Raw genomic sequence first — 56,212 nt, forward strand, 5'->3', positions numbered from 1 at the left:
TCGTTTCCGCTCGACTTGCATGTGTTAGGCCTGCCGCCAGCGTTCAATCTGAGCCATGATCAAACTCTTCAATTTAAAGTTTTTGATTCCCTAAATAAATAGGGAGAGGCTCAATGAATACTGACTTCAAAACTACTGATGTAATTTTAAAGCTATTATCGTTCCAACAGAACGATAATGAATTGACTGTGCCAAGTCCGAAGACTTGATTGGTCACTTCGTTTCATTGAAACCTAATTTGAAACCGCTCTTTATTAAGAGAAATTTCTAATTGGATTATCATCAACGAGTGCCCACACAGATTGATAGGTCTATATTGTTAAAGAGCTTGCTTCGTAAGCTTTGCTATCGAAGCGGAGGCGTATTCTAAGGAATTAATTCTTAGTGTCAAACACTTTTTTAAATTAATTTTTAGAAGCTTTTTCTTTCGCCTTCTTGCCAACCGCTTTTGCGTTTCCGCTTTGCCCAGACAACGGAGGCGCATTATAGGGAGATGATTTTTCTTAGCAACCCCTTTTCAGAAAAAAATTCAAAAAAAAGCGTCGAATGATTAAATCTCACTCAAACGCTTATTTTTAGCACTCAGTTGTTAACTTCAAGTAGCAAATAGGCAATCAATATGTGTCTATCCAAGACTCTTCAAAGCTGGTGATATCAAGATCCAGTGATTGCGCCGCTTCGATTTGCTCGATAGCCTCCAATTCTTTATTTACACTGCTCATCGTCAGTGTGTTGTTGTCTAACTCAAACACTTGGCGTTGCGTGGTGTAATAGAACTTAAGCGTATTGAGCGCTTTTACATTGTCATTGCTCGCGGCTGCTTTAATGCTTTTTAGTTTACGAAAGATTTTGTTGTGCAGTTGCTTGAGTTTCCAAACGTACAGCACTTCTTCCATGTATGGTCGAGTTTTAATGTGATTCAATAAAGAGAGGGAAGTTGCAACTGCGAGAACGACACCAATCAAATTCCAATGGAAATTGCCCGTTGATTGTTCTGGTACGACTTCAGTGTTGCCAAACAAAACAATCAACAAGGTACTAAAGGCAAGAGAGGAGATGGCGAGCAACGCAACAAAACCGCCAATCACAAGGTTTACTTTCTTTTTATAAATGTCTTTATTTATCTGTTTGATTTCCATATACCGCTCCTAACAGGTTACCTCTATTTTAACCAGCGCACTCCGCACGACAATCGAAGCTTTGTAAGTAAGTTCACATTTGCTATTAAACTCGCATCCCTTCCCTGCTTGGGTATATACTTCCGCGCATTCACTCTTCCTATATAGAGGCTAAATTCATGCGCTCTTTTGTTTTACGAGCTCGCGCGGCGCCAACCACCAGCAAAGCACTGTTAGAAGGTGTTGGTAATGAAGCGCATACAGAGATTCTTGCTCATACCATGATGAACACTATGTTCGTTGCTCAATCACACCGTGAAGATGTGGTTGTTCACTTGGTTTTGGAAAGCACAAAAGACTTCTCACGCACCATTACTATTCGCTCCAACGACATCACCAACATTGGCGGCTTCCATGAGTCAACCTTGATTGCAGCAGTGGCTCGCGCTTTGGATGCTTCGGTTGGTATGGGTAAAGAGCAGCTTCGTGAAGTTGAACCCGGTATTACGGTTCGTACAGTGAGCTTTGAACGCTTGGTGCAAGAACTGGCGGAAGACCACCAACTTTATATGTTGGACAAGAAAGGCGAATTTGTTCGTGACGCAGAAATTGGTGAAAATCCATGTTTCTTACTAACCGATCACATTCCGATGCCGAAGAAGTCGTTCAACAGCTTAAAGCGCCTTGGCACAGAGAAGATCAGCTTAGGTCCTAAGATGCTTTTCGCTTCTCAGTGTGTAGTATTGATCCACAATGAGTTGGACATACGCGAATTCTAGTTATTCGCGCACACGTTGCTAGATAATGAAAGAGGACTCTATTGAGTCCTCTTTTTGTTTCTATAGTAATGCTAAGTTTACTTACCACCAATGCTCAAACGAGCAAAACGAACGTCTGGCGAGAAGAAAGTTCGGCTATCGTTAATTAGCTGAGTATCACCTACAGCCTCAACTTCTTGCAGCATATTGTAGAAGTTACCCGCTACCGTGATCCCACGAACTGGTTGAATGCGCTTACCATCACGGCACAAGAAACCACTCGCGCCAAATGAGAAATCACCACTCACTGCATCCGCACCAGAATGGACACCTTGAAGTTCGACTAACTCTAGGTACTCACCCGCTTTTACTTCTGACGCACTGCTGTTACCCGTCGCAATCACTTTGTGATTCGCTGATACGTCTAGGCTCGATTTTGCACCGCGAGCGGCACTTGCTGTCGAGACTGCGCCCAAGTAACTTGCGGTCTGGCTGTTATGTAGCAAGGTTTTCAACTCACCATTAGCAATCATGACATTATCTTGAGTAGCGAAGCCTTCACTATCAAAACTCGCGATTGCCATACCATTTGGCATGTAAGCCGTATCAGTAAAGGTAATTAAATCACTCGCAACACGTTGACCAAGCTTGTCACCCAGTGGCGTAATGCCTTTCATCGCGCTTACGCCAGAGAAAGCACTGCCGAAAGCACCGAATAAACTTGCTAGCGCATTGATGTGGAAAATAGCAGGGTAGTTACCTGTCGCAACCGGAGCGCCTTCCAGAAGATCACGAGCAAGGTTGTAGCCACCTTCTATACAGTAAGCTGGATTCAACTCATCAAAACGGCGACCAAGTGACATTCTACCCGCCATTGACTGTTTGCCGTCTTTTTCAAACAAGGTATACGCGTAACAAGTGAACGAGCGCTCGAAGTGTTGACACAATGTGCCTTGAGTATTGGCAATGATCAGTTGTGTTTCGCCATCGCTGTAACCATTGTAAGGTGCGCTAGAAGCGTGAGGCAGAGCCACTACGCCTTGCTCAAGTGCGAGAGACAGTTCAATTTTTTCATCAACCGAAGTTGTGTCTTCTTGAGCAATCTCAGCCACGTCAGTCGTGATTTGGCTGTTCACACAACTAATGGTCTGATGTTCATCTTGCTTGGAAAAACGAGCGCTTTGCAGTGCATTAGTCAGCATCAAATCTAAGCTTGGTTGTTCTAACGACTCAGAATAGCTCGTTGCAACACGCGCATCTTTCACAACACGAACACCCAGCACTTGGCTTGAACTTACTTTGTACTCATCCAGCTTTCCTTGGTTCGCTTTCAGAGAAAAGCTGCTGTTGCGGTTTACAATGACGTCCGCTTCTGCACCTTGGCGTTTTGCTTCTGATAGGACGTAATCAACCGCATTGAGAAGTTGTTGTTCTTGGCTCATTAGTTACCGCCTCCTACCAGAATGTTATCGACTTTCAGCGTTGGCTGACCGACTGTTGTTGGTACTGAACCACTTACTGAACCACACATGCCCGGCGCAAGCGCCATGTCTCTGCCGACCATGCTGATTTCTTTCAACACTTTTGGACCCGTGCTGATCAGCGTTGCTGTTTTCAGAGGTTTGGTGATTTTGCCATTTTCAATGAGGTAAGCTTCACGAACAGCAAAGTTAAACTCACCCGTACCCGGTTGAACCGAACCACCACCCATCTTCTTCGCATAGATACCACGCTCGATGCCTGCCAGCATGTCATCAAGTGAATGCTCGCCTTCTTCGATAAAGGTGTTACGCATACGCGAGGTTGGTGCAAACTTGTAGTTTTGACGACGACCAGACCCCGTAGGTTCGTAACCTGTCTTCATGCCACCCATTTTATCGACCATAAAGCTGGTTAGCTTACCGTCTTTGATCAACTGAGTGCGCTGAGTCTTCATACCTTCATCATCAACGTGAATCGAGCCCCATTCGTTGGTCATGGTGCCATCATCGACTGCGTTCACCGCGGTGTGAGCAACCATTTCGCCCATCTTGTCGTGGAATACTGAAGCTTTCTTCGCAACTGAAGTGGTTTCTAGTAAGTGACCACACGCTTCGTGGAAGATTACGCCGCCAAAGCCGTTACCAATTACCACTGGCATTTCACCCGATGGACAAGCATCCGCGCCAAGTTTTACCAACGCTTGTTGCGCGATAGTTTGACCTAGCTCTTTGGCATCAAGCTGTTCACTGAATTCCCAACCAGCAAGAGCGCCAGGACCTTCCATACCAGAAGACTGCTCATTACCTTTTTGAGCGACGGTATTACCAGCAACTCGGATGTAATGACGAGTATCGTCAACGTGTAGACCTTCTGAGTTGAAGATAGACACTTGTTGTTCACGCTGAAGCACGCTGCCAATAAACTGGCTGATATGCTCACTCTCAGCACGTGCGGCTTGGTCAACTTTCAATAGAAACGCGATTTTTGAATCTAGGTTAGCATCCTTACTTAGTGGCATGCGGCAACCATGTTGGATTGGGTAGCGGTTCAAATTCAAAGAACCCGCTGACGCGATTTGCTCACGCTTGTCTTTTGCAGCAAGCAGCGAGGTTACGCGCTTTAGTTCGGCTTCATCTGTGCTGTTGGTGTAACCGTAAAGCACCTTATGACCGAAAAAAAGACGAATACCGATACCAAAATCGATACCCGAGTTAACCTTATCCACTTCACCAGATGCGATCTGGACAGTGTTGGTTTGGTGATGTTCAACGAATAGTTCAGCGAAATCAGCCCCCAAAAAGAGCGCATGATCGATCACTGACTTCGCTGTTACAGAATTAAGCATGAAGTCTCCTTGCTCGATGATCGTCTTAGCCATCCTAATTAACTGTGAAAAAGTTCAACAAAGTTAAATTGGCAATACGTTAAATTTTAACAGTTTTTTAACCTTGTTTTGTGCTAATCCTTGCTTAACGAGACCACGATTATTTATTAAATATTCCAGGTTCTGCTCATTCACCAGAGCGTTGCACTAGTAAATTCCACCCAGCAAACCATTTAGGTGCTTACTTTATCACTCACCTCGCATAATTGAATACTCATTATAATTACGCTCAAAAAACGTATCCCTTCCGCAATGGTCCTGCTATCATCCGAACGAAATAGTCGGGGGGCCACACGACAAGTGTTGGCTGAGATCGAAATTCGAGACCCGTTGAACCTGATTCAGTTAGCACTGACGTAGGGAACTATGCACACTTTGCCTTTCGTCGCCCCTCTTAGGTAAGCGATAGCGATCGAAAAATCGATCTATCTGCAACGGTCAAAGTCAGTTCCTATACGTCTTGTAGTAGGAGCGACCATGACGCAGCAATCACAACCTCATTCACATCACACGCCAGCCTTGCCTACCCCTATCGTATTGACCATCGCGGGCTCAGACAGTGGTGGCGGTGCAGGTATTCAAGCCGACATCAAAGCGATGTCCGCAACCGGCAGTTTTGCTTGCTCGGTAATCACGGCGATTACTTCGCAAAATACCCAAGGCGTTTCTGCGATTTTCCCCATTCCTCTCGACCATGTAGAGAGCCAACTTGATGCAGTATTTACCGACCTCAACATCGTTGCAGTCAAAGTGGGCATGCTGGCAGATTCCAACATCATCAAAGTCGTTGCAGACAAAATTAAGCAATACCAGCCAAAACACCTCGTGATTGACCCTGTAATGGTGGCCACTAGCGGTGATCTATTACTGGAACAGTCGGCAATCAGCACTTTAAAAGAAGAATTGATTCCGCTCGCAGACATCATTACCCCTAACCTACCCGAAGGCGCAGCATTGACGGGTAAGCCAATGCCTCAATCAGAATCTGAAATGAACGATATGATTACCGACCTTCGTGCGCTTGGCGCCAAAGCTATTCTGCTCAAAGGCGGTCACCTTGAAGAAAATGAAAACAGCAACGATCTGCTTATCATGCAAGACAGTGCCGAGTTAATCAGCGCTAAACGCTTTCCAACCAAAAACACTCATGGCACAGGCTGCACGCTGTCTTCTGCTATCGCGTCTTATCTTGGCCAAGGCAACAACCTACACAAAGCGGTGCACCTGGGTAAGCAGTACATCAGCCAAGCTATCGCACACGCTGATGAATTGGATGTAGGTAAAGGCCATGGCCCTGTGAACCACTTTTTTGCGGGTCATACTTATGTTCGCTAACGCGATTGGCATTCAGCTTTCCGATGCTAGTCTGCGATACAAAGATAGCCAAACACCGACTTTAGCAGGAATGAACATGACCATTCCCGTCGGTAAATGGACGGTATTACTCGGACGAAGTGGCTGCGGGAAAACCACAATATTGCGTTACTTAGCTGGCCTGCTGGATGACCAAGTTGACTGGCATGGCGAACTCATCACAACGGATGGCGCTGCACTGCATGACCGTATCGCTTACATGGCTCAGCAGGATTTATTGCTACCGTGGTTGAATGTGTTAGACAACGTCTGCCTCAGTTCTCGATTTTCTCAAGAGCAAGCACCAGAGAAAAATAGACAACGTGCACTGATTTTACTAAGCCAAGTGGGACTCGCCGATTACGCGGATGCTAAGCCAGCTCAGCTCTCTGGCGGCATGAGACAACGTGTTGCCCTTGCTCGCACTCTGATGCAAGACAAGCCTCTAGTTCTGATGGATGAGCCTTTCTCTGCACTGGACGCGGTTACTCGTCATAAGTTGCAAACCTTGTCTGCCGAATTGCTGAAAGATAAGACGGTTGTTCTGATTACCCACGACCCACAAGAAGCGGTGCGATTAGCTCACCAACTCTATGTGTTGCAAGGCACACCTGCGCAAGCTCAGCACTTGGTCGTTCCAGACTCCAAGCCGCCCCGAGTTCTCGATGGAGAGTGCGCCGCGCTTCAACAAGCGATTTTGGATCAATTGGAGAAAGACTATGAGTGATATGACTCAGTACAACTCCGTTTCGGCACGTATTAGTAAAAAAGAACGCGTGACCCATCCGGCTCTGCGCTTAGTTATCAGCACAGCGGTGATCTTGGGATTGTGGCAGTTGGTCGTGGTGATATTCGACATGCCAAGCTTCATCTTACCTTCACCAATTGAAGTGCTGGATAGATTGGTCACTCGTTACGATGTCCTGCTCAAACATACTTGGGTTACCGCGCAAGAGATCTTATTTGGCTTGGCGCTTGGATTATCGATGGGTTTGCTGTTCGCATTGCAAATGCTGATGTTCGAGCCGCTGAAGCGTTGGTTATTGCCTATTCTGATTGCTAGCCAAGCGATCCCTGTGTTCGCCATCGCGCCAGTGCTCATGCTTTGGCTGGGTTACGGCATTGCATCAAAAGTAGTCATGGCGGCGATCATCATCTTTTTCCCCGTCACGACATGTTGCTATGACGGCTTGCGCAATACGCCAACAGGTTACCTCGACCTTGCCAAGACCATGGGCGCGTTTAAATGGCAGCTACTTCGTCATATTCAATTGCCAGCCGCACTACCAACTTTAGCCTCAGGTATTCGTGTTGCCGTCGTTATTGCGCCAATTGGAGCAGTGGTCGGTGAGTGGGTAGGTTCAAGCGAAGGCTTGGGTTATCTGATGCTCCAAGCCAACGCTCGCATGATCATTGACGAGATGTTTGCGGCGCTGTTTATCCTCGCCGTACTGTCTATCTCACTCTACTTCATCACCGATAAGTTATTGAAAAAAGCCATCCCTTGGGAAAGCAAATAATTACAGAAAATAACCAAAGAAAATTGGGAAAGCAAATAATTACAGAAAATAACCAAAGAAAATTGGGAAAGAAAAGGAAGAACCCCGTGAATAAAAACAAACTTATGAGCGCTGCTGCTCTACTCGCTTCAGTGGTATCAACCAACGTTCTTGCCGCTGAAAAAGAGATGACACTGATGTTGGATTGGTTCGTCAATCCAAACCATGGTCCTATCGTGATTGCCAAAGAGCGTGGTTACTTCAAAGAGCAAGGTTTGAAGGTCAACATTCAGGAGCCGGCAGATCCAAGCACGCCACCTAAGTTGGTCGCGGCGGGTAAAGTCGACATGGCGATTTCTTACCAACCAAGCCTAACCATCGATGTCGCGGCTGGTTTGCCACTAATCCGCTCTGCGACTTTGATTGCTACGCCACTCAACACGTTGATGGTGTTGGACAACGGTAAGAATGAAAACCTTGGCGACTTAAAAGGCAAGAAGATCGGTATTGCGATCGCAGGCAACGAAGAAGCGACAATCGGCACCATGCTAGCGCAAGAAAACGTGAAGTTTTCTGACGTACAAATCATCAACGTAGGTTGGGCGCTGTCTTCGTCTCTTGCGTCTGGCAAGGTGGATGCGATTTGGGGCGGTCTACGTAACTTCGAAACCAACCAACTGGCACTAGAAGGTTATAAAGCTAAGGCCTTCTTCCCTGAAGAACACGGCGTGCCAGCGTATGACGAGTTAGTCTTCGTAGCCAATGCAAAAAACTACGACAAAGAAGCCATCAAGGCATTCAACAAAGCACTAGAGCAAGCGACCACTTACATCGTTAACCATCCAAAAGAGTCGTGGAAAGAGTTCGTGGCTTATTCACCAGACACGCTCAACAACGAGCTTAACCAACGCGCTTGGAACGACACGCTAACTCGTTTCGCTCTTCGTCCATCCGCAGTAGATCTGAAACGCTACGATGATTATGCGCAGTTCATGTATTCACAAAACATCATCGAAACACTGCCAAAAGCGAAAGATTACGTACCGAGCTTTGACTAATTCTACTGACCTTAGGATCTAAGCCTAGGGTCTTTTGATAACGAGATACTCATAATGAAATACCAAGATTTGATCGACGCTTGCCGCCAAGATTGGCAAGAATACACTGAGCATGCTTTCGTGCAGCAATTGGCGCAAGGCACTCTGGCTCAGCCTTGTTTTCTGCATTACCTAAAGCAGGATTTTCTTTTCCTAAAGCAGTACGCACGAGCTTACGCATTAGCGATCTACAAAGCACGTACTTTGGATGACATGCGCCGTGCCCTACCAAGCGTACACGCATTGCTCGATTCTGAAATCGCCCACCACGTGACTTACTGTGAGCAATGGGGACTGACAGAATCCGACTTAGAAAACGAGCCAGAAGATTTCGGCACTGTGGCTTACACCCGTTACGTATTAGATGCTGGCATGACGGGCGATCTTGTTGATCTATACGCGGCACTAGCGCCATGCTCCATCGGTTATGCCGTAATCGGTAAGGTGCTGATTGAAGATGAAAAGACCGTAATCGAAGGCAACCCATATGCAAGTTGGATCAACCTCTACGGTGGTGAGGAATTCCAATCTGGTGTCGCAAAAGGGGCAGAACACTTTAATCAGTTGCTAGCAGAAATTGATATCAACAGCCAGCGCGGTCAAAACCTGATTCAGGTATTCAAAACCGCAACGCGTATGGAAGTAGCATTCTGGCAACAAGGTCTGAACGCTCAGCAAGATTAATCGGAGAGTCTCATGTTAATTGAACAAATCACCCAAGCATTAACCGCAGTACGCCAGCAAAAGCCGTTAGTCGTCAACATCACTAACTACGTGGTGATGAATAACACAGCAAACGCACTATTAGCGATCGGCGCTTCTCCAATCATGGCGCACTCCAAACAAGAGATGGCAGAGATGATGTCGTTCGCTGGCGCACTGGTTATCAACATCGGTACCCTAGACAGCGTTTGGACACCGCGCATGAGCTATGCCGTAGAGCAAGCCAATGCCAACGGTAAAATCGTTGTACTCGACCCTGTCGGTTGCGGAGCAAGCTCACTACGTACCGAGACATCACGTGAGATCGCACGCCTTGCCGACAAGTTGATCATTCGTGGTAACGCCTCAGAAATCATCGGTCTCGCTGGCGAACAAGCACAAAGCAAAGGCGTCGATGCGTTAGACAGCAGCGACGCAGCACTTGGCGCAGCGAACTTCTTAGTTTCAGAGTATGGTGCAAGTGTGGTGATTTCTGGCGAGACTGATTACATCATCACGAAAGAGCAAACTGTGCAGCTAAACAACGGTCACGAGATGATGCCATACGTAACCGGAATGGGCTGCACACTAACGGCACTGACGGGTGCTTTCGCTGCTGTTGGTGATCACTCCGGACTTGCTGCCGCGGCGGTACTGGGCGTTGTGGGTGAAATTGCGGCTGAGCAAGCGCGAGGGCCAGGTAGCTTGCAAATGCATCTTTTGGATGATCTTTACCAACTGGATGAAGAAACACTGGCAACACGCCTTAAATTACAAGTGAGATAAATCTCTTCTCAATGCTTTAAACGCCTCTCACTCCAACGAAAGTGGGAGGCGAAAGGAAACACAATGAACACCTATCGTTTGTATTTGGTCACCGACGACCAACAAGATTTATCCACTCTCAAACACGTTGTAAGAAAGGCGGTAGAAGGTGGGGTCACCATGGTACAAGTCCGCGAAAAACACGGCGATGTGCGTGCGTTTATCGAACGTGCTCAAGCCGTGAAAGACATCCTTAAAGATACCAATGTGCCTTTGATCATCAATGACCGCGTTGATGTTGCACTGGCAGTTGATGCCGATGGGGTTCACCTCGGGCAATCAGACATGCCCGCAACTATCGCTCGTGAGTTGATTGGACCAAACAAAATCCTCGGCTTATCCATCGAAAATGAAGAGCAGCTTGCAGAAGCGGACTCTCTTCCGATTGATTACATCGGCTTGAGCGCAATCTTCGCGACGCCGACCAAAACCAACACCAAGAAGTTCTGGGGTATTGATGGCTTGAAGATGGCGTTAGAGACGACTTCACTGCCGATTGTTGCCATTGGCGGCATTAACGAAAGTAACATTCCGCAACTCAGCGCCACTGGTGTTCATGGCTTAGCTTTGGTTTCAGCGATTTGCCACGCAGAAGATCCAAAAGCCGCATCAGAATATTTATTAGGGTTGATGAGCTAACCTTGCTCACGCCTGAACAAAGCGCTTATGGATGAGCGCGTTTGCCTTTCAGTACTTTCAACAACCTCTCCTTTCACAACGAAGAGCTGCAATGTCACTTTCACGCTCGAATTGACAGAGCGTTGATAAGTTTTTCACGCCAGATAACGTAAGATAAGCCCCTTATTTTCACGTGGTTGAATAACCCTCAATAAAAACAAAACGCTCTCAATGAAAACCAAAAAATATGGATTGATGATGCTCGCCTTGTTTGTTCTTGGCATCATCCCAATGTCGCTGTTTGGCTCTTATCACAATCTCACTTCACAGGTGCCGGAAAGTCTGGGTATTACTTTTACTTTGCTCACAGATTCTGCTGGTAGCAAAGGCTTTTTAATTACGTTAACACTGCTACTGCTTTCTTTATTTCGCTTTAAACCAAGTCGCATTGAGTGGATACAAAAACTCTCAATGTTAGGGTTGTTACTGGTGATTGGTTTTGCCAGCAAAACGGGGCTAAAACTGATGACAGAAAGCCCGCGTCCCTACACGGAATTGCTCGCAGCAGAACAATTGATTGAGCACCCAGACGCGTTTTATCAGTTGGATACAAAGCAGCAAGCCAACGTAATTAACCAGATTTCTGAACACGTCAGTGATTGGCGAACGCGCCATTGGCAAGGCGAGAAAGACTATTCTTTCCCATCCGGCCATACGATTTTCGTTTCGATTTGTTTGGCTTTCTTTGGCGGGTTGTTCTTACAGAACAAGTGCTATATCTCTGCACTGTCATTATGGATGTGGGGAATGAGCGTCGCATATAGCCGCTTATGGCTGGGGATGCATCGCCCTGAAGATTTAATAGGCTCAGTCTTGTTTGTCGCGATTGTATTTACTTTACTCCCGACATTTCAAATTAAGAAACAGATGCCATTTGTTTCTCTCGCTTCGCGCTAATGTGAACGATTACTAGATAAAAAAGAAGCCAGCGATTCGCTGGCTTCTTGCTTTAAAACGCTACTTTTTTCTAACCATTTCTTGGTGGTTCAAACGCTGTTAGTTCTAATTCTGGGCCAGTGTATTTTTCAATACGAACCAGCGCCGAGTTCGCCGCACAGCCGTTTGCAAGTCGAGAGGTCGGAATATCCAACGTTAACACGTTACAACCGCCGTTCTTACAAATGCCGGTTTTCGGATCCAGATCCGGCCAGCCGCCTTCATGAATACACACTGAACCTTGCTTGATTCGGTCAGTCACTTCTGCACCTACCAATACTTGGCCACGGTTGTTAAACGCACGAACTAAATCGCCCGTTTTAATACCACGCGCTTTCGCATCTTCAGGGTGAATCCAAATAGGTTCACGGTTTGCAATTGCGTACTCTTCGCGAATCTTCGCGTAGTTAAACTGGCTGTGTAGACGATGCGCTGCGTGCGCGGTCATTAGCTGCAACTCGCCGTCTTTTGCATTGCCAGTGTACTCGGTTGGTGCCATCCACGTTGGGTGTGGAGGACAGTCTTCCAACTGATAACCTTCAATGGTTTTCGAGAAGATTTCGATCTTACCACTTGGTGTACCGAGTGGATTCATGATCGGGTCTTCACGGAAATCTGCGTAACGAACAAACTGTGCGTTCTTCTCGTTCCACTTCATCTCGATCAGTTGGTTATCTTCCCAGAACTTGCTGAAGTTCGGCATTGCTACGCGAGAGCCACGGCCACCTTGTTGCGCCGCCTTGTAGAAGCCGTACAGCCATTCCATTTCGGTTTTACCTTCAGTGTATACGTCACGGCCACCCGGAGCTAGCATCTCTGCCATGTCCGCGAATACATCGAAGTCATTACGCGCTTCACCTTGCGGCTCAACCACTTGCTTCATTGGCACCAAGTGTTGGTTACTGTAGTCACCCGTCATCGTTAAGTCGTTACGCTCGAACGATGTGGTGATTGGCAGAACAATGTCCGCGTGCTTCGCAGCCGCCGTCCAGTAAGGCTCTGAAATCACGATCAGTTCAGGCTTTTGCCATGCTTTAATCAAGCGGTTGGTATCTTGGTGGTGAGTAAAGTTCGCACCACCGGCCCACCAAATCATCTTGATGTCCGGGAACGTCAGTTCATGACCGTTATGATGGTAGGATTGACCTGGGTTTTCCAACGCCTCGACAATACGCGCTACAGGGAAGCTTTGCACCGCGCCAGACACCGCCCAGTCGTTCCCCGCAGAAGAGCCGCCACCCAGCGATGCCGAAATCGCAGGAAGTACGCCAGCATCACGAGCAGGGTTACCACCGTTTGAGTAGTGGTAAGAGAAACCAAAACCACCGCCCGGTAAACCGATTTGACCCAACATCGTTGCCAGTGTAACCAGCATCCAGTGACGCTGCTCACCGTATTGTTGGCGCTGCATGCCCCAACCCGCCATCAGCATGGTGCGGTTTTTACTGAAGATGTCAGCCAGTAGCTCAAGTTGCTTCGCAGGTACGCCACAGATTTGTGATGCCCATTCTGCTGATTTTTCTACGCCGTCTTCTTCGCCCATCAGGTACGCTTCAAACTTGTCGTAACCTGCGGTGTATTTATCGAGGAAGGCTTTATCGTGCTTACCTTGTTTCACTAAGGTGTGTGCGATGCCCATCATCATTGCCACGTCGGTCATTGGGTGAGGAGCAATCCACTCCGCATTCTCACCAAAGAACTCGATGGTTTCAGAACGAATAGGGTCAATCGCAATGACCGTCTTGCCTGATTTTTTCAATTGATGGAAGAACTCAAGACCAGCACAGTCTGTTGAGCTCCACGCGATTTTTAGAGTGTTGATCGGGTTTAAGCCCCAAAGCACAACCACATCGCTGTGCACTAATACCACTGGGTACGTAGTTTGTTGCTCGTACACTTCGATAGAGCCCACAACGTGCGGCATGATGACCTGCGCAGCACCCGTTGAGTAGTCACCCAAGTGGCCTGAATAGCCGCCCGCCATGCTCATGTAACGTTGCAGCAAGGTTTGTGCTTTGTGCAGCACGCCACTTGAACGCCAGCCGTAAGAGCCTGCAAACACAGAAGCCGGGCCGTATTCTTTGCGAATTCGCATGTGCTGTTCGTGGATCAGCTTGTAAGCCTCATCCCAAGACACACGCACAAACTCATCACTACCGCGCACACCTTCTGGCGACGATGGGTTTGCCAAGTAGCCTTTACGTACCATTGGGTACTTCACACGCGCCTTGGTATGCACTTGGTCAGGCCCAGTAGTTTGTAGACTATTTGGTACAGTTTGTGGAAGAGCATTAGTAGTCGAAACCAACTTACCATCTTTCACTTCACATAACATTGGGCCCATGCGGCCCGCTGTCAAAATGCCCTTGCCACGCTGGTTTGAAGACGCAACAGACATAGGTGCAAATGAAGTGAATGCCATTGCACCAGCCGCCATACCAGTGCCTTTTAGAAATCCGCGACGGGTCATATTAGTCATAATCTTATCCTTCTATTTATCGTTAGTGACCAACCACATCTTTCGCGTGGTGCTGGAAGAACTTGGTTAGAATTTCTAGGTTCTCGGCTGAAATATCAGTTCGATCACCCATACTTTTCGCTACCGGTCCCCATGCATTCACTGTGAAGTGATTTGAAGGAATTTTCGCGTGACAAGTTGCACAGTAAACGTTGTCCAACTCTTCTGCGTATGACCATACTGGTTCAAGCGTGTCAACAACTGGAGAATCAATAGCGCCAGTTAGAGAAACCGCGCGCCATTCGTTGCCGTAAACATCTGCCTCAAATTCACCAGTTTCAAGCGCTTGTTGGCCTTGCTCTGTTAGCGTTGCTACGATGGCACGTTGACCTTCTCCCATGTAAAGCACTTGCTCTGCGCCTTTCATTTGGAATGCGTTCAACTTAACAGTGCGGTTGTCGCCTTCAGAGCTGATTACTTCCAACTTCGTCGTTGGGTTAATTTTACCCATCTCACCCATTGCGATTTCAGTCACAGGGTAAACAACCTTGGCATTAGGTGATGTTTTTGTGGTGAAGCTCATCAACGTTTCAAATGCCTTGCTGTCTAGCTCTGCTTCTGGTGCAAAGTGCGCCACACCTTTATGACAATCGATACACGTTTGATCGTTTGCTTTCGCGTAAGCGTGCATCTTCGCCGCATCACGTGATTGCTCAAACTCTTCCATTGCATCGAAATCATGACACGAACGACACGTCGCTGAATCATTTTCACGGAACTGAGCCCATACCGTTTCAGCCATATCTTTACGATGTGCTTCATATTTCTCTGGCGTGTCGATCTTACCTGTCACAAATTCATGGTAGATGTCTTTCGACGCGCGAATTTTGGTGATCAGGTAATCCATTGGTTCTTGAGGAATATGACAGTCAGAACATTCCGCGCGAATGCCTTTCGCATTACTGAAGTGCACTGAGCCTTGGTACTCTTTGTAAGGGGTTTCCATAGAGTGGCACGAGAGACAAAATTCAGTATCTGAGGTGTAATGCATTACTGCCGCACTCCCCCCCAAAGTTAACCAGCCCACACCAATGCCGGCAGCAACCAGCAGTGCAACATATCGTTTTTTTATTGACATAATTAGCAACACTTCCAAATAAAATGTAATTATAGGTCGCAAATTACTACTTTATGGGTAGTCCTCTCTTGATCCACATCATTTCCGTGTTGCTCTGTATGCCTCAAGTATGAAATTTTGTTATTTACATCTCAAAGATGAATATATGGCAATAATCCATTACCCAACCAACTATTCACCACATAAATCACTTTTATGAATGCAACTATTTGATTAAACAGATAAAAGGATGAGAGACTGAATCTCCACATTGATGCAGTAAGGACACGCATGTCAGTTTACATCGAGACGCACAGAAGCCAATTAAGACCCATCAAAGCCAGTGACTGGGAACTCTTTCAACGATTACTCTCCGAACAAGAGGTTATTGCGCTCTGTTTCGATCGTCCCAGCGAAACAGAAATAAGAGAAAAATTTGCTTCGCGATTATTACCATGGACCCCAAATAGCCAGCATTGGCTTTGCCTTGTAATACTCGATAAGCAATCTGAACAACCCATCGGCATCACTGGCTTTGCTATTGAAAACGGTAAGGCAGAGGTAGGTTACTTACTTTTGCCGGAATTTCATGGCCAACAGTTTGGAACAGAAACTCTTCAAGCGCTTCTATATTGGGCAACCTCGACACATAACATCAACCACTTTTCCGCGACGGTCACTGAAGGCAATATTGCGTCAGAACGTGTCCTGATAAAATGTGGTTTCGAACTCATTGAGGTCATTCCAGACGCATACCAAATTGGTGGCAAACCCTACGCCGATAAAATCTACTCACTACAAAAATAAGGACGTATTTTGAATAAAGTAGTCATCATTACCGGCGCAAGCCGAGGCATTGGAGCCGCAGCGGCGAAAAAGCTGGCCGGGCAAGGCTATCGCGTTTGCGTTAATTACCGCACTCAGCAAGAGGCCGCCGACCAAGTTGTGGCAGAAATACAAGCAAACGGTGGCAAAGCGATTGCCATCGCCGCAGACGTAGCCGATGAGAAGCAAGTGCTCTCCTTGTTTGATGAAACAGAACGTGAATTTGGTGCAGTGACGCACTTGGTCAACAACGTTGGCATCCTATTTACTCAATCGCCTTTGTCAGAAATCAGCTTGGAACGCTTTCAGAAAGTAATGAACACCAATGTGAATAGCTGTTTTCTCTGCTGTCGAGAAGCGGCGAAGCGATTCAGTGCAGGCGGTGCAATTGTGAATGTCTCCTCTGGAGCGTCGCGCTCAGGCGCGCCATTTGAGTATGTCGATTACGCCACATCAAAAGGCGCGATGGATACCTTAACTAAAGGGCTCTCGCTAGAGTTGGCAGAGCGCAATATTCGCGTCAATGGCGTTCGACCTGGTTTCATTTACACTGATATGCATGCCGACGGCGGAGAACCAAACCGAGTAGATAGACTCAGCCCTCAAATTCCTCTTAAACGCGGTGGCACGGTAGAAGAAGTGGCAAATGCGATCGCTTGGCTATTAAGTGACGAAGCCTCTTATGTCACAGGATCATTTATCGATATTGCAGGGGGCAGATAGAATGCAAGTCCATATCCGACAAGCGATTCCCGATGATTTAGACGGAATTTTTCAGCTTAATTTTCAAATTAATTCACTGCATTTTGCGAATGCGCCAGAAGCCTTTGTTGCGCCTTCAGAAGCTGACCGTGAATTTCTTGCACAAGCACTAGAGAACAAAGAGCGACTCTTTTTGATTGCCGAACGCGAACAGCAAATTCTCGGCTTCTTAACCGCGATGATCACCCAAAACGACACCATCAGTTTTCTGATCAAAGACCCAATTTGTCGCGTGGGAACAATTGTTGTCGATGAAGCGCAAAAGCAGCAAGGAATCGGCCGCCAACTGCTCCAAGCCTGTGAGCAATGGGCGCGCGATGCCAATGCCACACAAGTTCGATTGGAAGTGATGGAATTCAATCAGCCAGCACAGCGCTTTTACGATAATCAAGGTTTTAAAACTAACTCACGCATTATGCTGAAACATTTGTAACGATAACGACAATTAAGCGCTTTTCACGACTAAACCCACCTAAATCGCATTTATCGATGCAATTTACCCCCTGATTTTAGAAAAAGACGATATGATGTGCGGATAAGGAGATTCGAACATGATTTATCTTTTCGATTGGGGGAACACCTTGATGGTAGATTTCCCTCACGCACAAGGAAAAATGTGCGATTGGGAACACGTAGAAGCAGTTCCTCAAGCCAGAGAAACACTGGCAATACTTTCCCAAAATCATCCCATCTACATTGCGACCAGTGCATCTGATTCCAACATGGAAGAGATTCAGCGTGCATTTGTTCGCGTCGACTTAGACCAATACTTAAATGGCTATTTTTGTTTTGCCAACCTCGGTATCGCTAAAAACCAGCCTGAGTTTTATCTCGCCATCGCAAAACAGTTAGGGGTTAACGTAAGTGGAATAACCATGGTTGGCGATTTACCTCACAAAGATATTTACCCTGCGATGAAAGCGGGCGTAAACACAATTTGGTTTAACCCAACGGGCGCTGATGCACCAGCCGAAGCCATTCCTAACCAAATTCGTTGTTTATCTGAGCTTATCCCCTAACCGTTACTAACCTGCACTAATCAAGGAAGATGAATGCAAATCAGATCCATCAAGGTGAGCGATATCGCGCGCTTCACCGCGCTGTGGAATCGAGTGTACTCCGAAGGGGAATTTTTGATTTCTCCGGCACCCGATAACGCAACGCTTCGCAGAATCCTGCAACGTGTGGAAAACGAGTCCATCCCTCAGTTTGTCGCGTTTGACCGCCAAAAACTTATCGGTAGTGTTGAAATCTACCCAGCTGAGATGTGCGGTTACGAAAGAGGGCAACGCCTTCGCGTCGGTATTCTTGGTATTCACATCGACAAAAACTACCGAGGCAAAGGATTGGGGCGGAAACTATTGGCAGTCGCGATCGCACGTGGTTGGGAATTTGGTTACGACCAAATCGCACTCTACGTATACACAACCAACACACCAGCGATTGCTTTGTATGAACGGTTTGGATTTGAACATCAGGGAGAACTTGGGGAAGTGACCTTGCCAAATGGTAAAGTCTTGATGAGTCAAAAAATGATATTGTATAAAGCGCAAAGCCGTTCGAAAAGCCCAGATTTGTAGAGTCACGATAACCGTTGTTCGCAACACTTATTCGGGGTTAACACCCTTGCGTCACATGCCCTCGAACAATTGAATCGTTAGAGGCTTGATTCACGTAGTAGAAATAGCATGCTTCTTCTGCCAGTGTGTAACCTTGCGGCCAAATGTACACCACGCGATCAACACCCGATTTATCTAAGAACTGATAATCAGGAATAGCGACAAAATGAGCACTGTTTGGGTGCTGCTGACCGATGATGCAAAAATCACTGCCTTTGCACGGCACGTCAATTTTCGAATAACCTCTGGCTGGTAGATCGATTTCTAACAAAGCTCGAATACTATCGGCACTCGCTTCTGGCATGCCTTTGCGTGTTTTGACATGTCGGTCAATGTAGTGAACGTGCTCTTGGCCGTAAGCGTTATCAATCACAGCTTGAGCATGAAAGAATTTGAGAGCCGTACCCAAAGAAGACTGAGAACTGTGCAGCATCGCAGCGTATGCTTGGCGATGAATATCGAGTAGTACTGGTAAAGCAGCTAATGCGATGAAAGCCAAAGTGGTAAGCACTATGGTGATTTCCATCAGCGTAAATCCCTTTGATTTCACGTTTCTTATCTCAACTAGCCCAAGACAATAGCCCCACATCCATGTGAGACCGAGCCAATATATCGCCAATTTTTTACGATTAAAGACCCAAAGGGTAAGAAGAGACAAACACCACGCAAACTTGAGAACAGCACCCAAAGAGCAGTGTAACAAAACGATGCTATGTGTCAGATATTAGACGACTTTTACTCTCTAGTTACTGAGTAAAGGCACATTATTTCGCACCAGACCACGACGAACATTCGTGCACATTTTGCCAAAACGACGAATCTCATCGAACTGCGGAACAATGCCGCGCTCCATGGCTGACTCCCAATAAGTGACTTCTGAATCGACCATTTCCAACAATTTCTTCGGACAGCCAATGCACTGCCCTTCTGGTCCACATACAAACGTTTCTGGTTCATAAATTGGTAGTTCCGCTTTTACTTGCTCGATGATGCTACGCATGGCGGTCATTCGATCTGGCTTTACCTTCATCATTCTGCTCCACGGATTAAGATGAAGCAGATTGTACCCACTGGTACGCAAATGTCCCTACCCAATTTAGGTATATTCTGTTTGAATCGATTTCTTTATCGTCAGATCCGGCTTTTTAACCACCAAATACACCGCCGTAGCTGCCAGTACGAAACCAGAAATCCCCATCCAATCAAATGACTCTCCAAACGCGAGCCAAGCCTGAATCGCCGTCGTTGGCGGCACCAGGTAGAATACAGAAGCTACGCTCGATGCTGCACCGTTCTTAACCATGTACAACAGCAGTAGAATAGCTACACAAGAGAGCACGACGACCAACCACAACACAGTCAAAATAAACTCCAGTTCCCACTGCACTTGCATGGTTTCAAACTGCATCGCAACGGGCAGAAACATGATGAGCGCGGCCAAATATTGCACCGTCGCACCACCGACCATATCCACTTGTTGGCAATGTTTTTTCTGATAAAGCGTCCCTAGCGTGATACCAACCAAAGCCAACAAACACAAACCAATGGCCAACACTTTATGCTGCTCGGATTGCCACTCCATTTTGCCCATCAACACCATAGCGATACCGACAAAACCAAGAGCCAAACCCAACCATTGCGAGGGTTTAAATTCCTCACGAACAAACACCACCAGCAAAGCCGCGGTTAAAATCGGTTGAATACCCACCAGCAACGAACTCAACCCCGCAGGCATACCTAAGGCGATAGCGAAATAAGTACCGCCCAGATAGAAACCGTGGATCAATGCACCAACCACACAGCTGTGCCATAAATCTTTTCCTGTCGGCAACCTTCTACGCAATACCGCCACAAGAACCAAAAACAATAAGACATTGAATGCCATACGGATAGAAAGTAGTGTCGCTGGCTCGGCATATTGCAAACCAAAACGCGCACCAACGAATCCAGAAGCCCAAAGGATGACAAATACAAAAGGGATGGCTCGGATTAACATGATCGCCTCACTCACGCTTGTTTTATGTTTTGAGATACTGCTAATGTAATTAGGTACAGTGTTTTCAAAAAGTGACAGATGGAAGTGTTTTTATGGGTACAGATTTATTGGGAAGCGGTGAAGGGAATAAGTACCTCGTGGTGGAAAAACACCTCAAACAAGCCATCAGTGGTGGCGTTTATCAGGCGGATGATCGACTGCCCTCCATTCGCTCGTTGAGCCAAGAATTAAACGTCAGTAAAAATACCGTGATTCGTGCGTATCAAGAGCTGGAAGCACAAAACTTGGTGTACTCGGTTCCCAAATCGGGTTATCGAGTTAAAGTCGCTTTGCCGACCTCTCGCTCAATTCCGGATCCGACTCGCGTGGATTTGCTCTCGATCTGCAAAGAAATCCTTACTTATCCTGAATACCAAGAGCGTTTGCCTACCGGTTCTGCCCACCCAAACATTGACTCCCCCGCGATCAAAAGCTTGTACGCCGAGATCGGCCGCCACAGCCGCCAGCAAACGCATGTACCGAGCCATTACCAATTACCACCCGGTGATCACCTCTTAATCAAACAACTAGCGAAAATCACACAAGATTTGGGCACGCCAGCCAAGTTGGATGAGATCATGGTGACGCACGGCGCGCAACAAGCCATTAGCCTAGCGCTGCGCGCAACGACACAAAAAGGCGATATCGTCGCGGTGGAGTCCCCTTGCTATTTTGGCAACTTATTGATGCTAGAATCACTCGGCCTCAAAGTGGTGGAAATTCCGAGTTGCCCACGCGACGGTATGTGCCCCGAAGCCTTAGCAAAAGCAATGGCGACATGGGACATAAAAGCGATCATCGTAACGCCAAACTTCACCAATCCAACTGGTGCCATGATGCCGCTAGAAAAGCGTCAACAATTACTATTGGCGTCCGGCAATATTCCTATTATCGAAGACGATGTGTTTGGCGGGTTAAGTTATGATAAGCCGTTGCCAAGCTTGAGATTGCTCGATGACAAGCAACGCGTAATTTACGTAAATTCGTTATCCAAAACGCTCGATTCGCGTTTGAGAATTGGTTGGATGTTGGCGGGGCGATATCGAGATCAAATTGAGCAATATCTACTGTGTGAGAACATGGGCAGTTTGAACCTGATGCAATCCGCCGTGGCAACGTTTCTAACGTCAGGCAAGTATCGAACGCATACTGCGCGAATGGGTCGGGTTTATCAAAACAACATGCGACGATTTATCCAGATGCTTCATCAATACTTGGATGAATACGAACCTCTAAAAAATCGATACCAGATCAACGCCGTACAAGGCTCGTTCTTACTTTGGTTGCGACTGCCCGAAGACACGGACAGCTATGCGTTGTATCAAGCATGCAATAAGCACAGAATCAGCCTACTTCCCGGCACCGTATTTGCCACTCAAGGGCAATATCGGCATTGCGTACGCCTCAGCGTGGCAAACTTTGGTCATGAAACCGATTGGAGTCAAGCGATGCAAACACTGGCAAAATTGATAGCAAAGCATGCCTGTTAACTCGCTCTTGCTAAATGAAATTATGCCGACACACGCAAACAGGTAACAACAAAAAACTCCACGCAAAGGTGGAGTTTTCTCGTATCGTTATCGCCCTCAGTGCGATTTAATTTGCCACATTCTCGCGACGTTTTCGGCTAAATTGGCAACGTTGACGTCGGCCTCTTTCATGGCCTCAGGTAAGCTCATCGCCCTTGGTACACAAGCAAACACCGCATCAATGCCGCACTCATAAACCGCCTGATAGTTGTCGCCCACACAGCCTGCTAATGCAATGACTGGTAAATTACACTGCTTGGCGACCTGAGCAACGCCCATCGGCGTTTTGCCATGTGCGGTTTGATGATCGATTCGACCCTCGCCTGTAAATACGATATCCGCATCCGCAACATGCTGAGCAAGTTTGACCGTTTCAAGCACAATCTCAATTCCCGGTTGCAAACGTGCTGGCGTGTACCCGAGCAAGGCCGCGCCCATACCACCAGCAGCACCCGCCCCTTCACGAGTCAGTACATGCTTACCCGTCGCTTGTTCCGTCAACTCGCCAAACTTGCGCAATGCGTTATCGAGCAGAGTAACGTCTGATACGGTCGCTCCCTTTTGAGGGCCAAAGATAGCCGACGCGCCTTTGTCACCACAGAGTGGGTTATCAACATCGCACGCTACCAACACTTCGCAAGTTGCTAAGCGAGGATCAAGACCAGAAATATCGATGGACGCAAGCGCCGCTAACCCGCCTCCATTTGGGGTAATTGCATGACCAGATTCATCAAGAAACGCCACCCCCAACGCGGTCAACATGCCCACGCCACCATCATTGGTAGCGCTGCCGCCCAAACCAATGATTAAGCGTTGAATGCCTCTGTCTAGCGCGTGTTTGATCAGCTGTCCGGTACCAATGCTACTGGTCAGTTTTGGGTCGCGAGCGTCACTCGGCACAAGGTGCAGCCCACTGGCCTCCGCCATTTCAATAACTGCGGTTTCGCCGTCGCCGAGGATGCCATAAAACGCTTCAACATCATTCCCTAATGGCGCGGTCACTGTTGTGAAGACTTGTTCGCCTTGAGTTGCATCTATCAAAGATTGAACCGTGCCTTCGCCACCGTCTGCGACCGGAACCGTAACAAACTCAGCATCATGCCATACGCGAGCAAGACCCGTTTTGATCGCCTCGCTCACTTGTTTGGCGGTTAAGCTTTCTTTAAATGAATCAGGTGCAATTACCACTTTCATACGTACTTCCAGAGACTTATAAGAGAACGAGGCTCAAAATGTACACCAATGCCATTGCCGTGACACCTTGAACGAGCGTAGCCATGGTTTGCGCGCGGTACGCTAAGCCCACCGACATGCGGCTAAACTGCGAAACTACCCAGAAGAAACTGTCGTTTGCATGAGAAACCGTCATCGCACCTGCACCGATCGCCATCACCGTTAATACGCGGCCCATTTCTGAATCGAGCCCCAATTGCGTAAGCATAGGCGCAACCAAAGCCGATGTGGTCACCAGTGCAACCGTTGACGAACCTTGTGCCGATTTTAGCGCAGCCGCAACGATAAATGGCATGAAAATACCCACGCCCAGCGCCGATAGCGTCGTACCCAAGTATTCACCTAGCGGCGTGGCTTTTAATACCGCGCCAAATGCGCCACCCGCACCGGTAATCAAAAGAATAGGCGCAGCAGCCGTAATACCTTGGCTGATTCGCTCGCCAAATTCTTCAATCTTGTTGTCTGATTTGAGTAGGCGAACAGAAAGGAACAGGCCAATCACTAATGCCGTTAGTGGCTGTCCTAAGAAAGTCAGAACATCAAACACAAAACCTTCGCCCAGCGGTAGGCTTGGGAATTTCGCGATAGAGCCAAAACAGATCAATAAGATAGGAACAAAAATAGGAGCGAATGCTTGGCTCGCCGTTGGCAATTTGCCGTAAGACGCTTTGAGCGCTTGCCAGTCTTGCTGAATTTCTTCTGCGGCTTCAATGCCATCTGGTTCAACATGTTGGAATCGGTTCGCCCACGACATCCCCGCTAACGCCGCAACCGCTGCAACAAACACACCCACACCAATCACTAAACCAAGGTTAGATTCCAGGCCTAAGTTACCCGCAGCGGCAATCGGGCCAGGAGTTGGCGGCACAAACGTGTGCGTTGCGTATAGGCCAGTTGCCAACGCCACACTCATCGCAACGCTTGAGGTTTTTAAACGCTTAGCGAGTGATTCTTTGAGCGAGTTCAGAATGACAAAGCCTGAATCACAAAATACTGGAACAGAAACGATGTAACCGATGATGCTCATGGTCAATGTTGGGAAACGCTCACCCAACACTTTGATGACCGTATCGGCCATGGTGATCGCCGCACCACTTTTTTCCAAAATAACACCAATGATGGTACCTAAAACGATAACCAAACCAATGTAACCAAGGATGCCGCCAAAGCCATAAGCAATGGTTTTGGCAATGCTATCTGCCGGTAAGCCGTAAGCAAATGCCGCAAGGAACGCCGCGATGATCAGCGCTAAAAAGGGATGTAATTTGAGTTTGGTGGTCGTGAGCACAATAAATGCGATCACCCCAAGCAGGATTAATATAAGGTTCATGATAACTCCATTTATTCTTATTTTGCTGAGCGAGTCCGTGTTGGCTCACTCAACATGTAGGGACGCATGAATTATTAATCGTTTGCTTTCGAATTCCTTTAGGCGGAGTGACAAATGATGTGGTCAAAAAATAACGCGTATTGTGCAAATGCACAACATCACGACATTTTTGAGAGCCGAGTCGCAATATAAAGCTCCGCTAACCCCACAAAATTGGTGGTTGGTAACCCTGTTATCTCGGTGATTTTCTCTAACCGATAGCGCAGAGTGTTCCGGTGAATAAACAGCATTTTAGAGCATTCTGTTACATTGCCATTGCATTCAAACAGTGCATCTAGGGTTTTCAATAATTGCCCAGATTTGTCTTTCTCTTTCAACCGTTTCACACCATCAATAATTTGTTCACCTTGCCAAATATCCGCCAACGGCGCTAACAGCACAGGCAAACGAAGTTCATCGAACAGGTACTTACGTTTCTCTGGGTAGAACTGCTTGCCAATGGCTAATACCTGCTTCGCGCTTTGGTATGACAACGCGACATCTTTAGGCTCATTAAACAGCTGTCCTAGCGCAATGTGAAACGTATGCGAATCGTGATCGCTTAAACGCGACATCAACTTATCAATGCGCTCACTTTCAACTTGGCTGTCCCACTGCTTGGCGGAATGACACGGTTTCAACACCACAATTTCATTCACCGAGACAATCGCAACTAGATTGTTACGCTCTGGGTATTCAAGCAGTTCAACAATATTGCGCACACTCTTCATGCTTTTTGAGGCCGACGGCGTCGAGACTTCAATCACCGTTGCCACCCGTGGTTGAGTCACATCGATAGAAAGACGCATCGCCCAATCTTTCAGCTCTTCATCGGTCAATTTCCCATTGATCCAAGCCAGAATAAACTCTTCGCGATGACGTCTGTCCCACTGAAATTTTTCCACCAGCGCGGCTTGCTCGATTGTCAACTCAGCGGTCATTTTAACCAGTTTGGCAAAATCTCGGATTTTCTCCGGCTCGCCTGTGACACCAACAATACCGACCACGTCACCATGTAATTTCAACAACATATTGATACCGGGTTTGACACCCTGCAACGTCAAACATTGCTGCTCATTAAGCTCTAGCGAATCGCCATGATTCAGCGCCAGTACCGCGCCATCATGCACTTGCCCAACACGTTTAGGGTCGCCACTGCCAATGATGATGCCTGCCGAGTTCATCACATTCACATTGTGACCAATGATGGACATGGTTCGATCAACAATTTGTTGTGCTAAAGCGTGGTCGAGAATCACCATTTCGAGTTTCCAAATTGACCGTTTAATCACTCAATAAATCACAAATGGCAAACTATCGCGATGCTGCGGTTCTAAATAACGGAAGCAGCTCAAAGCATTATCCAATTAACCACACTTAAAAAGAGTATTAAACCTTCATTTTTAGCAGAGGGTTATATACTTAGAACAAAGGTTACCAATGCATTCTTCACTGTGCATTGATGCCACTCGTCTACCTACAGAGGAGAGATCAACATGGAGTTACGGAATAAATCGGGGGAAGTTGCAAATATTGCTGATAACCTCACTTTGAAGGAAATCACAGAAATGGGCTACACCGTAGATTTATGCGATGAAGCATTTGCTCCTGGAGAGCATTGGAAAGCGGAAGGTAAAACGCAAGGTATGGGCGAGTATCCAGAGGAGTAAACGTCCTGACGAGCCAGCGCACAAAAGCGTTCCACAAACAGAAAAACCGAGCGACTTAACGCTCGGTTTTTTACTTTTGAACTTCTTGAATAAACAAGCTCATCTCTTCAAGATAATTGCCGTTTGAGCATCCCCAGTCGGTGACCTCAATCAACTCAGTAACTAACTGTCCAGACTCATCATCTTGCACTCTCTGCACAAACGCTTCAAAACGTTCCAGTTGTGTCTGACTCTTAACGCCATGCACGGCATATTCTACAAGCAAGCCGTTGTACGTCTGCCAGCGCTGGTCGCCAGCAACATCATTGCTTAAAATCACAGAACACTTTTGTTGAATGCTTTCAACCGCATCATTTCTTGGTGGCGCGACTGTGGAACATCCAACTAAAATCGTACCTACCGCCAATAACGTAACTTTTGTCTTATTTATCATATCGTTTCCAACTGTATCGCCACGATATGGAAATCTTATTACACCTGATAAGGATCATCGATAGCGCACCGCAGATTAATTACTTAATAAACTGTAAACTCCATACCAGTCTTAACACTGCAAGCTCATAACTCCTATTAACTCACCCAAATGTAAACAAATAGTAAAATCACCTTTACGCGATGCAAAATCGACAAATGAGATTAGCGTTCCTTTCTCGCGACCAAGCGTGCAATAATCAACTGTCTACATAACGAAACCATTTGAAGGATCAAAATGACCGCAACGGATTACCTCAACGACCTCAATCAACGTTACCTTGCGATTCACCGCACCAAAGAAGATTTCTTTTGGGAAACTTACATGGGGATCAGCGATGACCATGATGGCTCGACGCAAGCACAAACGGCATGGACAAGCTTTTTAAGCAACGCCGAGCAAATTACTGCCATCAAACAACAGCTTGAAGCCGCGGACTCAATTACCGACCCACAAGAGAAACAACAAACCATTACGGGTCTATCTGGTTGGCTGGCGATGTTTGAATCTCACGCTATCGAGGGCGAAAAAGCACAAGCGTTGAAAAATCAGCTCATTGCCTTTGAAGCTGAGCTCTTCGAGAAAAAACAGAACCACGTACAAACATTTACCGATGAGAACGGCGAGCAAGTAGAAGGTTCACTTCCAGTATTAAGCTCAACCATTCGCACCAGCAATCATGAAGAAGTTCGCCAATCGGCTCATCAAGCGTTGCTGAACCTTGAACAATGGCTACTGCAAAACGGCTTTATTGAACTGATCAAACTGCGCAACCAGTTCGCTCGCTCACTGGGTTATGCGACTTTCTTTGATTACTCCGTGCAAAAAACGGAAAAGATGAGCACTGAGCAGCTATTCGAAATTTTGGAAGATTTCGAACAACGCACGCGAGATGCGCATCTAAACAGCTTAGAAAACTTGGCGAAAGAGAAAGGCGCAAGCGCACTAGCAGGCTACAACTTTGTTTACTCATTCGCGGGTAACGTTATGCGTGACCTTGACCCATACGTGCCGTTCTCAAAATCTCTGAGACGCTGGGTAGAATCATTTGGTCGCCTAAATATTGATTACTCTGGCGCGACGCTAACGCTGGATTTACTAGATCGCAAAGGTAAGTACCCGAATGGGTTCTGCCACGGCCCTATCCCTTCTTTCTATAATCAAGGCGAATGGGTCGCAGCGCAGGTGAACTTCACCAGTAATGCCAAACCAGACCAAGTGGGCAGCGGCTACGATGGCATTAACACGCTGTTCCACGAAGGTGGCCACGCAGCACACTTTGCGAACGTAAAAATGAACGCACCTTGTTTCTCGCAGGAGTTTGCGCCGACGTCAATGGCTTATGCAGAAACTCAGTCGATGTTCTGTGACAGCCTGTTAACCGATGCCGATTGGCTAAAACAATACGCACTGGATGATGAAGGGAATCCGGTTCCTGATGAGATTATTCAAGCGATGATCAACAGTCGTCAGCCATTCAAAGCTTATGAAGAACGTAGCATCTTGGTTGTGCCGTACTTTGAACGCGCGTTATATCAACTGAGCGATGACGAGTTAACGCCAGAACGCATCACTAAGCTGGCTCGCGATTGTGAAAAACAGATCCTTGGTTTGGAATGCAGCCCTCGCCCACTGATGGCGATTCCACATTTGCTATCCGACGAAGCGGCGTGTGCGTATCAAGGTTACCTACTCGCGCACATGGCGGTGTACCAGACCCGTGCATACTTCCTTGAGAAGTTTGGTTACCTGACGGATAACCCAGAAATTGGCCCACTGCTGGCAAAACACTACTGGCACGCAGGCAATCACTTGTCGCACAACGAAATCATTGTCAGCCTGACTGGCGAAGGCTTCAATGCCAAATACCTTGCAGACGTGTGTAACCTGTCGCCAGAACAGGCATGGGAAGTGCAGCAGAAGAAAATCGACTCACTTGCGACGCGAGAGCGAGCATCAGTCGCTTCACTGAACGCCGCGATTAAAGTCGTCGACGGCAGTAAAGAGCTGGCAAGCAACGCCATCTCTGACGAACAAATGTGTGACGATTTTGAACATTACATCATAGAGACTTACGGTCGATAACACGCAGAAAGCCAGGAGCTCGCCTTCTGGCTTTTTATTCTTTAGCTAATGCAATAGGAAGGAAGATCCATGTACCAAGAAGTCATCAAATTTTGGTTCGAGGAGCTATCGCCCAAAAATTGGTTTGAAAACAACCCAGAACTGGACAAGCGTATTACATCGCGATTTGCCTCGGTATTAGAACAAGCGGCTCGTTGTGAACTGTTTAATTGGCGTAACAGCGCACAAGGACGATTGGCCGAAATCATCGTCCTCGACCAGTTTTCACGTAATGTGTATCGCAACACCCAAAAAGCGTTTGCACAAGACCCACTCGCATTAGCATTGGCTCAAGAGGCAATTCGGTTAGGTTACGACAAAGAATTAGCGCCTGAGCAGCTAAGCTTTTTGTACATGCCGTTTATGCACAGCGAATCTCGCCTCATTCATGTCCAAGCTGAAAAATTGTTCCGCGCATCAGGGCTTGAAAATAACTACGATTTTGAGCTAAAACACAAAGCCATCATCGACCAGTTTGGGCGCTATCCTCATCGCAATGCGATACTGGGAAGAGAGAGCACTCCCGAAGAGTTAGCGTTTTTGCAACAACCTGGGTCAAGTTTCTAAATAACAATGAATAATGAGTTAACCATGAGAGACCACGCAGTATGCTGGCCATGCTTGCTAAAACTAGACGGCGACGATGAGCTGATCTACACGCATTCCCAGTCCGACTTAGACTCTGAATGCGAAGCCCTCATTTTTGGGCAAGATGATTACGTTATCGACTCAAATGGCAACACGTTTGAATTGAAAAACAATGGTTCGAACACCACTCTTTTACATCCAAAAGAACGAACGCTGTCCGTAGAAGAGGTTACGTCATTAATCCAATCGCATGAATTCAGCCTCGCGCAACGGTGCATTATCAAGATTCATTTCACCTCGGTGAGGCAAGCTGTTGAGGCCTTAGCTCACTAAATCAATCCCAATACGCACATCATTAAATAAAATTATCATTTTTATAATTTATGATAATTTCATGTAATCAATATCACACCATATACTCTCCCACATCGAAACAAGACAACGTTCAAACACACATGTTGGGAGCAAACAAATGAAAATGAATCATGTCGGTATTATGGTCGGAGATATGGACAAAGCGGTTGAGTTTTACACGCAAGCGCTAGGTCTAAAAGTCGTTATGGGCAACACGAAAGTGATTGAAGAACGCGAAACGGCAATTGGCAGAATGTGTATTGCGGTCTTTGGGGAAGGCTTTAAAGGCTTCAACATTGCGCACCTTGTGACAAGTGATGGCATCGGCCTTGAATTATTCGAAATGAAAGAGCGTCAAGAGCGCCATGAAGTGGATTTTTCTCGCATCGGTATCTTCCATTTCTGTTTGCAGACAGACGATTTTGAAGGTGCTATCAAACGCACCGAAGCACTAGGTGGCAAAGTGCGCATGGACATCATGCGTTACCACCCAGAAGACGATAATAAGCCTGCGAAAATGGTTTACCTAGAAGACCCATTCGGCAACCTATTCGAGCTTTACTCACATTCATACGAAGAAACTTACGCTTCTGATTACGAGTAATAGCCCCATCCATATTCCAAAAGGCTAGCAATACGCTAGCCTTTTTTGTTTGCTTTGAGTTGCAGTGTTTCTGCACTCGCTCTAGCAAAAAAACATCTGGAATTTGATCATTTCTCTCACCACTTTTAAGGTCACTTTATACTTACCTCAACACAATGCAAAAAGGAGTGAAGCATGCCCACCAAAAATCCAATCGCCATCAAAGCGCTTGATCATGTTGTTTTAAGGACCTGTAACCTCGATGCTATGTTGCATTTCTATCGAGACATTTTGGGCTGCCCTGTCGAACGCGAAGTAACGGAACTTGGTTTAACTCAACTTAGGGCAGGTAACGCATTGATTGATGTAGTGACGGTAGACAGCGAATTGGGTCAACTCGGCGGAAAGCCACCAGTTCAAAATGGTCGTAATATTGATCATTTTTGCCTGCAATTGGCGCCTTTTTCCGAGGATGAATTACTGGAATATCTGCGTTCGAACGGCATTGAAACCGAAGAGTTTGCGAAACGCTACGGCGCACAAGGATTCGGTCGCTCACTCTATATTCATGATCCGGAAGGAAATGTCGTCGAGTTAAAACCTCAAGTGATTGATGAGTAAGCGAGTAAAAAATCCTTGTTATATTCTGAAAATAACAAGGTTAATTTCCAAAATAATTATTGAATTAAGATCATATTATTAAGTAAAAATTCTAGCTGGCTCACCTGTTTCTTTTTCTCGCCACCATTGTTTATTTATATGTTCTTGATGAACGTAAAAACTCTCCCCCGGCATTGGCGTCAGCAGCGTTATATGTTCTTTTTGACAATGGGCAAGCAAATCTAAAATCGGTTCGTCCCAGCGGTGAGTAAATAGCTCGTATGTAGCCCAATGTACTGGCAACAGTTTTTTCGCATTTAAATCGTGAAACGCTTGCACGGTATGATGAGCCTGCATGTGCCCCCAGTTTTCGACCGGATAACCTTGGCCTTTCACATCGGCAGCCACTTCCAAACAGGCAATGTCGATTGGTCCACATCGCTGTGCGATCTCGGAAAAGTGCGAATCGTAAGCTGAATCGCCACTAAAATAGAGCGTCTCTTCTTTGCCTTTGATGACCCAAGAAGCCCACAGGGTCGCGTTTTTATCGAAATAAGTACGACCCGAATTATGGTTAGCAGGCGTACAAATCAGTTCGATTCCAGCATAGTGCACGCTATCCCACCAATCGAATTCCACGATGTTGTCTGCGCAAACGCCCCACTTTATCAGATGCTTGCCAACCCCTAAGGGTACATAAAACGTCACGGGTTTATCGGCGTAGAAACGTATGGTCGATGCTTCTAAATGGTCGTAATGATCGTGCGAAATCACGATAATTTCAGGAATCGGCAAACAATCTCTGGCATGGGTATTGGGAATATTGCGTTCAAACCACGCTTTTGCGATGAACGGAGAAGCGTAATCAAAGACCGGATCGGTCAGAATTCGAATGCCATCGACCTCCACCAGCATGGTGGAATGGCCCAGCCAAGTAAGGCGCATCGATTCACTTCGCTGCGCAAACTGCGTGGGTTGAATTGGGGAATGTGGCAGATATTCGTTAGGACTCAACGGCGTTCTACCACCAAGATAACTCCAACACACCTGCCAGAATGATTGCGGACTAGGCACATTTGGCATCTCGTTTTTAACGCGGCCGTTTTCAAATTGAGGCGAGTGGTGAACACGGTGCGCCAACTGCGCATGGTAGGTTTGAGGCGGAATCAGTGAACTTGGCTTTTGTGTCTTTTGTTCACTCGTTAGGTATGTGCGCTTAAGTATCGTCTCAGACATATCGTTATTTTGTCTCGCTTGTGAACGCTCAACAGTAGGTTTATTAAAACGTGCGTGTATGTCTATTTCGTGACCAAAATGAGGTGTAAGATGAAGATTCAGTTTCAATCAAACGTCTTCTATTTAAGGATACGGTTCTCAAACCTTCCGAATACTGCGTCGGTTTGAAAGGAGAAAACTATGGTGACTTGCAGCCAATACGATTTTATTGAAATCGCCTGTATGTTTAAGCTCCCTATCGAGATCACGCTAAAAAATGGTGAAACTCATCAGGGCAACGCGTTCGACACAGGCTACGACATGCAGCGACAAGAGTGCTTGTTTTTAGATATGGATGGTGAGCACACCGCTTTCCCGACTGAACAATTAGTCGCAATGCGCGCGCTCAAAGCCAATCCGCATTTTGATGAAGTGACGTTTGAGTAAACGTCCTTCTTTCACTGACACCGTCCAATAAAAAACGCCTCTCAAGCTGACACAACTTGAGAGGCGTTCTCTTACACGGTTCACCTGAACTTGTTGTTATTCACGCGACTGGATGAAAACCAACATCGGCATCATGATCACGAACATCACTCCCACAAGCTGGAAGGTGTGCACAAACGCGACCATTTGCGATTGCTGCTGCAACATCTGTTGGTATTGGTCTAACGCAACCGGGTCGGTAATGGAAAGCCCCTGATTGGCCGCCCAGTCATGCAAGTTAGGATTATATGGATTAATACCCTCTCCCAGCGCATGCCATTGCTGCTGACTATCACGATATTGGAACGTGGTGGCGATAGAGATACCAAACGAACTACCAATTGTACGGAACAGATTGTAAATACTTGCCGCCGCGACAGATTGCTCTTTCGGAATCGTTAAATACGCCAAGGTGGACAGCGTCGAGAAGGTTAAACCAAGCCCCATGCCCTGAATCATACTCGGCATCACAATCCAAAATGTATCGATCTGCAGTGAGTATTGCGTCATCAAATAACTACCAATCCCGATGCAGCTCAAGCCAAAGACTATTTTGATTCTGGGATCGAATTGCGGATTGAGTTTAATCACCAAAATTAACATCGCCGCTGACGCCAATCCACGCGGTGCCATTAATAAGCCAGTGGTTGAGACCGGATAATCCAGCAAGCTTTCCAACAGCATCGGTTGTTGAGTCGTCAGGCCAAACATCGCCATCGACACCACGGCAATCATCAACGACGAGACCATAAGATTTCGGTCTTTAAGCAGCCATAATGGCGCTATTGGGCTTTTGGTTTTCCAGCTGCGATAAATCCACATCACCGATCCCATGACTGCGAGTAATATCGCGGTCTGGATCATGCGTGAGTTGAGCCAGTCTTCTTCGTTCCCTTTATCCAACACAAACTGCAACGCGCCCACACCTAACGCCATGTAACCAATGATCCACCAATCAAAGTTAGGTTTGGATTTGTTGTCGATGTGGATATAGCGATAAATCAAAGAGGTACAGATCAAACCGAATGGCAAGTTGATGTAAAATATCCAGCGCCAATTGATGTTGTCGGTGATCACGCCACCCACGACTGGGCCCAAAATAGGACCAAGCAAAATACCGATGGAGAAAATCGCCATCGCTTTGCCTTTTTGCTCGTACGGATAAATCTGCACTAACGTCGACTGCGCCAATGGAATCACCGACGCGCCGAAAGCGCCTTGGATAATGCGAAACAGCACCATCTCTTCAAGAGACTGTGCTTGCCCACAAAGCGCACTGGCAATCACAAAACCGATCACAGCAACCAGCATGACTTTGCGTTCACCAAAGCGCGACACCCAGAAACTGGTCATCGGAATGAAGATCGCTTCCGCCATGCTGTAACCCGTCAGCACCCAAGTAATTTGGTCTGCCGTTGCGCCCAACGCGCCCATCATGTGCGATAGCGACACGTTCGCAACGGTCATATCGATTAACACCATGATGGCAGAAAGCATCACGGCGACGGTGGCAATCCCCCGTTTGTCTGCCGTAATTTGATGGCTCATTGCACGCTACTTTGCAAATCAATGGTGACTTCTGAGCTCGCACCCACGCGAAGTTGCGGCGCATCGGCCGGTACTTCTAATGCCAAACGTACAGGGAAACGCTGTTTGATTTTAACCCAGTTACCCGTTGCGTTTTCTGGTGGCATCAAGGAGAACGATGTACCACTCGCAGGCGATAGTTGTTCTACCGTTGCTTTCCACACCACGTCTGGGTACATATCAATCACCACATCCGCATGCATGCCAGGTTTAATATGAGTAAGATCGGTTTCTTTAAAGTTCGCGCGTACCCAATAGCTGTCTTTTAAAATCACAGGGAACAGCGTTTGACCCACGCTAACGACCGAGCCTACGTGCGTATTGATTTCACCGGCAATGCCATCCACTGGTGACGTAATGTCGGTGTAGCTCAAGTTCAGCTCCGCTTGCGCTAACTGTGCTGCAGCTTGTTGAACGACCGCAGCCTCTGCGCCTTCTTCACCACGGTTCGCAATGGCTTTTTCTACCGTCGCGCGCGCTTGCTCTAGGCTCGCTTGGGCATTGGCTAGTTTGTTTTTCGCCGTATCTAAATCTTGGTCTGACGCCAGTTTGCGTTTCACTAGAGAATCCGTACGTTTGTACTCTACTTGCGCTTCTGTCAGGTTAGATCGCGCCGCATCTAAGCCCGCAACAGCTTCAGTTACCTGCTTATCGGCAACGTCATGTTGCTGGACCGCCAATTGGTATGCCGCTTTTGCTTGCTTCACTGCCAACAAATATGGGCGTGAATCTATCTTCAGCAGTAGGTCACCTTTGTTAACAGATTGGAAGTCTTTGACATCCACAGAAACCACTTGGCCTTTTACCTGAGGCGCTACCGACAAAATTTTTGCCCTAACGTAGGCATCTTCTGTGCTTGGGTGACTGTCTGAATACTGCCAAGACCAATACATCGCACCAAATGCGATAACACAGAGAGTAAAGAAAAGAGTTTTTACCAGCTTAGATCTGGAGGAGGAATGCTTTGCGATGTCGTCGCTCATTTATATTGTCCACTTGTTCAATTATGTGATCAGTGTAGGACTTTTCGATCTTCCGACAATAAAATGATCTGCAAGGTAAAGATCCAATTTTGCATGTTGCTAAGTGGAGTAAATGATGTGCAATCAAAACGAGGATAAAAAAGAGGGGCAGTCCCCGTAACCGCCCCCAAAGTCATGCCAATAATAGTAATATGCGTGTAACTACTGGTTTTTCTTAGAACTTGTAACCGCCGCTGATCATAAATACCCAAGGGTTAATTTTGACGTCGGTTTTTTGCTTCGCTCCACCTGCTTTGTAAGTTGCTTCTGTTTCAATGTTTGCGTACCACGCAGCAGCGTTGAGGAACCATTGATCGTTGATCATGTAGTCCACACCAATATTCGCTGCTAGACCGAATGAATCATCTAATTTCAAATCTGATAAGCCATTGTCTTTACCCGTGCTATTGAAACCCTCATCAAAGAACATGGTGTAGTTGAGACCTGCACCAACGTATGGACGGAACTTACTTTGTGGCTCGCCAAAGTAGTACTGCACCATTAGCGTTGGTGGTAAATGTTTGGTTTTCGCGATATCACTACCAACCAAATCTGTCGAAATATCGTGGCTGAATGGTGTTGCTGCTAGAAGCTCTAAACTGATGTTGTCTGTGAACATGTAGCCAAACGTCAAACCAAGCTGCGTATTTGAGTCAACTTCTAACTCTTCTTGAGAACCAAGAATCTTATCACTGCTGTCATTTGGAACGACAGATGCCGCACCAACACGAAGAACGAAGTCACCTTGTTTATGAGCGAAAACACTTGGTGACACGAGTGCAGCAACCACTGCTAGACTGCAGATTGTTTTTTTCATTTTTTATTTCCTTTTGTAGGGCTTCGTTATGTTACACCCAAAGGTGTGCCTGCTGACTGGCCTTAGATTTCAAGTAAACTCAGCGCCTTGAAGCACACGGGCATCTATATTTTTTTTGAGCTGCGCGCAATCTAGCACATAGAAACCCTACTATTTTGATGGAAATCAATTTGTGAAAAATATAGGTTTTTTGTATGGAGAAACGCCATATTGATCAACAAATTATGCAAATAGGATACAATTCTGTAATGCAAACTGTGCGTGTGAGTTGCCATGCATACCCATAAATGCGAATCCTCTCGTTAAGGCTCGTAGCCAGCAAAAACTTTTTTCGTCCTCTACGTCTTCTATTTTCAAAAAACAACCCACTTAAAACGCTCGTTTGCCCCCTTAAAATCGCGATTTGAGGGGTTTGTAAAGCACTGAAATACAAGAAGTTATTTTTCTGGAAAATCAGTCACTTGGAGTGCTAGTCTGCTCGCAGCTAAGGAGAAGACATGTTAAAAACCGATCTCATTTTTGAACGAGAAAACTTTTCTCATCACGATTTTCAGAATGCCACCTTTAAAAACTGCCACTTTTATATGTGCAGTTTCGACCATGCCGATCTGCGCGATGCTAAGTTCATCGACTGTCGCTTTATCGAATCCAAAGCGCTAGAAGGGTGTAGTTTTCGCTTCGCGAACTTAAAAGACGCCAGCTTTACGAACTGTATGTTGGCGATGAGCCTGTTTAACGGCGCAAATTGTATGGGCTTGGAGCTGCGTAAGTGCGATCTCAAAGGGGCAAACTTCCAAGGTGCGAACTTTGCTAATCGCGTCAGTAACACCATGTTTTTCTGTTCTGCTTTTATTACTGGCTGCAACCTCACCTACTGTAACTTCGAACGAGTGTTACTAGAAAAATGTGACCTCTTTGAAAACCGTTGGAACGGTGCGAACCTCGCAGGGGCAACTCTCAAAGGCTCGGATTTATCTCGCTGCGAATTCTCGCCAGAACAATGGGGAACCTTTAACGTTGAGCAATGTGATCTGACTCATGTCGAACTAGACGGGCTGGATGTTCGCCGCGTTTCTCTGTTTGGTGTTAAAATTTGTGATTGGCAACAAGAGCAATTGCTTGCGCCTTTTGGACTGATCATTCTCTAAGGAAAGGCCATGAACCTGTTTAAAGACTTACCGAATAACCTCGACGAGGAAGTGTTCGAAGACCTGCTGACCCACAAAAACCTGCGTATAGAACGCATTGTCTCAACGGGGCAAACCTCGCCCGAAAGTGGCTGGTACGATCAAGAAGAACATGAATGGGTCTTGGTTCTTAAAGGAGCTGGAGAGCTGACTTTTGAATCAGGTGTAGTGCAACGACTTGAGGCAGGCGATCACGTTACGATTCCAGCTCATACCAAACACAAAGTGAGCTGGACTGACCCAACGCAAGAAACCATCTGGTTGGCGGTGTTTTATCAATAAACACAAAACGATCTTAAACCAAAAAATAGGCGCGAGTTTGCTCGATACTACTAAGCCGTCACTGGCACTGTTTGATTTTGATGGCACCATCACCCGAGAGGATATGTTTAGCCTTTTCCTCCACTATTCTGCTTATGGCCTGCGCAAACGAGTAGGAAAGGTCGCTATCATGCCATTTTATGCGCTGTACAAACTCGGAGTGTTACCCGCTCGTGTTATGCGTCCTCTCAGCAGTTTTATTGCATTTTCAGGGAAAGAAACGCAGAAAATTGAAGCGATTGGCACTCAGTTTGCCCATGAAGTGATCCCGCTGTACTTACGGCCAGAAGCGATGGAAAGGCTGGCTTGGCATCAACACAGAGGCGATACCATTGTGGTGGTGTCGGCATCACTCAATGCGTATCTCAAGCCTTGGTGTGAAGCGAACGGTTACCACTTGCTGTGCAGTGAACTGATCTCAGAGCAGCCAAAACTGAGTGGCTTTTACCAGCAAGGTGATTGCAGTTTAGAAAGAAAAGTCTCGCGCGTGAAGGCGGCGTTTTCGCTCGACGAGTTTGCGTCTGTTTATGCCTACGGTGATACACACGAAGACATTCCGATGCTCAAACTGGCAGACTACGCGATGCTCAACTGGAGCGAGTGGAGAGCAAGCGAATAACGATATGTGCTCTGATTTTCAAGGCAACCACTCGACCAAAGTGATCGTTTTAGGCTAAAAAAAACAAACCCTTCTCACATGAGAAGGGTTTTATTGATCAGGGCCCGAATAACTGGCTTAACGCCATACCCCCCATTGACCCGTTGTGCCTGGTTCCTCACCAGACGTCCACCACTGAGCGGTCCATTCTTTACCGTTGTGCGTCACCACATCACCTTGGTCGTAAACAGCCGTCTTGTCCCACAAGTTGGTTGGTTCAACTGGTGGCGGTACATCCGCTTTGATCAGTGACAACGCATAACTGAAGTCTGCGCTTGGCGCTAATACTTGGTTCGCATTCACGTTGTTACTATCGAACATGTAGTGATTCATCTCTTGATGCCAAATGCCCACGTACCAATCGCCCGTTTGCTGCGCATTAAATTGATCCGCAATTTCTGCCGCCCAAGTCGCCGTATTGTTTGCACTGATTGGTAGTAAAATATCGACAATTTCATTGCCTGTCGCATTAAACGTACGAAAACGCACCGTATCGCCAGACTCTACTGGCCCAAAACCTTGCTGAACAAAGTAGCCTAGAGATGTCAGATTATTGCCCGGTTCGGTTGGATCAACAGGGTCAGTCGGTGGCGTCGTGCCTGTTCCGTTTAACGTAATGTCACTACAGTTGTAGAAACCTTCCCCAGCGACATCAATACGCTGCCAACGAGTGTAAAGTACCGCATCGCCCGAACGATCAGCAGGGAAAGTCACCTGAATACGGTAGCGTTTTTCCGCATCAACATACACATCACCTGCGGTGTCGATCAGCTCTAAATCACTCCAAGTAAGAGGTTTTGAATCATCATAAGTTGGCTTGGTGAGATAGAATTCCCAGTACGATGGGTTGTGCGGCGCTTTGCCGTAAAACACCAATTCAATCTGGTTATTTGCATCTGGCGTAACATTGGTGCGCTGCCAGTTTGGAGAAGGAATGTTCAAGCCTTTCTTAGCTGTATCGCCAGCAGAACATAGCTCACCGTCGCGAACCACGGCTTTCACATGCTCCATATCTCGGTAATTTGGTACGTTTGCTGCAATTTCGCTACGCTGCACAAACGGATACGCGCCAGATTCTTCAAAAGCCGCTTTACACGCTTGGTTAGGGATCTCGTTGGTCCAAAAACCACCGTCTAAATAACACGTATTCTGACGAGCACTTGGAAATTCTACCCAGCCGTGGGCGTTGACGTTAAATGAGCTCAATGCGGCAACAGCGCTTAAGCTCAAAAGAGGAAGTGTTACATGTGATTTCATCGTTCATCCTTAATTTTGCTGACTCGCCGCTCTGAAACACAAGCGGTTTAAGCAAAACTAGCAGGATGGGATTATTTAGAAGGTGAGAATAAATATGGAAATTGTAAGAGTGCCATCTGCTTTCCAGCATTTGTTGTGAACCATTCTCATACTCGACTGACTCTTTCGAGTCACTTCAAATTCATGTGCCACAAAAACTGTCACTCTCGTTTGGCTATCGCTCGTCTTTTGGTGTGTCCATCACCACCATCGTTGTGATCGACTTGACGTGTTCGCACTCACCCAACACATCAGCATGGAACGCTTTATAAGCGGCGAGATCTTGCGTCTCTACGCGTATGAGATATTCGTTAGATCCCGTAATGTTGTGACATTCCACCACCTCGTTTACAAAACGCACATGCTCTTCGAAACCCAGCTGTGCCTGCTTAGAGTGCGAGGCCAAACCAATCGACACATAAGCGACAAAACCCACGCCAAGTTGCTGATTATCCAGTACTGCTCGGTAGCCTTTGATCACGCCTTTACGCTCTAAATCTTGCACTCGGCGTAAGGTGGCAGATGGAGATAAACCAACGCGTTCCGACAGCTCTACATTGGAGATTCTTCCGTCGCGTTTAAGCACTTGCAATATTCTTTCGTCAAATCTATCCATGATGATGTTTCATTGCTTATTTGGTTTCTAATCATCAAATAAAAGCACAATATTGACCTCATTTCTACTTATAGTTGTTCTTTACTTATCGAGAACTGATTCAAGGAACAATCTATGGAATATCATCAACTGGGCGCTTTGGCGTTGTTCGCTTTTGTCTCCACTTTTACGCCGGGTCCCAATAACATTATGTTGATGACCTCAGGGGCAAATGTCGGCTTTAAACGCACTATCCCACATATGTTGGGCATTACCTTTGGCTTTGGTGCCATGCTAATTTTGGTGGGCATTGGCTTGATGAGCCTGTTCCACGCATATCCAATTACACACTCCATTTTGAAAGTGTTGAGCTTGAGTTATTTGCTGTACTTGACGTACAAAATCGCCACCAGCGACAAAACCGAAGCAAAACACGATTTTCGCCCAATGTCTTTTTTAGGGGCTGTCGCATTCCAATGGGTGAACCCAAAAGGTTGGTCGATGGCGTTGACGGCCATTACGGTATACAGCAGTGGCGGTGCATGGCTCGAACTGACTTTTATCGCCGGTATCTTCTGCTTAGCTAACTTGCCATCGGTAACATTTTGGACGGCGGCAGGTATGCAATTGCAGCGTTGGTTGACCACCGATAAACGCGTTAAGGGGTTCAACTACAGCATGGCTGCGCTGTTGCTTTTGTCTACGATTCCAATGATATAAGTCTATTTTGGGTTAAAAAACGACTCACTTTACGTAATTGGGAAAGGACAGATACTGCATTTTGCTTGAGGCTTTGGCGTTAATTCACAGTGTAAATTTGTTTAAAGACGCTACCCTCTTGTTAGGGAACTTGATAATCTTTAAATGAGAAAGAGAATAATTATCGAGTAAAGTAACAATGAAAAAGAAGCCTCAACCTAAAACGCTTGTTGTCACAGACACAGAAACCATCACTCCAAACATGCAGCGCATTACCTTGCAAGGTGAGGCGCTGAGCCACTTTCCTCGTGACTGCGAAGGCAGTTACATCAAATTACTGTTTAACGATATGGGCGGCGCGGATCTGAGCATCCTGCCAGAAGACGACCGACCAATCATGCGCACCTACACTATCCGACGCTTTCATCCAGAAACCAGTTCAATCGAAGTGGATTTCGTCCGACACGTAACGCAAGATCTGCAATGCGGATTTGCAGCGCGTTGGGCAATGGCCGCGCAAAAAGGCGACACGATCAGCATTGTTGGGCCAGGTAGCATCTCCAACTTAAATACTGAGGCGGATTGGTTCTTCATGGCTGCCGATATGACAGCACTTCCAGCACTTTCTGCGAAAATTCGTACGCTGCCAGAAGAGGCCAAAGGCTACGCTGTGATCAGCGTGATGTCTCCAGCCGACATTCAACCCCTAAACACGCCAGCCGGTATGGAGTTGATTTGGCTAACTGAACAGCAAACCTTGGCTGATAGCGTTCGCGAACTCGAGTGGTTAGACGGTAACGCTTCGGTATGGTGTGCGTGTGAGTTCGATTCAATGCGCGCGCTGCGCCAATATTTCCGCAATGAGAAAGAAGTCGATCGCGAGAATATCTACATCAGCAGCTATTGGAAGCAAGGCGTGTCTGAAGATGGGCACAAAGTGATTAAACGTGAAGACGCGGAATCCAACCAATAGTGGTTCATTTATTTCCAGTTCAAGCGCTTATCCCAATAAAAACGCCCGGCATCACCGGGCGTTTTAGCGACTTCAGTTGTATTAAAGTTCATGAAAACTCTAATCCGCTAGTTCCTGCGCTAAAAAGTCGATCAACAACCTCACTTTGGGCGATAAATTTCGGCTTTGTGGATACAGTGCCCAAATGCCTTCACGGTCGTCTCGGTAATCGGTCAGCACCTCGACTAGCTCACCGTTATCTAGAGCTTCTTGAACGTAATAGTCTGGCAACTGCACTAAACCCAAACCACGTTTGGCGGCGCCCATTAGCGCAAAACCACTATTGCATTTAATCCTCCCCGACACACGCAAAGACTTATCGCGTTTATTTTCCTTAAAATGCCAATAATCGACCGAACCAACTAGGCACTGATGTCGAGCCAGTTCGGATAATGTGTGAGGCTCGCCAAATCGCTCCAAATACATAGGGCTAGCACACACGTAATTTTGACGCGACGAAAGACGCTTTGCGATCATGCTGGAGTCTTGCAGGCGGCCAAGACGAATCGCCACGTCTACCCCTTGCTCTATCAAATCCAGTTTTTGATTGGTCAGAACTAAATCGAGGTCCACACGCGGGTACTTCTCCAAAAACTGATGCAAGAGCGGCGCGAGGTTCATTTCCCCATAGGTCACAGGCGCTGTCACACGCAGCAAACCTCGCGGTTCGGTCTGCATTTGCGTTACGGCAAGCTCGGCCAGTTCTAGCCCTTCGACCAAATGTTTGCACTGCTGATAATAAAGCTGTCCAGCTTCAGACAGAGAAACTTTTCTCGTCGTGCGATGCAGTAACTTAACCGCAAGACGCTCTTCAAGTGCCGATACGCGGCGACTGATTTGTGCCACTGACGTTTTCAGTTTAGCCGCGGCAGCTGTAAAGCTGTTAGTTTCCGCTACGGCAACAAACTCGCTGACTCCTTCCCAATTCGCCATGCTGTATTCCTGTCGACCTCTTCTAGACAAATAGTGATTACATTGTTCTCGTCGCGCTACGCTTTGAAAACTGGAAAACTTTACGCGTCAGGTAACGGACGAAGATCGTCGTATTGCGCATCAAGCTCAATGCCAAAATATTCTTTCAACGCATCCAGGTAGGTTTGACCTGGCTCTAGCTCTATTTCTGTTAGCTCTTCATGATTGGTGCATCTGAGTGTGTAGTTAAGCAGCGTCACCAACCCACTTTCTGTCGCTCTAGCAGCGACTCTTGCGCTAGTAAAACGCGAATTAGGCGAAGTCGAGGTAAAAAAGTTGCTACATGCAATGTCACCAGCACACACGAACTCTAGGTCAAAGCTGTATAGATTGTTCCACACGTCCGTTCCATCGGTTGAAAGCACTTGGAGGAAATAACCAAACTGAGCATCTTTGACAAAACGGAAGGTTTGTAAATCCGTCTGAATCACTTGGTCAAGGATAAATGGCAATGGCGCTCGAGGGGTATTGGAGCCAAAACCCACATCGACAATCCATGTTTGTTCCTCTAACGTCACTAACGTGATTTGATGACTACGACCTGTTGGTGTACCAGACACATGTACACGCCCTAGCAAACTTCGCGCTTCAAACCCAAGAGTGTTGAGCACATCAAGCATTAAACCATTTAATTCAAAGCAGTAACCACCGCGAGAGTGGTACACGGTTTTTTGAATAATATCTTCAATCTCAACAGAGACGCCTCGCTGCAATGCGATGTCAAAATTCTCAAACGGCAGGCAACGATGCTGCGCCACGTGAACTCTGTGCAATGACTCCAAATCGGCGGGCAATTCACTAGGCAAGCCTAGCTTGGTTAAATAGGCACTCAGATCCGTCTTATTCATAATCACTCTTACTTAGCTGATGGTTTGACTGCTTTCTACTTTAGCCCCTCTATCTAACTTCAGGTCAATCACCTTTTCCATTTCCCTTCCGCTTTAAGGAGGCATCGCACTCTTTTTACACGCTCACCTTATCATTATTACGCATATGTAAAAATCATTTTCAAAATGGACGGATTATCATTTTTACTGAAACACCTAAAATGAGCACCAACAAAACGACGAAGCGCGGTAAGCAAACCTTAACTACGCTTATTACGTCACTCCATATACTGAAAATATAAAGGAAACATCCAATGTCGCTTGAAATCAAACCTGGTCAAACTCACATAAAATCAAAAGCAATGGTCGCTTGGGCTGCAGGTGAGCCGCTTAAAATGGAAGAAGTTGATGTACAACTTCCAAAAGCCGGCGAAGTGCTAGTACGCATCGTAGCAACTGGTGTTTGTCACACTGACGCATTCACACTATCAGGTGACGATCCAGAAGGTATCTTCCCCTCAATCCTTGGTCACGAAGGTGGCGGTATCGTTGAAATGGTTGGCGAAGGCGTAACAAGCGTTGAAGTTGGCGACCACGTTATCCCACTTTACACTGCTGAATGTGGTGAGTGTAAGTTCTGTAAATCTGGCAAAACGAACCTATGTCAGGCCGTTCGTGAAACGCAAGGTAAAGGCCTAATGCCAGATGGCACAAGCCGATTCTCTATCAACGGCGAAACTATCTTCCACTACATGGGTTGTTCTACTTTCTCTGAGTACACGGTTCTTCCAGAAATCTCACTAGCGAAAGTAAACAAAGAAGCACCACTTGAAGAAGTTTGTCTTCTAGGTTGTGGCGTAACCACTGGTATGGGTGCGGTATTAAACACAGCTAAAGTTGAAAAAGGCGACACAGTGGCAATCTTTGGTCTCGGCGGTATCGGTCTTTCTGCAATCATCGGTGCTCGCATGGCTGGTGCCAGCCGCATCATCGGTGTAGACATCAACGAAAGCAAATTCGACCTAGCGAAACAACTTGGTGCAACTGACGTAATCAACCCACAAAAATTCGACAAGCCAATTCAAGAAGTGATTGTTGAAATGACAGACGGTGGTGTTGACTACTCATTCGAATGTATCGGTAACGTAAACGTGATGCGTCAAGCACTTGAGTGCTGTCACAAAGGTTGGGGTGAGTCAGTCATCATTGGTGTTGCTGGTGCAGGTCAAGAGATCTCAACTCGTCCGTTCCAACTAGTAACTGGTCGCGTATGGCGTGGCAGCGCTTTCGGTGGCGTTAAAGGTCGCTCTGAGCTTCCAGAAATCGTAAACCGTTACATGGCTGGTGAATTCGGCTTACAGGAGTTCATTACCCACACAATGGGATTAGCAGACGTCAACAAAGCGTTTGATCTGATGCATGAAGGTAAGAGCATCCGAACAGTTATCCATATGGATCAATAATGCTGCCTCAGGCTCTCCTTTTGGGGAGCCTGAATTCCTTCTGCTAATTAGAGAGTTTATTCATGACCATTGAAAATGTAAGCCAAGCCAAAGTGTTTGGCGGTTGGCACAAGCAATATACACACGAATCCAATGCCCTAAACTGCACCATGCGCTTCGCGATATTCTTGCCACCTAACGCAACGAAATCAAATCCCGTACCCGCGCTATACTGGCTCTCTGGTTTAACGTGTACCGATGAGAACTTTATGCAGAAAGCGGGCGCATTTCGTATGGCGGCCGAGCTTGGCATTGCGATCATTGCACCAGACACAAGTCCGAGAGGCGAAGGTATCGCTGACGACGAAAGCTATGACCTAGGAAAAGGAGCTGGCTTTTACCTTAATGCGACGCAAGCACCTTGGTCACTGCATTACTGTATGTACGACTATGTGACTGAGGAGTTGCCTGCGATCATCGAAAGTAACTTCCCAGTCTCTGACGTGAAGTCAATTTCCGGTCACAGTATGGGCGGCCACGGAGCGCTCACCATTGGTCTGAAAAATTCAGAACAGTACCGTTCTATTTCAGCGTTCAGTCCAATCAGTAACCCAATGCAATGCCCTTGGGGACAAAAAGCCTTTACTGCTTACTTAGGCAAGGAGCTTGAAAGCTGGAAGCAATACGATGCAAGTGAACTTCTAAAACAACAACAATCACCATTGCCAATTTTGGTTGATCAAGGTGATGCTGATGGCTTCTTAAATGAGCAGCTTAGACCGGAAGCGCTGATTGCTGCGGCAAAAATACACGATTCAAACCTAACCTTGAGAATGCAACCAGGCTATGACCATAGCTATTACTTCATCTCAAGCTTTATTGAAGAGCACCTCAACTTCCATGCAAAATATTTGTTTGCATAGTTAATTTAAGTAAGCTCATGAAATAAAAAATAAAGTCACCAAAACTAGGTGACTTTATTTTCTTTACGTACTAACAAATACATATCTGAATATCGATGATTTAAATATGTAAAATAATGTAACTTAAGAACAAATTCGACGTCCATTTCTCGCCTTATTAAATTCTCATTTCCGACACAGTATCTTTATTAAAAATGAAACAAAGTTGCACTAAAAACCAATTAAATACCGCGAAATCATTACGAAACTCTACCATCATCCCAATACTCTGAGCTTTTAATTAAGAAGCAACTTAATAACCTTGACGTGACGTAAACCGACAGTTATTTTTGAAACATAACGTATTATAAAATCTCATCCGGTTGGCTCTATAATTATAAATAAATTACCGCTAGCACCTTTGTCCTAGCTAAGAAAAAAGAATAAAACTCAAAAGGGCATATGATGAAAAAGATAGTCGCGCTAGGTCTGTTTTTTGTTGCGCCATTCTTGTCTGCAAATACGATCGTATTTAGTAGTAGCCAGCAGCCTAGTGTCATACTGGAACTGGAAGAGATCCAAGCTTTACCTACCACTAGCTACACGATGACATTGCCTTGGCTTCCTGCCTCGTCAGAGTTTTTAGGCGTTAAACTCAGCACGCTTCTTACACACGTCTATGGAAAGGTACCAGAGCAGGTTGATATCAGCAGCTTAAACGACTATCACTCGACATTGTCCCGACAAGATATTCTTCGATATCAACCAATACTGGCTTATCAACAAGATCAGAATTACATAAAAGTCAGGAATAAAGGCCCTTTCTGGGTGATATATCCACTCAATCTCTATCCAGAGCTAAACTACAATAAATATCATGCGCAAATGGTATGGCAAGTAAATGAAATAAAAGAAAAATAATAAGAATGAAGTTATCAGAACCCTATTCTAAGAAACAAAGAATATTGCAATATTCTACCACCAGCAAAATGCTGCTGGTGGTGTTTGCCGTTTCTTTGCTTCTCGCGAATGTCGTGCTTTTACAGCAAACACGTTCACTCTCACAAAATTTTAATAACGAACAAAAACAAGCGACTTGGTTTTTATTCCAACTCTCCAAAGAACTATCAGAACTTGTCGGCGAGGCCAGACGGTTAGATGAAAACGTATTGAATATTGATGGTGCAGAGCTTCAATACGAGTTAGCGTGGAGTCGCTTTGACTTATTGACCAGTAGCACGAAAGCCAATAAGTTCTTTTCTCGGAACAACATGCACCTTTACTTCATTAACCTTTTTGAAGAGTTCAAAGAGCTAGAAAAACAACTAGTAGAAGCTAGAACAGGTGATAGCCAAGCTGCTGCTGCATTTTATCGTTCAACTCAAACACTATATTTAGGCTTAATAGACTTCGTTAATCAAAACTTCCGTCTAAGCAGTAAAGCTTATGAAGCACAAAAAGGTCAAACCCAGCGCTTAATGCAAGCACAATATATGTTGTTTGCGACGTTCGTTTTGTCGATTATCTCTCTAACTTATTTCTTTTATCGTGAATCCCATTTTCATAGAAAATTGGCGCTCAGCGACCCTTTGACGAACCTAGGGAACCGCAATGCACTATTCATTACCCTAAACAAATTTACTCAAGAAAAAAGGCCCTTTTCTCTCTGGATTCTAGATTTAAATGGTTTTAAAGAAATCAACGACACACACGGACACCAAGTTGGCGACACTGTACTGCGGGAAATCGCTAGGCGGCTTAATTCTATGACACTCAATGATTTTACTGTTTATCGCATGGGAGGAGATGAGTTCGCGGTTATCCTTGAAGGTGAACATCTCAATGAAGAGAACGTACGTGAGCAGATAAATACCGTCTTTGATGCACAAATATTAAACTCCGATAAAGTCTCAACACTTTCAACAAGCATGGGCTTAGCGCAATACCCTAAAGACAGTGACAATGTTGACTTTCTTATCAGCATAGCGGATAAGCGCATGTACAAAATGAAATTTCAACGTTAAACGGTATATATGATGAGAAAGTTCATGCAAGTACTGCTTCTACTGGCAGTCATTGCGGCAGGTGTGTTGGCTTGGGTATTTATTCCATCGCACGAAACCATCGGGCAAAAAACGCTTGAGCAGGCACTCAACGACGACTACAGCCTCGTTGGACATCGAATCTACTCAACCGATCCGGATGCTGGCAACCGATTCGGCTACTTCGTATTGGCAACGGGCCAGAGCATTGAAGAGCAAGAGCCGTTTTTGGTCACTTCGGATCAGTTTATTCGCATGGAGAAAACGGGTGATAATACCTTGTCTGTGACCGTCAATGGCCGTATTTACCATTATCATAACGACTTGTGGGTGCCAAAATCAGACGGGAAATTGCAACACTTTTTAGTCAGTGCAACCGCCAAGTACGTACGCTAAAACGGGAACCTTACTCCCCCCAAAAAAACAAAGCCCCGCATACACTGCGGGGCTTTTTACGTGAAGAAGAAAATAACATCGAAAGAATGAGCGTTACTTCGCTAATACTTTCTCTTTAATCACTTTGAGTACCCCAGCCTCTTGGTTGCTTGGCGCAGAATAACGAGCAATTTTCTTAATCTCTTCGTGCGCGTTGGCAACCGCGTACGAATGCTCACTGACTTGCAGCATTTCGAGGTCATTGAGGTAGTCACCAAACGTCATAGTTTCTGCCGGAGTAAAATTCATCGTCTCTTGAAGATGCTGAATGGCCGCACCTTTAGAGGCCTCGGCATTCATCACATCCAGCCAGATTTTTGCGCTCACTACGACTTTATGCGTTGCGCCAAACTTCGCGTTCATGGTCGGGAACAGGAGCTCTTCCGAACCGTCAAAGTGACAAATTGCTACCTTAATAAACTCGTCTTCGACCTCAAGCAAATCCGGCACATATTCACAGCGGTGGTAGTACTTTTGAAATTCTTCCAGCGATTGCTGATCATGCGTTTCGATGTACGCCGAGCGCTTGCCACACAATACGATGTTCGCCCCGTCAATCTCACGAGCCGCTTTCACAATCTCCAACACTTCCGCTTTAGGAATGGTACAACTGTAGAGCTCATTGTCTTGGTACATCACTAAGGTGCCGTTTTCAGCCACATACAACAGTCTGTCTTTGATTGGCGCGAACGTGTCTCGCAGACTGTAATACTGACGACCAGACGCAGCGGAGAACAAAATACCTTGCTCTTCCAGTTGCAAAAACAGATCGAAAAACTCTGGATCCAAACGACCGTATTGGTCAAGCAATGTGCCATCCATATCGGAAGCAATAAATTTGATGCGAACTTGTGACATTAACTAAAACTCTAAATGACGCTGCGAAAATATATCCATGTAAGGTACAGGATCTTGTATGAATCTCAAGTCGGGATGACGACGCCTTTCGCTATTACCAAGGATGCTGTTTAAAGTAATCTTCACTGTGATCGATGAAAGCTCTCACCGCAGGAGACAAGTGTTTACGTGATGAATACAGCGCGTAAATGTTGAGATCATTTGGCTTCCAATCCGGCAACACCGACTCAAGCTGACCCGATTTGAGATAGATATTGCTCAAGTAAGTTGGCAACATCGAAATACCCATGCCTTGTAAAGCGCCATGCAATAACGCCGTGGCCTCATTGCTGGTTAGGCGACACTCAATTCCCACCGATTCGAACTGGTCGCCCTGAGACAAATGCCACACGTGACGCTCAAAGTTTTTGTATCCCAAACAGTCGTGTGAAGATAAATCTCGCGGATGCGCAATCGCGTGGTGAGTTTGCAAATATTGCGGTGATGCCACCAACACCGATTCGCACACCGCAATCGGCTTACCAATCAAAGAAGGATCGGGATCTGACGCAATTCGGATCGCCAGATCGATGCGTTGTTCGGTTAGATCACTCACTGAATCTTGCAGATCTATGTCGATATACACTTTGGGGTGCTTTTGCATAAAACTGTTTACTACGGGGATCAACTGTGAGAATCCAAATGAAGTACTAGACGCAAGACGGATTTTTCCGGACAGCTCACCATCAACGGCAATGTTCGACGTTAATGTATCGGCCTGTTTTAACCAGCGCTCAATCTGAGGCAAGCTGCGCTCCCCTGCGGTGGTGAGGGACACCTTGCGCGTGGTGCGGTGTAACAAACGAGTTTGCAGCCAGTTCTCCATAGCCTCTACATAACGAGTTACCATTGGCCGAGACATGTCTAACCGCTCTGCGGTCGCGGTAAAACTGCCAGAATACACCACATCCACAAACACTTTTGCTGCCGTTACTCTGTCCATAAATTTGCTCGAAATAAGAAATAGTGATGCACATTATTGTGTATTTTTCCGAGCGTATCAATTTCCTAATATAGCTCCCGTTCCCAAGCCATCGTCGCTTGGCCCCAAATTCTTTAGGAGCTTATTATGAAAAAATTTACTTTGATTGCTGCATCCGTTTTAATGGCAAACCCTGTCCTAGCGGCAAACCACTCTCCCCTTACTCTTGAGGTTTACAACGCCGACGGTAACAGCTTCCACGTAAACTCAACCTTGGTATACGGTGAGACTGACGCCATGGTCATCGACACTGGCTTCACCAAAGCTGACGCGATGCGCATTGCCGCTAAAGTGTTGGACTCAGGCAAAACGCTTAAAACCATTTTTATCAGCCAAGCGGACCCAGACTACTACTTTGGCGCAGAGGCCTTACACCAACAGTTTCCTGATGCGCAGATCATCGCAACGCCTGCGGTTCAAAAAATTATTAAAGAAAAATTGGCTGGAAAGCTGGCGTACTGGGGACCAAAGCTGGGCGCAAACGCACCGGTAAAACCAGTGATCCCTGTCGCGTACGATAAAGCATCATTGGAGCTAGAAGGTCATAAGATTGAAATTCGTGGTAACCATGGCACATCAGCACACCGCCCTTACCTATGGATTCCAGATAACAAAGCGATTCTAGGTAACGTAGCCGTGTACTCAAACGTACATTTGTGGATGGCCGATGCCGCAGACCAAACCGCTATCAATGCTTGGGAGCAGCAGCTTAGCGAGATGCTTGCGCTTAAACCTCAAGTGGTCATTCCTGGTCACATGAAAGCAGGCACAAAGCTGAACGCAGACACCATTCGCTACTCGCAACAATACTTGCAGGATTTTCAGCAAGCGAAAAAACACAGCAATAACAGCGCTCAACTCATTGACACCATGTCAGCGAAATACCCAGAAGCTCAATTGCCAATCGCGCTAGAAATCGGTGCAAAAGTGCATACTGGTGAAATGTCATGGTAACCGTGCATTACTTCTTCGATCCCATGTGTGGTTGGTGCTACGGGGCATCACCACTCATCGAAGCCTTGATGGACACCTCTCAATTTAAGGTGGAGCTTCATCCCGGCGGCATGATTGAGAAAAGCGCGATTGAGCCTGAATTTCGTCAGCACATCATCAACAGTGACGCTCGTATCGCAACCGAAACCGGAGCAACGTTTGGTGAAGCATATCTGCAACGCGTGAAAAGCGAAGATGCGTTTGTTCTTGATTCTTATCTACCAACACAAGCGATCTTGAGTGCGGAGAAAATGGGGCTGAATCCATGGCACATGCTAAAGGCCATCCAATCCGCGCATTATCAGCTCGGGTTAAAAGTGAATGAAGCATCGACGCTCAAAGCCATTGCAGAATCGCTAGGTTTAGCAAACGATGTGTGGGAGCAAAACATGACGTTAAGCGAAGCCGATCTAGATGAGAAAATTCGCTCTAGCCGACAGTTGATGCGCCAGTTACACGTTGGTGGCTATCCAACCCTGATTGCAGAAGTAAATGGCGAGTACCTGACCTTGCCGCACTCGGCCTACTACGACAAACCGGCACAGTGGAAGCTGGCATTACAAAAACTGCAATAAGCTCTTCCCCACTCGCTCTTGTTCTTAATCCAAGAGCGAGTGCCAACACCGACATGGCAATCCTGACTCAAACAGGTACAATCCTCGCTCGATTTTTTACTCGCGCGGATACCCACCATGCACTCGCCTGAACATTGTTTTACTCGTTTTACTGCTGATACTTCTGACTATGAATTACCAACGCAGTTTACGTTTCCGTTCTACTACACGCCGCATCCTCTTTGCGTTATGGCTGCAAAGCAATTGCAACAGCACTTATTAGCGCAAACCGACTTCGAACACGATTTTGGTTTGGTTAATGAAGAAACGGGGCGAGGCAAAATGTTTGGCGTATTGCTGGTAGAAAGCTCTCAAGGCGATCTCGGCTTTTTAAGTGCGTTTTCTGGCAAAATTGCTGACCAAAACTTGATTCCAGGATTTGTCCCTCCTGTGTACGACATGCTGACCGATGAAGGCTTCTTCCGCGCAGAAACGGATGCCATCAACGCCGCCAATGCGGAGTACAAAACCTGTGCCGCGAATCCGGAATTAGCGGATCTTAAAGCGCAAATCCAAGCCGACCGAGCCGCTTATCAGCAAGAGGAGCAAACACAGCGCCAAGTGATGATTGATGGCCGCGCCGCACGCAAGCGACAGCGCCAACAGGGCGAGCAAACGCTCAATGCCGATGATCTCAAAATCTTGTTGGATGAGTTGGGTAAGCAAAGTGTCGCTGAGAAAAACGTTCTCAAATACTTAAAGCAAGCGTGGGATGAAAAGCTTGCAATCAAAGAAGCGCGATTGGCCGAGTTAGAGCAGCAACTTGCTCACCTGAAAGAGCAGCGCAAAACGCTCTCCAACGCTTTACAGCACAAATTGCATAAACAATACCGCTTCCTAAACAGCCATGGCGAAGCACGCGACTTGGTGGACATTTTTGCAGACACCACAAACCCAGTTCCACCAGCAGGTGCGGGGGAATGTGCTGCGCCAAAACTGCTCCAATACGCGTTTAAACACGGATTCAAACCGCTGGCGTTGGCAGAATTTTGGTGGGGTGTGTCGCCAAAGTCTGAAGTTCGCCAACACAAAAAATTCTACCCATCGTGTAATAGCAAATGTCAGCCGATTTTGGGCCATATGATGCAAGGGCTGGATGTCGAACCTAATCCATTGGCGGAGAATTGGGCAGAAGACAAAGAACTAGAGATAATCTACCAAGACGACGCTATGGTCGTCGTCAACAAGCCCTCGGGCTTACTTTCAGTGCCTGGTAAAACTATCAAGGACTCTGCTTATACGCGCCTACAAGCGATGTACCCTGATGTGGAAGGGCCGTTTGTGATTCATCGCCTCGACATGGCGACCTCTGGCATTTTGGTGTTTGCCTTAACCAAGCGCGCGAACAAAAGTCTGCAAAAACAGTTTATGGCTCGCGGCGTAAAAAAACGTTATATGGCACTGCTCGAAGGCGTATTAAACGAGCCTGAAGGGGAAATTTCACTGCCAATGCGTGGTGACCCCGACGACCGCCCACGTCAACTGGTGTGTTTTGAACACGGGAAACATGCAGAAACCTACTGGCAACTGATTGAAGTCAAAGATGGACGCAGCAAGGTATACATGTATCCGAAAACAGGGAGAACTCACCAACTACGTGTACACAGTGCTCATCACATGGGGTTAAACATGCCGATGGTTGGTGATGGTTTATACGGCGAAAAAGCGAATCGCTTGCACCTGCATGCTGAGATGCTAGAGCTGGATCATCCATACAGCAAAGAACGCATGGTGTTCCAAGCTGAGTGCGAATTCTAACGTCTTCCCAAGTTTAAATAACAAAAAGGCACTGACTATCAGTGCCTTTTTTTTCTAACCAGAATAAGCGTGATGCGCGATACCGAAAACCGTTAGCTCACCTTAAACTTGGTCCACACCTGAGAGCGCCAACGCCTTGCCATGATGATACCACGTACCCATTCATCGAGTGCGATTGCCATCCAAGCCCCTAAAACGCCATAACCCAAGTGGATGCCAAAGATGTAAGAGAAAAGCACGCCTAATCCCCACATACTCAAAATCCCCATTTGCACTGGGAACTTGATGTCACCCGCGCCTTTGAGCCCCGCGATAAAAATCAGGTTAAACACACGTCCGGCCTCGAGCAAAATTGAGCCCATGACTAACGAACCTGCCAATGCGAGTATCTCTGGTTGATCGGTAAATACGCGCAGAATCTCTTCTCTAAACAGGTAAATCAGTGTGGTTGCCGCCGTTGATGCCACAAACCCCACTAAGAAGTAGATTTGTACGCGTTTTAAAATGCTACTCACCCAACCTTTACCGATGTAGTAACCGGTCTGAATTTGCGCTGCCTGACCAATTGCCAACGCGAAAGCAAACGAGAAACGGGCAATGTTTTGTGCATAAGTGAAAGCCGCCAACGATGCCGTCCCCATTTGCACCACAAAGTACACAATGCAGATTTGCGCCACGTTGTAAGACAGCACTTCACCCGCGTTCATACCGCCGATTTTTAAGATCTTTTTGTAAATCTCTGCCGGTACTTGTTTCATAGTCGACATTGGTAGTTCAATGCTACTGCGAGCGAGAATAAACCATAACATTAACGTACCGATGATTTGGCTGACGACGGTTGCTATTGCCACGCCTTGCACACCATACACAGGTAAACCAAATGGCTGGTAAAGCGCAATATAGTTACCAATGATGTTGAACACACCCGAGATCAAATTCACCACCATTGGGGAACGTGAATAACCATGACTACGCAGAATAGTTGTAAAAACAACGCCAATCGTAACGTTAAACGTCATCGCACCGCTTATCAGCAGATATTCATGAGCGTACTGCTCGACTTGCGCTTCCAAGCCGTAATACGGGAGTAGGTATATCGCACCAAGCACGGCAATCACACTCAATAGCACACCGACGAGCACAGACAACGCAATACTCGCAACACCAACGCTCACTGACTCTTGCTCGCGTCCAGCGCCATTGTATTGGGCAATCAAAATCCCCGTACCGCTACTGACAAACGTCGAAACGATGATTAAAAAGAAGGTAATCTGCGTGATCACACCAACAGCGGATACGGCTTTGTCTGAGTAGCCACTCAGCATGAACACGTCACTGGTTCCTAAAGCCGTCCGTAGCAAAATTTCGACAAGAATTGGCCAAGCTAATGCCACGATGGACATTCGTTGGTTGATGTTTTGGCTTTTAGGCATGCTTGTAACCTTTCCTACAACTAAAAACTGCCTCACAATTTTGTGAAGCAGTTTAAAAATAGTGACTCGAACGAAGCTCGATATGAGGTTGTGATTTAGCGCGGATTCTAGTCGCATATTGGTCATAACGACAACAATATTTCGCCCTGTTTCGGAAAAATATTTCTAATGCCTTTTCGAAACGACATATGCCTTAACGATAAGTAGAGCAGAGATTGGTGAACAATACTCTCAATCAACAAGCACCGAACAGAATCAGGATAATCAATAGTAATGCGTCTAACTAGATACATTACTTTGAGTTATCAGTCCAACCATATAGAGCCATGAAGAACCGTCATGAAAACCTGCATGCGCTACCATTCCTCTTTGAACACTCGCACCAAATCACACTGATGGCTTTGCACTAAAAATGACTGATATCACATTTGGAAACTTTGTTGTTCTATTTATCGCGAAAATACCGCCTAGAATAAGCGTACACGTTAATTAAGCAAGGATACGTAATGTCGACATTGGCTGGGGCGCGCTTAGAAGAAATGGCGGACATCCGCTCAACAAGAAAAAAGAAAATTGTCTTTTTATGCTCCAGTATCGCCGCTGCCTGTTTAACTTATGGTTCCATTGCTCAATCACTTGAGAATAACTGGGGCTTAAGCTTTTTCCATGCTTTGTGTGCCTTGGCATGCTTAGCAATCAGTTATGTAATAAAAGTCCAGCGGCACCATCAATACGCCGACTTATGGCTAAGTGCTGTCTTAATGTTCGAAGGGTTATTGTTACTTCTGTATAACGACGCTCCGTCAGGCAAGGTGCTATGGCTATATCCTATTGTCGCCACTCTGGTATT

At 46.4% G+C, this 56,212-nt stretch carries 59 protein-coding genes, 1 rRNA gene and 1 riboswitch (1 of these 61 cut by a window edge); of the genes, 36 read left to right on the forward strand and 24 right to left on the reverse strand.

The features are described from left to right. Together R8N28_RS14700 and R8N28_RS14705 are read right to left on the reverse strand one after the other, a co-directional pair. Positions 1–75, reverse strand: a 16S ribosomal RNA gene (locus tag R8N28_RS14700); the annotation flags it as partial. Between the two features lie 539 nt (positions 76–614). Next, positions 615–1,139, reverse strand: coding sequence for a DUF3087 domain-containing protein (locus R8N28_RS14705; protein ID WP_065275603.1), 525 nt, complete (start codon positions 1,137–1,139; stop codon positions 615–617). Positions 1,140–1,297: 158 nt separating this feature from the next. On the opposite strand from R8N28_RS14705, the gene trmY reads away from it, so the two are divergent. Then, entirely contained in the window at positions 1,298–1,897 is a 600-nt protein-coding gene (trmY, locus tag R8N28_RS14710; RefSeq protein WP_017634347.1) for a tRNA (pseudouridine(54)-N(1))-methyltransferase TrmY, read from the forward strand. Between the two features lie 77 nt (positions 1,898–1,974). On the opposite strand, the gene R8N28_RS14715 is transcribed toward trmY, so the two are convergent. Further along, positions 1,975–3,318, reverse strand: a complete 1,344-nt coding sequence (locus R8N28_RS14715) for a TldD/PmbA family protein (RefSeq protein ID WP_065275602.1) — start codon at positions 3,316–3,318, stop codon at positions 1,975–1,977. Next, positions 3,318–4,703 (reverse strand): TldD/PmbA family protein, encoded by a 1,386-nt coding sequence (locus R8N28_RS14720; protein WP_025768780.1) that lies wholly within the window; start codon positions 4,701–4,703, stop codon positions 3,318–3,320. Before R8N28_RS14720 ends, R8N28_RS14715 begins: the two co-directional genes overlap by 1 nt. Before the next feature lie 311 nt (positions 4,704–5,014). Beyond that, positions 5,015–5,122, forward strand: a riboswitch (TPP riboswitch). A gap of 97 nt (positions 5,123–5,219) precedes the next feature. Here R8N28_RS14720 and thiD point away from each other — a divergent pair. From thiD to R8N28_RS14760, 8 genes are all read left to right on the forward strand, one after another. Then, positions 5,220–6,077 (forward strand): bifunctional hydroxymethylpyrimidine kinase/phosphomethylpyrimidine kinase, encoded by an 858-nt coding sequence (thiD, locus tag R8N28_RS14725; protein WP_005383329.1) that lies wholly within the window; start codon positions 5,220–5,222, stop codon positions 6,075–6,077. Next, positions 6,067–6,822 (forward strand): ABC transporter ATP-binding protein, encoded by a 756-nt coding sequence (locus R8N28_RS14730; RefSeq protein ID WP_064354467.1) that lies wholly within the window; start codon positions 6,067–6,069, stop codon positions 6,820–6,822. Before thiD ends, R8N28_RS14730 begins: the two co-directional genes overlap by 11 nt. Then, on the forward strand, positions 6,815–7,615 hold the full coding sequence (locus R8N28_RS14735; protein ID WP_064354466.1) for an ABC transporter permease: 801 nt from the start codon (positions 6,815–6,817) through the stop codon (positions 7,613–7,615). Before R8N28_RS14730 ends, R8N28_RS14735 begins: the two co-directional genes overlap by 8 nt. An 86-nt stretch (positions 7,616–7,701) precedes the next feature. After that, complete coding sequence (locus R8N28_RS14740) at positions 7,702–8,652, forward strand: ABC transporter substrate-binding protein (protein WP_005374293.1); 951 nt, start codon at positions 7,702–7,704, stop codon at positions 8,650–8,652. A 54-nt stretch (positions 8,653–8,706) separates the two neighbouring features. Beyond that, entirely contained in the window at positions 8,707–9,375 is a 669-nt protein-coding gene (gene tenA / locus R8N28_RS14745) for a thiaminase II (protein WP_005374294.1), read from the forward strand. A gap of 12 nt (positions 9,376–9,387) precedes the next feature. Beyond that, a complete protein-coding gene (thiM, locus tag R8N28_RS14750; RefSeq protein WP_065275601.1) occupies positions 9,388–10,179 on the forward strand; it encodes a hydroxyethylthiazole kinase in 792 nt (263 codons plus the stop codon). Positions 10,180–10,242: 63 nt separating this feature from the next. Continuing rightward, positions 10,243–10,857 carry a thiamine phosphate synthase gene (thiE, locus tag R8N28_RS14755; RefSeq protein ID WP_065275600.1) on the forward strand — a complete coding sequence of 205 codons (615 nt, stop codon included), beginning with the start codon at positions 10,243–10,245 and terminating at the stop codon, positions 10,855–10,857. 210 nt (positions 10,858–11,067) lie between these two features. Further along, positions 11,068–11,793 (forward strand): phosphatase PAP2 family protein, encoded by a 726-nt coding sequence (locus tag R8N28_RS14760; protein ID WP_005374297.1) that lies wholly within the window; start codon positions 11,068–11,070, stop codon positions 11,791–11,793. A 70-nt stretch (positions 11,794–11,863) separates the two neighbouring features. Here the strand turns inward: R8N28_RS14760 and R8N28_RS14765 are convergent, their stop codons facing one another. Further along, a complete protein-coding gene (locus R8N28_RS14765; protein WP_065275599.1) occupies positions 11,864–14,311 on the reverse strand; it encodes a molybdopterin guanine dinucleotide-containing S/N-oxide reductase in 2,448 nt (815 codons plus the stop codon). A gap of 22 nt (positions 14,312–14,333) precedes the next feature. Continuing rightward, a complete protein-coding gene (locus tag R8N28_RS14770) occupies positions 14,334–15,428 on the reverse strand; it encodes a NapC/NirT family cytochrome c (RefSeq protein ID WP_005374302.1) in 1,095 nt (364 codons plus the stop codon). 270 nt (positions 15,429–15,698) lie between these two features. Here R8N28_RS14770 and R8N28_RS14775 point away from each other — a divergent pair, with 270 nt between their 5' ends. From R8N28_RS14775 to R8N28_RS14795, 5 genes are all read left to right on the forward strand, one after another. Further along, positions 15,699–16,214 (forward strand): GNAT family N-acetyltransferase, encoded by a 516-nt coding sequence (locus R8N28_RS14775; protein WP_025768771.1) that lies wholly within the window; start codon positions 15,699–15,701, stop codon positions 16,212–16,214. 9 nt (positions 16,215–16,223) lie between these two features. Next, on the forward strand, positions 16,224–16,955 hold the full coding sequence (locus R8N28_RS14780; protein WP_065275598.1) for a glucose 1-dehydrogenase: 732 nt from the start codon (positions 16,224–16,226) through the stop codon (positions 16,953–16,955). Between the two features lies 1 nt (position 16,956). Continuing rightward, entirely contained in the window at positions 16,957–17,427 is a 471-nt protein-coding gene (locus R8N28_RS14785) for a GNAT family N-acetyltransferase (RefSeq protein WP_047102512.1), read from the forward strand. A gap of 118 nt (positions 17,428–17,545) precedes the next feature. Continuing rightward, positions 17,546–18,013, forward strand: coding sequence for an HAD family hydrolase (locus tag R8N28_RS14790; RefSeq protein WP_047102511.1), 468 nt, complete (start codon positions 17,546–17,548; stop codon positions 18,011–18,013). A gap of 33 nt (positions 18,014–18,046) precedes the next feature. After that, positions 18,047–18,574, forward strand: coding sequence for a GNAT family N-acetyltransferase (locus R8N28_RS14795; RefSeq protein WP_047102510.1), 528 nt, complete (start codon positions 18,047–18,049; stop codon positions 18,572–18,574). 37 nt (positions 18,575–18,611) lie between these two features. On the opposite strand, the gene R8N28_RS14800 is transcribed toward R8N28_RS14795, so the two are convergent. The 3 genes from R8N28_RS14800 to R8N28_RS14810 all read right to left on the reverse strand — a co-directional run bounded on the left by R8N28_RS14800 (position 18,612) and on the right by R8N28_RS14810 (position 20,609). After that, positions 18,612–19,202, reverse strand: a complete 591-nt coding sequence (locus R8N28_RS14800; protein WP_254901939.1) for a type II secretion system protein — start codon at positions 19,200–19,202, stop codon at positions 18,612–18,614. 153 nt (positions 19,203–19,355) lie between these two features. Then, the gene (locus R8N28_RS14805; protein ID WP_005374318.1) at positions 19,356–19,643 is read right to left on the reverse strand and encodes a hypothetical protein; all 288 of its coding nucleotides are present in this window, start codon (positions 19,641–19,643) and stop codon (positions 19,356–19,358) included. Positions 19,644–19,709: 66 nt separating this feature from the next. Continuing rightward, on the reverse strand, positions 19,710–20,609 hold the full coding sequence (locus tag R8N28_RS14810) for a DMT family transporter (protein WP_065275597.1): 900 nt from the start codon (positions 20,607–20,609) through the stop codon (positions 19,710–19,712). 92 nt (positions 20,610–20,701) lie between these two features. Between R8N28_RS14810 and R8N28_RS14815 the strand changes: the two genes are divergently transcribed. Continuing rightward, positions 20,702–22,138, forward strand: a complete 1,437-nt coding sequence (locus R8N28_RS14815; RefSeq protein ID WP_065275596.1) for a PLP-dependent aminotransferase family protein — start codon at positions 20,702–20,704, stop codon at positions 22,136–22,138. Between the two features lie 96 nt (positions 22,139–22,234). On the opposite strand, the gene R8N28_RS14820 is transcribed toward R8N28_RS14815, so the two are convergent. From R8N28_RS14820 to R8N28_RS14830, 3 genes are all read right to left on the reverse strand, one after another. Then, a complete protein-coding gene (locus R8N28_RS14820; protein WP_042522351.1) occupies positions 22,235–23,371 on the reverse strand; it encodes a glycerate kinase in 1,137 nt (378 codons plus the stop codon). Positions 23,372–23,387: 16 nt separating this feature from the next. Continuing rightward, the gene (locus tag R8N28_RS14825) at positions 23,388–24,740 is read right to left on the reverse strand and encodes a GntP family permease (RefSeq protein ID WP_318183390.1); all 1,353 of its coding nucleotides are present in this window, start codon (positions 24,738–24,740) and stop codon (positions 23,388–23,390) included. 158 nt (positions 24,741–24,898) lie between these two features. Then, positions 24,899–26,041 carry a sugar diacid recognition domain-containing protein gene (locus tag R8N28_RS14830; RefSeq protein WP_005374330.1) on the reverse strand — a complete coding sequence of 381 codons (1,143 nt, stop codon included), beginning with the start codon at positions 26,039–26,041 and terminating at the stop codon, positions 24,899–24,901. Positions 26,042–26,275: 234 nt separating this feature from the next. Between R8N28_RS14830 and R8N28_RS14835 the strand changes: the two genes are divergently transcribed. Continuing rightward, positions 26,276–26,449 (forward strand): hypothetical protein, encoded by a 174-nt coding sequence (locus R8N28_RS14835; RefSeq protein ID WP_005374332.1) that lies wholly within the window; start codon positions 26,276–26,278, stop codon positions 26,447–26,449. A 70-nt stretch (positions 26,450–26,519) separates the two neighbouring features. Here R8N28_RS14835 and R8N28_RS14840 read toward each other — a convergent pair whose 3' ends face one another. Continuing rightward, on the reverse strand, positions 26,520–26,882 hold the full coding sequence (locus R8N28_RS14840; RefSeq protein WP_025768763.1) for a hypothetical protein: 363 nt from the start codon (positions 26,880–26,882) through the stop codon (positions 26,520–26,522). Positions 26,883–27,158: 276 nt separating this feature from the next. Between R8N28_RS14840 and R8N28_RS14845 the strand changes: the two genes are divergently transcribed. The 5 genes from R8N28_RS14845 (at position 27,159) to R8N28_RS14865 (ending at position 31,191) form a co-directional block, all read left to right on the forward strand. After that, complete coding sequence (locus R8N28_RS14845) at positions 27,159–29,006, forward strand: M3 family metallopeptidase (RefSeq protein WP_065275594.1); 1,848 nt, start codon at positions 27,159–27,161, stop codon at positions 29,004–29,006. 69 nt (positions 29,007–29,075) lie between these two features. Then, positions 29,076–29,612 carry a DUF924 family protein gene (locus R8N28_RS14850; RefSeq protein ID WP_053350101.1) on the forward strand — a complete coding sequence of 179 codons (537 nt, stop codon included), beginning with the start codon at positions 29,076–29,078 and terminating at the stop codon, positions 29,610–29,612. 24 nt (positions 29,613–29,636) lie between these two features. After that, positions 29,637–29,966 carry a DUF4144 domain-containing protein gene (locus tag R8N28_RS14855; protein WP_033907198.1) on the forward strand — a complete coding sequence of 110 codons (330 nt, stop codon included), beginning with the start codon at positions 29,637–29,639 and terminating at the stop codon, positions 29,964–29,966. Between the two features lie 139 nt (positions 29,967–30,105). After that, positions 30,106–30,591, forward strand: coding sequence for a VOC family protein (locus R8N28_RS14860; RefSeq protein WP_025768760.1), 486 nt, complete (start codon positions 30,106–30,108; stop codon positions 30,589–30,591). Positions 30,592–30,765: 174 nt separating this feature from the next. After that, positions 30,766–31,191: a VOC family protein gene (locus R8N28_RS14865; protein ID WP_017821017.1), complete on the forward strand. Its 426-nt coding sequence runs from the start codon at positions 30,766–30,768 to the stop codon at positions 31,189–31,191. 78 nt (positions 31,192–31,269) lie between these two features. Here R8N28_RS14865 and R8N28_RS14870 read toward each other — a convergent pair whose 3' ends face one another. Next, the gene (locus tag R8N28_RS14870; protein ID WP_065275640.1) at positions 31,270–32,406 is read right to left on the reverse strand and encodes an MBL fold metallo-hydrolase; all 1,137 of its coding nucleotides are present in this window, start codon (positions 32,404–32,406) and stop codon (positions 31,270–31,272) included. Positions 32,407–32,586: 180 nt separating this feature from the next. Between R8N28_RS14870 and R8N28_RS14875 the strand changes: the two genes are divergently transcribed. After that, a complete protein-coding gene (locus R8N28_RS14875; protein ID WP_005460845.1) occupies positions 32,587–32,832 on the forward strand; it encodes a Rho-binding antiterminator in 246 nt (81 codons plus the stop codon). A gap of 96 nt (positions 32,833–32,928) precedes the next feature. Here R8N28_RS14875 and R8N28_RS14880 read toward each other — a convergent pair whose 3' ends face one another. The 3 genes from R8N28_RS14880 to ompW all read right to left on the reverse strand — a co-directional run bounded on the left by R8N28_RS14880 (position 32,929) and on the right by ompW (position 36,297). Then, complete coding sequence (locus R8N28_RS14880; RefSeq protein WP_005391958.1) at positions 32,929–34,419, reverse strand: MDR family MFS transporter; 1,491 nt, start codon at positions 34,417–34,419, stop codon at positions 32,929–32,931. Then, positions 34,416–35,441, reverse strand: a complete 1,026-nt coding sequence (locus tag R8N28_RS14885) for an HlyD family secretion protein (RefSeq protein ID WP_054702114.1) — start codon at positions 35,439–35,441, stop codon at positions 34,416–34,418. The genes R8N28_RS14880 and R8N28_RS14885 overlap by 4 nt, the downstream gene beginning before the upstream one ends. A gap of 214 nt (positions 35,442–35,655) precedes the next feature. Next, positions 35,656–36,297 (reverse strand): outer membrane protein OmpW, encoded by a 642-nt coding sequence (ompW, locus tag R8N28_RS14890; RefSeq protein WP_065275593.1) that lies wholly within the window; start codon positions 36,295–36,297, stop codon positions 35,656–35,658. Between the two features lie 497 nt (positions 36,298–36,794). Here ompW and R8N28_RS14895 point away from each other — a divergent pair, with 497 nt between their 5' ends. Genes R8N28_RS14895 through R8N28_RS14905 form a run of 3 tightly spaced genes read left to right on the forward strand, consistent with a single transcriptional unit; the run spans position 36,795 to position 38,424 of the window. After that, positions 36,795–37,445 (forward strand): Qnr family pentapeptide repeat protein, encoded by a 651-nt coding sequence (locus R8N28_RS14895; protein ID WP_005460782.1) that lies wholly within the window; start codon positions 36,795–36,797, stop codon positions 37,443–37,445. Between the two features lie 9 nt (positions 37,446–37,454). After that, the gene (locus R8N28_RS14900; protein WP_005383281.1) at positions 37,455–37,766 is read left to right on the forward strand and encodes a cupin domain-containing protein; all 312 of its coding nucleotides are present in this window, start codon (positions 37,455–37,457) and stop codon (positions 37,764–37,766) included. A 37-nt stretch (positions 37,767–37,803) separates the two neighbouring features. Then, entirely contained in the window at positions 37,804–38,424 is a 621-nt protein-coding gene (locus R8N28_RS14905) for an HAD-IB family hydrolase (protein ID WP_033907205.1), read from the forward strand. 117 nt (positions 38,425–38,541) lie between these two features. On the opposite strand, the gene R8N28_RS14910 is transcribed toward R8N28_RS14905, so the two are convergent. Both R8N28_RS14910 and R8N28_RS14915 read right to left on the reverse strand, forming a co-directional pair. Continuing rightward, a complete protein-coding gene (locus R8N28_RS14910; RefSeq protein ID WP_065275592.1) occupies positions 38,542–39,720 on the reverse strand; it encodes a lytic polysaccharide monooxygenase in 1,179 nt (392 codons plus the stop codon). Positions 39,721–39,934: 214 nt separating this feature from the next. After that, on the reverse strand, positions 39,935–40,375 hold the full coding sequence (locus R8N28_RS14915; RefSeq protein WP_005374369.1) for an Lrp/AsnC family transcriptional regulator: 441 nt from the start codon (positions 40,373–40,375) through the stop codon (positions 39,935–39,937). Positions 40,376–40,489: 114 nt separating this feature from the next. Here R8N28_RS14915 and R8N28_RS14920 point away from each other — a divergent pair, with 114 nt between their 5' ends. Both R8N28_RS14920 and R8N28_RS14925 read left to right on the forward strand, forming a co-directional pair. After that, a complete protein-coding gene (locus R8N28_RS14920) occupies positions 40,490–41,074 on the forward strand; it encodes a LysE family translocator (protein ID WP_062730858.1) in 585 nt (194 codons plus the stop codon). 178 nt (positions 41,075–41,252) lie between these two features. Beyond that, positions 41,253–42,026 carry a siderophore-interacting protein gene (locus tag R8N28_RS14925; protein WP_017821025.1) on the forward strand — a complete coding sequence of 258 codons (774 nt, stop codon included), beginning with the start codon at positions 41,253–41,255 and terminating at the stop codon, positions 42,024–42,026. 99 nt (positions 42,027–42,125) lie between these two features. On the opposite strand, the gene R8N28_RS14930 is transcribed toward R8N28_RS14925, so the two are convergent. After that, positions 42,126–42,998 (reverse strand): LysR family transcriptional regulator, encoded by an 873-nt coding sequence (locus tag R8N28_RS14930; protein WP_017633836.1) that lies wholly within the window; start codon positions 42,996–42,998, stop codon positions 42,126–42,128. An 80-nt stretch (positions 42,999–43,078) separates the two neighbouring features. Continuing rightward, entirely contained in the window at positions 43,079–43,885 is an 807-nt protein-coding gene (locus R8N28_RS14935; RefSeq protein ID WP_005383272.1) for an arylamine N-acetyltransferase family protein, read from the reverse strand. A gap of 293 nt (positions 43,886–44,178) precedes the next feature. Between R8N28_RS14935 and R8N28_RS14940 the strand changes: the two genes are divergently transcribed. From R8N28_RS14940 to R8N28_RS14960, 5 genes are all read left to right on the forward strand, one after another. Continuing rightward, positions 44,179–45,327 carry an S-(hydroxymethyl)glutathione dehydrogenase/class III alcohol dehydrogenase gene (locus tag R8N28_RS14940; RefSeq protein ID WP_017633834.1) on the forward strand — a complete coding sequence of 383 codons (1,149 nt, stop codon included), beginning with the start codon at positions 44,179–44,181 and terminating at the stop codon, positions 45,325–45,327. A 62-nt stretch (positions 45,328–45,389) separates the two neighbouring features. After that, positions 45,390–46,229, forward strand: coding sequence for an S-formylglutathione hydrolase (gene fghA, locus R8N28_RS14945; protein ID WP_005374382.1), 840 nt, complete (start codon positions 45,390–45,392; stop codon positions 46,227–46,229). A 444-nt stretch (positions 46,230–46,673) separates the two neighbouring features. After that, positions 46,674–47,129, forward strand: coding sequence for a hypothetical protein (locus R8N28_RS14950; RefSeq protein ID WP_005374384.1), 456 nt, complete (start codon positions 46,674–46,676; stop codon positions 47,127–47,129). Positions 47,130–47,134: 5 nt separating this feature from the next. After that, positions 47,135–48,232, forward strand: a complete 1,098-nt coding sequence (locus R8N28_RS14955; RefSeq protein ID WP_017821028.1) for a GGDEF domain-containing protein — start codon at positions 47,135–47,137, stop codon at positions 48,230–48,232. 24 nt (positions 48,233–48,256) lie between these two features. Then, positions 48,257–48,646, forward strand: coding sequence for a hypothetical protein (locus R8N28_RS14960; protein ID WP_005374387.1), 390 nt, complete (start codon positions 48,257–48,259; stop codon positions 48,644–48,646). Between the two features lie 93 nt (positions 48,647–48,739). Here R8N28_RS14960 and R8N28_RS14965 read toward each other — a convergent pair whose 3' ends face one another. Together R8N28_RS14965 and R8N28_RS14970 are read right to left on the reverse strand one after the other, a co-directional pair. Then, a complete protein-coding gene (locus tag R8N28_RS14965) occupies positions 48,740–49,543 on the reverse strand; it encodes a Cof-type HAD-IIB family hydrolase (protein WP_017633831.1) in 804 nt (267 codons plus the stop codon). Between the two features lie 94 nt (positions 49,544–49,637). Continuing rightward, positions 49,638–50,525 carry a LysR family transcriptional regulator gene (locus R8N28_RS14970; protein WP_017633830.1) on the reverse strand — a complete coding sequence of 296 codons (888 nt, stop codon included), beginning with the start codon at positions 50,523–50,525 and terminating at the stop codon, positions 49,638–49,640. 126 nt (positions 50,526–50,651) lie between these two features. Between R8N28_RS14970 and R8N28_RS14975 the strand changes: the two genes are divergently transcribed. The 3 genes from R8N28_RS14975 to R8N28_RS14985 all read left to right on the forward strand — a co-directional run bounded on the left by R8N28_RS14975 (position 50,652) and on the right by R8N28_RS14985 (position 53,929). Then, the gene (locus tag R8N28_RS14975; protein WP_065275591.1) at positions 50,652–51,518 is read left to right on the forward strand and encodes an MBL fold metallo-hydrolase; all 867 of its coding nucleotides are present in this window, start codon (positions 50,652–50,654) and stop codon (positions 51,516–51,518) included. Further along, positions 51,512–52,132 (forward strand): DsbA family protein, encoded by a 621-nt coding sequence (locus tag R8N28_RS14980; protein WP_065275590.1) that lies wholly within the window; start codon positions 51,512–51,514, stop codon positions 52,130–52,132. The genes R8N28_RS14975 and R8N28_RS14980 overlap by 7 nt, the downstream gene beginning before the upstream one ends. A gap of 117 nt (positions 52,133–52,249) precedes the next feature. Then, positions 52,250–53,929 (forward strand): RluA family pseudouridine synthase, encoded by a 1,680-nt coding sequence (locus R8N28_RS14985; RefSeq protein ID WP_065275589.1) that lies wholly within the window; start codon positions 52,250–52,252, stop codon positions 53,927–53,929. Positions 53,930–54,021: 92 nt separating this feature from the next. On the opposite strand, the gene R8N28_RS14990 is transcribed toward R8N28_RS14985, so the two are convergent. Further along, positions 54,022–55,362, reverse strand: coding sequence for an MATE family efflux transporter (locus R8N28_RS14990; protein WP_065275588.1), 1,341 nt, complete (start codon positions 55,360–55,362; stop codon positions 54,022–54,024). A 506-nt stretch (positions 55,363–55,868) separates the two neighbouring features. Here R8N28_RS14990 and R8N28_RS14995 point away from each other — a divergent pair. After that, on the forward strand, positions 55,869–56,212 hold the 5' end (the start) of the coding sequence (locus tag R8N28_RS14995) for a GGDEF domain-containing protein (protein WP_065275587.1). It continues 805 nt past the right edge of the window; only the first 344 of its 1,149 coding nucleotides appear in the window; the start codon lies at positions 55,869–55,871; its stop codon lies off the right edge, out of view.

It is taken from the genome of Vibrio sp. Vb1554, assembly GCF_033344235.1.

Coding starts and splice junctions, on each gene's coding strand:
- R8N28_RS14705 (WP_065275603.1), bottom strand. CDS start 1,139: ATGGAAATCAAACAGATAAATAAAGACATTTATAAAAAGAAAGTAAAC.
- trmY (WP_017634347.1), top strand. CDS start 1,298: ATGCGCTCTTTTGTTTTACGAGCTCGCGCGGCGCCAACCACCAGCAAA.
- R8N28_RS14715 (WP_065275602.1), bottom strand. CDS start 3,318: ATGAGCCAAGAACAACAACTTCTCAATGCGGTTGATTACGTCCTATCA.
- R8N28_RS14720 (WP_025768780.1), bottom strand. CDS start 4,703: ATGCTTAATTCTGTAACAGCGAAGTCAGTGATCGATCATGCGCTCTTT.
- thiD (WP_005383329.1), top strand. CDS start 5,220: ATGACGCAGCAATCACAACCTCATTCACATCACACGCCAGCCTTGCCT.
- R8N28_RS14730 (WP_064354467.1), top strand. CDS start 6,067: ATGTTCGCTAACGCGATTGGCATTCAGCTTTCCGATGCTAGTCTGCGA.
- R8N28_RS14735 (WP_064354466.1), top strand. CDS start 6,815: ATGAGTGATATGACTCAGTACAACTCCGTTTCGGCACGTATTAGTAAA.
- tenA (WP_005374294.1), top strand. CDS start 8,707: ATGAAATACCAAGATTTGATCGACGCTTGCCGCCAAGATTGGCAAGAA.
- thiM (WP_065275601.1), top strand. CDS start 9,388: ATGTTAATTGAACAAATCACCCAAGCATTAACCGCAGTACGCCAGCAA.
- thiE (WP_065275600.1), top strand. CDS start 10,243: ATGAACACCTATCGTTTGTATTTGGTCACCGACGACCAACAAGATTTA.
- R8N28_RS14760 (WP_005374297.1), top strand. CDS start 11,068: ATGAAAACCAAAAAATATGGATTGATGATGCTCGCCTTGTTTGTTCTT.
- R8N28_RS14765 (WP_065275599.1), bottom strand. CDS start 14,311: ATGACTAATATGACCCGTCGCGGATTTCTAAAAGGCACTGGTATGGCG.
- R8N28_RS14770 (WP_005374302.1), bottom strand. CDS start 15,428: ATGTCAATAAAAAAACGATATGTTGCACTGCTGGTTGCTGCCGGCATT.
- R8N28_RS14775 (WP_025768771.1), top strand. CDS start 15,699: ATGTCAGTTTACATCGAGACGCACAGAAGCCAATTAAGACCCATCAAA.
- R8N28_RS14785 (WP_047102512.1), top strand. CDS start 16,957: ATGCAAGTCCATATCCGACAAGCGATTCCCGATGATTTAGACGGAATT.
- R8N28_RS14790 (WP_047102511.1), top strand. CDS start 17,546: ATGATTTATCTTTTCGATTGGGGGAACACCTTGATGGTAGATTTCCCT.
- R8N28_RS14795 (WP_047102510.1), top strand. CDS start 18,047: ATGCAAATCAGATCCATCAAGGTGAGCGATATCGCGCGCTTCACCGCG.
- R8N28_RS14800 (WP_254901939.1), bottom strand. CDS start 19,202: ATGTGGGGCTATTGTCTTGGGCTAGTTGAGATAAGAAACGTGAAATCA.
- R8N28_RS14805 (WP_005374318.1), bottom strand. CDS start 19,643: ATGAAGGTAAAGCCAGATCGAATGACCGCCATGCGTAGCATCATCGAG.
- R8N28_RS14810 (WP_065275597.1), bottom strand. CDS start 20,609: ATGTTAATCCGAGCCATCCCTTTTGTATTTGTCATCCTTTGGGCTTCT.
- R8N28_RS14815 (WP_065275596.1), top strand. CDS start 20,702: ATGGGTACAGATTTATTGGGAAGCGGTGAAGGGAATAAGTACCTCGTG.
- R8N28_RS14820 (WP_042522351.1), bottom strand. CDS start 23,371: ATGAAAGTGGTAATTGCACCTGATTCATTTAAAGAAAGCTTAACCGCC.
- R8N28_RS14825 (WP_318183390.1), bottom strand. CDS start 24,740: ATGAACCTTATATTAATCCTGCTTGGGGTGATCGCATTTATTGTGCTC.
- R8N28_RS14830 (WP_005374330.1), bottom strand. CDS start 26,041: ATGGTGATTCTCGACCACGCTTTAGCACAACAAATTGTTGATCGAACC.
- R8N28_RS14835 (WP_005374332.1), top strand. CDS start 26,276: ATGGAGTTACGGAATAAATCGGGGGAAGTTGCAAATATTGCTGATAAC.
- R8N28_RS14840 (WP_025768763.1), bottom strand. CDS start 26,882: ATGATAAATAAGACAAAAGTTACGTTATTGGCGGTAGGTACGATTTTA.
- R8N28_RS14845 (WP_065275594.1), top strand. CDS start 27,159: ATGACCGCAACGGATTACCTCAACGACCTCAATCAACGTTACCTTGCG.
- R8N28_RS14850 (WP_053350101.1), top strand. CDS start 29,076: ATGTACCAAGAAGTCATCAAATTTTGGTTCGAGGAGCTATCGCCCAAA.
- R8N28_RS14855 (WP_033907198.1), top strand. CDS start 29,637: ATGAGAGACCACGCAGTATGCTGGCCATGCTTGCTAAAACTAGACGGC.
- R8N28_RS14860 (WP_025768760.1), top strand. CDS start 30,106: ATGAAAATGAATCATGTCGGTATTATGGTCGGAGATATGGACAAAGCG.
- R8N28_RS14865 (WP_017821017.1), top strand. CDS start 30,766: ATGCCCACCAAAAATCCAATCGCCATCAAAGCGCTTGATCATGTTGTT.
- R8N28_RS14870 (WP_065275640.1), bottom strand. CDS start 32,406: ATGTCTGAGACGATACTTAAGCGCACATACCTAACGAGTGAACAAAAG.
- R8N28_RS14875 (WP_005460845.1), top strand. CDS start 32,587: ATGGTGACTTGCAGCCAATACGATTTTATTGAAATCGCCTGTATGTTT.
- R8N28_RS14880 (WP_005391958.1), bottom strand. CDS start 34,419: ATGAGCCATCAAATTACGGCAGACAAACGGGGGATTGCCACCGTCGCC.
- R8N28_RS14885 (WP_054702114.1), bottom strand. CDS start 35,441: ATGAGCGACGACATCGCAAAGCATTCCTCCTCCAGATCTAAGCTGGTA.
- ompW (WP_065275593.1), bottom strand. CDS start 36,297: ATGAAAAAAACAATCTGCAGTCTAGCAGTGGTTGCTGCACTCGTGTCA.
- R8N28_RS14895 (WP_005460782.1), top strand. CDS start 36,795: ATGTTAAAAACCGATCTCATTTTTGAACGAGAAAACTTTTCTCATCAC.
- R8N28_RS14900 (WP_005383281.1), top strand. CDS start 37,455: ATGAACCTGTTTAAAGACTTACCGAATAACCTCGACGAGGAAGTGTTC.
- R8N28_RS14910 (WP_065275592.1), bottom strand. CDS start 39,720: ATGAAATCACATGTAACACTTCCTCTTTTGAGCTTAAGCGCTGTTGCC.
- R8N28_RS14915 (WP_005374369.1), bottom strand. CDS start 40,375: ATGGATAGATTTGACGAAAGAATATTGCAAGTGCTTAAACGCGACGGA.
- R8N28_RS14920 (WP_062730858.1), top strand. CDS start 40,490: ATGGAATATCATCAACTGGGCGCTTTGGCGTTGTTCGCTTTTGTCTCC.
- R8N28_RS14925 (WP_017821025.1), top strand. CDS start 41,253: ATGAAAAAGAAGCCTCAACCTAAAACGCTTGTTGTCACAGACACAGAA.
- R8N28_RS14930 (WP_017633836.1), bottom strand. CDS start 42,998: ATGGCGAATTGGGAAGGAGTCAGCGAGTTTGTTGCCGTAGCGGAAACT.
- R8N28_RS14935 (WP_005383272.1), bottom strand. CDS start 43,885: ATGAATAAGACGGATCTGAGTGCCTATTTAACCAAGCTAGGCTTGCCT.
- R8N28_RS14940 (WP_017633834.1), top strand. CDS start 44,179: ATGTCGCTTGAAATCAAACCTGGTCAAACTCACATAAAATCAAAAGCA.
- fghA (WP_005374382.1), top strand. CDS start 45,390: ATGACCATTGAAAATGTAAGCCAAGCCAAAGTGTTTGGCGGTTGGCAC.
- R8N28_RS14950 (WP_005374384.1), top strand. CDS start 46,674: ATGAAAAAGATAGTCGCGCTAGGTCTGTTTTTTGTTGCGCCATTCTTG.
- R8N28_RS14955 (WP_017821028.1), top strand. CDS start 47,135: ATGAAGTTATCAGAACCCTATTCTAAGAAACAAAGAATATTGCAATAT.
- R8N28_RS14960 (WP_005374387.1), top strand. CDS start 48,257: ATGCAAGTACTGCTTCTACTGGCAGTCATTGCGGCAGGTGTGTTGGCT.
- R8N28_RS14965 (WP_017633831.1), bottom strand. CDS start 49,543: ATGTCACAAGTTCGCATCAAATTTATTGCTTCCGATATGGATGGCACA.
- R8N28_RS14970 (WP_017633830.1), bottom strand. CDS start 50,525: ATGGACAGAGTAACGGCAGCAAAAGTGTTTGTGGATGTGGTGTATTCT.
- R8N28_RS14975 (WP_065275591.1), top strand. CDS start 50,652: ATGAAAAAATTTACTTTGATTGCTGCATCCGTTTTAATGGCAAACCCT.
- R8N28_RS14980 (WP_065275590.1), top strand. CDS start 51,512: ATGGTAACCGTGCATTACTTCTTCGATCCCATGTGTGGTTGGTGCTAC.
- R8N28_RS14985 (WP_065275589.1), top strand. CDS start 52,250: ATGCACTCGCCTGAACATTGTTTTACTCGTTTTACTGCTGATACTTCT.
- R8N28_RS14990 (WP_065275588.1), bottom strand. CDS start 55,362: ATGCCTAAAAGCCAAAACATCAACCAACGAATGTCCATCGTGGCATTA.